Source organism: Alloalcanivorax marinus (assembly GCF_016906305.1).
Lineage (GTDB): Bacteria > Pseudomonadota > Gammaproteobacteria > Pseudomonadales > Alcanivoracaceae > Alloalcanivorax > Alloalcanivorax marinus.
Genome location: NZ_JADDOL010000008.1, coordinates 1 through 57,671 on the forward strand (window position 1 = coordinate 1; position 57,671 = coordinate 57,671).

The 57,671-nt window shown below is 66.9% G+C and carries 49 protein-coding genes (1 of these 49 running past the window's edge); 28 read left to right on the top strand and 21 right to left on the bottom strand.

The window, feature by feature from the left end; translation table 11 throughout:
- Nucleotides 1–435: 435 nt before the first annotated feature.
- Complete coding sequence (gene chrA, locus IM760_RS08605) at nucleotides 436–1,575, bottom strand: chromate efflux transporter (protein ID WP_204428363.1); 1,140 nt, start codon at nucleotides 1,573–1,575, stop codon at nucleotides 436–438.
- Between the two features lie 95 nt (nucleotides 1,576–1,670).
- Between chrA and recQ the strand changes: the two genes are divergently transcribed.
- From recQ to IM760_RS08620, 3 genes are all read left to right on the top strand, one after another.
- Nucleotides 1,671–3,827 (top strand): DNA helicase RecQ, encoded by a 2,157-nt coding sequence (gene recQ, locus IM760_RS08610; protein WP_204428365.1) that lies wholly within the window; start codon nucleotides 1,671–1,673, stop codon nucleotides 3,825–3,827.
- A gap of 86 nt (nucleotides 3,828–3,913) precedes the next feature.
- Nucleotides 3,914–4,192, top strand: coding sequence for a CopG family ribbon-helix-helix protein (locus tag IM760_RS08615; protein WP_204428367.1), 279 nt, complete (start codon nucleotides 3,914–3,916; stop codon nucleotides 4,190–4,192).
- The gene (locus IM760_RS08620) at nucleotides 4,189–4,470 is read left to right on the top strand and encodes a type II toxin-antitoxin system RelE/ParE family toxin (protein WP_204428369.1); all 282 of its coding nucleotides are present in this window, start codon (nucleotides 4,189–4,191) and stop codon (nucleotides 4,468–4,470) included. Before IM760_RS08615 ends, IM760_RS08620 begins: the two co-directional genes overlap by 4 nt.
- Nucleotides 4,471–4,488: 18 nt before the next feature.
- Here IM760_RS08620 and panB read toward each other — a convergent pair whose 3' ends face one another.
- Nucleotides 4,489–5,271, bottom strand: coding sequence for a 3-methyl-2-oxobutanoate hydroxymethyltransferase (gene panB, locus IM760_RS08625; protein ID WP_204428371.1), 783 nt, complete (start codon nucleotides 5,269–5,271; stop codon nucleotides 4,489–4,491).
- A 168-nt stretch (nucleotides 5,272–5,439) separates the two neighbouring features.
- Here panB and IM760_RS08630 point away from each other — a divergent pair, with 168 nt between their 5' ends.
- Both IM760_RS08630 and IM760_RS08635 read left to right on the top strand, forming a co-directional pair.
- Nucleotides 5,440–7,395 carry a metallophosphoesterase family protein gene (locus IM760_RS08630; protein WP_204428372.1) on the top strand — a complete coding sequence of 652 codons (1,956 nt, stop codon included), beginning with the start codon at nucleotides 5,440–5,442 and terminating at the stop codon, nucleotides 7,393–7,395.
- A gap of 161 nt (nucleotides 7,396–7,556) precedes the next feature.
- Nucleotides 7,557–9,002, top strand: coding sequence for a DEAD/DEAH box helicase (locus IM760_RS08635; RefSeq protein WP_204428373.1), 1,446 nt, complete (start codon nucleotides 7,557–7,559; stop codon nucleotides 9,000–9,002).
- A gap of 64 nt (nucleotides 9,003–9,066) precedes the next feature.
- Here IM760_RS08635 and IM760_RS08640 read toward each other — a convergent pair whose 3' ends face one another.
- A complete protein-coding gene (locus IM760_RS08640) occupies nucleotides 9,067–10,356 on the bottom strand; it encodes an MFS transporter (protein ID WP_204428374.1) in 1,290 nt (429 codons plus the stop codon).
- Between the two features lie 156 nt (nucleotides 10,357–10,512).
- Between IM760_RS08640 and IM760_RS08645 the strand changes: the two genes are divergently transcribed.
- Together IM760_RS08645 and IM760_RS08650 are read left to right on the top strand one after the other, a co-directional pair.
- The gene (locus tag IM760_RS08645) at nucleotides 10,513–12,423 is read left to right on the top strand and encodes an AMP-binding protein (protein ID WP_204428375.1); all 1,911 of its coding nucleotides are present in this window, start codon (nucleotides 10,513–10,515) and stop codon (nucleotides 12,421–12,423) included.
- An 11-nt stretch (nucleotides 12,424–12,434) separates the two neighbouring features.
- On the top strand, nucleotides 12,435–12,830 hold the full coding sequence (locus IM760_RS08650; protein WP_204428377.1) for a rhodanese-like domain-containing protein: 396 nt from the start codon (nucleotides 12,435–12,437) through the stop codon (nucleotides 12,828–12,830).
- Nucleotides 12,831–12,834: 4 nt separating this feature from the next.
- On the opposite strand, the gene IM760_RS08655 is transcribed toward IM760_RS08650, so the two are convergent.
- The 5 genes from IM760_RS08655 to IM760_RS08675 form a co-directional block, all read right to left on the bottom strand.
- Entirely contained in the window at nucleotides 12,835–13,968 is a 1,134-nt protein-coding gene (locus IM760_RS08655) for an App1 family protein (RefSeq protein WP_204428379.1), read from the bottom strand.
- Nucleotides 13,969–14,113: 145 nt separating this feature from the next.
- On the bottom strand, nucleotides 14,114–15,166 hold the full coding sequence (locus IM760_RS08660; RefSeq protein WP_204428380.1) for a succinylglutamate desuccinylase/aspartoacylase family protein: 1,053 nt from the start codon (nucleotides 15,164–15,166) through the stop codon (nucleotides 14,114–14,116).
- The gene (gene rimK, locus IM760_RS08665; protein WP_204428381.1) at nucleotides 15,163–16,071 is read right to left on the bottom strand and encodes a 30S ribosomal protein S6--L-glutamate ligase; all 909 of its coding nucleotides are present in this window, start codon (nucleotides 16,069–16,071) and stop codon (nucleotides 15,163–15,165) included. Before rimK ends, IM760_RS08660 begins: the two co-directional genes overlap by 4 nt.
- A complete protein-coding gene (locus IM760_RS08670) occupies nucleotides 16,068–16,502 on the bottom strand; it encodes an ATP-dependent zinc protease family protein (RefSeq protein WP_204428382.1) in 435 nt (144 codons plus the stop codon). Before IM760_RS08670 ends, rimK begins: the two co-directional genes overlap by 4 nt.
- Before the next feature lie 132 nt (nucleotides 16,503–16,634).
- Nucleotides 16,635–17,858 (bottom strand): argininosuccinate synthase, encoded by a 1,224-nt coding sequence (locus IM760_RS08675; RefSeq protein WP_204428383.1) that lies wholly within the window; start codon nucleotides 17,856–17,858, stop codon nucleotides 16,635–16,637.
- Nucleotides 17,859–18,014: 156 nt separating this feature from the next.
- On the opposite strand from IM760_RS08675, the gene rnt reads away from it, so the two are divergent.
- Nucleotides 18,015–18,695: a ribonuclease T gene (rnt, locus tag IM760_RS08680; RefSeq protein ID WP_394373791.1), complete on the top strand. Its 681-nt coding sequence runs from the start codon at nucleotides 18,015–18,017 to the stop codon at nucleotides 18,693–18,695.
- 49 nt (nucleotides 18,696–18,744) lie between these two features.
- On the opposite strand, the gene grxD is transcribed toward rnt, so the two are convergent.
- Both grxD and IM760_RS08690 read right to left on the bottom strand, forming a co-directional pair.
- A complete protein-coding gene (gene grxD / locus IM760_RS08685; protein WP_204428385.1) occupies nucleotides 18,745–19,074 on the bottom strand; it encodes a Grx4 family monothiol glutaredoxin in 330 nt (109 codons plus the stop codon).
- 102 nt (nucleotides 19,075–19,176) lie between these two features.
- Nucleotides 19,177–20,733 (bottom strand): hydantoinase B/oxoprolinase family protein, encoded by a 1,557-nt coding sequence (locus IM760_RS08690; protein WP_204428386.1) that lies wholly within the window; start codon nucleotides 20,731–20,733, stop codon nucleotides 19,177–19,179.
- Nucleotides 20,734–20,831: 98 nt separating this feature from the next.
- On the opposite strand from IM760_RS08690, the gene IM760_RS08695 reads away from it, so the two are divergent.
- Nucleotides 20,832–22,016: an aspartate aminotransferase family protein gene (locus IM760_RS08695; RefSeq protein WP_204428388.1), complete on the top strand. Its 1,185-nt coding sequence runs from the start codon at nucleotides 20,832–20,834 to the stop codon at nucleotides 22,014–22,016.
- On the top strand, nucleotides 22,013–22,924 hold the full coding sequence (gene argF, locus IM760_RS08700) for an ornithine carbamoyltransferase (protein ID WP_204428390.1): 912 nt from the start codon (nucleotides 22,013–22,015) through the stop codon (nucleotides 22,922–22,924). The genes IM760_RS08695 and argF overlap by 4 nt, the downstream gene beginning before the upstream one ends.
- A 3-nt stretch (nucleotides 22,925–22,927) precedes the next feature.
- On the opposite strand, the gene IM760_RS19005 is transcribed toward argF, so the two are convergent.
- From IM760_RS19005 to IM760_RS08725, 5 genes are all read right to left on the bottom strand, one after another.
- A complete protein-coding gene (locus IM760_RS19005) occupies nucleotides 22,928–24,043 on the bottom strand; it encodes a GGDEF domain-containing protein (protein WP_204428392.1) in 1,116 nt (371 codons plus the stop codon).
- Entirely contained in the window at nucleotides 24,040–25,137 is a 1,098-nt protein-coding gene (locus IM760_RS08710; RefSeq protein WP_204428394.1) for a GGDEF domain-containing protein, read from the bottom strand. Before IM760_RS08710 ends, IM760_RS19005 begins: the two co-directional genes overlap by 4 nt.
- Before the next feature lie 164 nt (nucleotides 25,138–25,301).
- Nucleotides 25,302–26,792, bottom strand: coding sequence for a glycerol kinase GlpK (gene glpK, locus IM760_RS08715; protein ID WP_204428396.1), 1,491 nt, complete (start codon nucleotides 26,790–26,792; stop codon nucleotides 25,302–25,304).
- Between the two features lie 39 nt (nucleotides 26,793–26,831).
- Nucleotides 26,832–28,463, bottom strand: a complete 1,632-nt coding sequence (locus tag IM760_RS08720) for an ATP-binding protein (protein WP_204428398.1) — start codon at nucleotides 28,461–28,463, stop codon at nucleotides 26,832–26,834.
- 22 nt (nucleotides 28,464–28,485) lie between these two features.
- The gene (locus IM760_RS08725; protein WP_204428400.1) at nucleotides 28,486–29,208 is read right to left on the bottom strand and encodes a response regulator; all 723 of its coding nucleotides are present in this window, start codon (nucleotides 29,206–29,208) and stop codon (nucleotides 28,486–28,488) included.
- A 571-nt stretch (nucleotides 29,209–29,779) separates the two neighbouring features.
- Here IM760_RS08725 and IM760_RS08730 point away from each other — a divergent pair.
- The 8 genes from IM760_RS08730 (at nucleotide 29,780) to IM760_RS08765 (ending at nucleotide 41,864) form a co-directional block, all read left to right on the top strand.
- Complete coding sequence (locus IM760_RS08730; protein ID WP_204428402.1) at nucleotides 29,780–32,689, top strand: ribonucleoside-diphosphate reductase subunit alpha; 2,910 nt, start codon at nucleotides 29,780–29,782, stop codon at nucleotides 32,687–32,689.
- A gap of 29 nt (nucleotides 32,690–32,718) precedes the next feature.
- A complete protein-coding gene (locus IM760_RS08735; protein WP_204428404.1) occupies nucleotides 32,719–34,032 on the top strand; it encodes a ribonucleotide-diphosphate reductase subunit beta in 1,314 nt (437 codons plus the stop codon).
- A gap of 104 nt (nucleotides 34,033–34,136) precedes the next feature.
- A complete protein-coding gene (locus tag IM760_RS08740) occupies nucleotides 34,137–34,367 on the top strand; it encodes a hypothetical protein (protein ID WP_204428405.1) in 231 nt (76 codons plus the stop codon).
- A gap of 159 nt (nucleotides 34,368–34,526) precedes the next feature.
- A complete protein-coding gene (locus IM760_RS08745; protein WP_204428407.1) occupies nucleotides 34,527–36,170 on the top strand; it encodes an acetolactate synthase large subunit in 1,644 nt (547 codons plus the stop codon).
- A 119-nt stretch (nucleotides 36,171–36,289) separates the two neighbouring features.
- Nucleotides 36,290–37,093, top strand: coding sequence for an endo alpha-1,4 polygalactosaminidase (locus IM760_RS08750; RefSeq protein ID WP_204428409.1), 804 nt, complete (start codon nucleotides 36,290–36,292; stop codon nucleotides 37,091–37,093).
- Nucleotides 37,094–37,240: 147 nt separating this feature from the next.
- Entirely contained in the window at nucleotides 37,241–39,280 is a 2,040-nt protein-coding gene (locus IM760_RS08755) for a bifunctional metallophosphatase/5'-nucleotidase (RefSeq protein ID WP_204428410.1), read from the top strand.
- 125 nt (nucleotides 39,281–39,405) lie between these two features.
- The gene (locus tag IM760_RS08760; protein WP_204428411.1) at nucleotides 39,406–39,903 is read left to right on the top strand and encodes a DinB family protein; all 498 of its coding nucleotides are present in this window, start codon (nucleotides 39,406–39,408) and stop codon (nucleotides 39,901–39,903) included.
- Between the two features lie 2 nt (nucleotides 39,904–39,905).
- Entirely contained in the window at nucleotides 39,906–41,864 is a 1,959-nt protein-coding gene (locus tag IM760_RS08765; protein ID WP_204428412.1) for a monovalent cation:proton antiporter family protein, read from the top strand.
- Nucleotides 41,865–41,878: 14 nt separating this feature from the next.
- On the opposite strand, the gene IM760_RS08770 is transcribed toward IM760_RS08765, so the two are convergent.
- A complete protein-coding gene (locus tag IM760_RS08770) occupies nucleotides 41,879–42,904 on the bottom strand; it encodes an AraC family transcriptional regulator (protein ID WP_204428413.1) in 1,026 nt (341 codons plus the stop codon).
- A 133-nt stretch (nucleotides 42,905–43,037) separates the two neighbouring features.
- Here IM760_RS08770 and IM760_RS08775 point away from each other — a divergent pair, with 133 nt between their 5' ends.
- The 3 genes from IM760_RS08775 to IM760_RS08785 all read left to right on the top strand — a co-directional run bounded on the left by IM760_RS08775 (nucleotide 43,038) and on the right by IM760_RS08785 (nucleotide 47,010).
- Nucleotides 43,038–43,964, top strand: a complete 927-nt coding sequence (locus IM760_RS08775; protein WP_204428414.1) for a sterol desaturase family protein — start codon at nucleotides 43,038–43,040, stop codon at nucleotides 43,962–43,964.
- Nucleotides 43,965–44,152: 188 nt separating this feature from the next.
- Nucleotides 44,153–45,865 (top strand): alkaline phosphatase D family protein, encoded by a 1,713-nt coding sequence (locus IM760_RS08780; RefSeq protein WP_204428415.1) that lies wholly within the window; start codon nucleotides 44,153–44,155, stop codon nucleotides 45,863–45,865.
- A complete protein-coding gene (locus tag IM760_RS08785; protein WP_204428416.1) occupies nucleotides 45,862–47,010 on the top strand; it encodes a metallophosphoesterase in 1,149 nt (382 codons plus the stop codon). The genes IM760_RS08780 and IM760_RS08785 overlap by 4 nt, the downstream gene beginning before the upstream one ends.
- Before the next feature lie 16 nt (nucleotides 47,011–47,026).
- On the opposite strand, the gene IM760_RS08790 is transcribed toward IM760_RS08785, so the two are convergent.
- The 4 genes from IM760_RS08790 to IM760_RS08805 form a co-directional block, all read right to left on the bottom strand.
- Nucleotides 47,027–48,352, bottom strand: coding sequence for a TRAP transporter large permease (locus IM760_RS08790; RefSeq protein ID WP_204428418.1), 1,326 nt, complete (start codon nucleotides 48,350–48,352; stop codon nucleotides 47,027–47,029).
- Complete coding sequence (locus tag IM760_RS08795; RefSeq protein WP_204428420.1) at nucleotides 48,349–48,819, bottom strand: TRAP transporter small permease; 471 nt, start codon at nucleotides 48,817–48,819, stop codon at nucleotides 48,349–48,351. Before IM760_RS08795 ends, IM760_RS08790 begins: the two co-directional genes overlap by 4 nt.
- Nucleotides 48,820–48,848: 29 nt before the next feature.
- The gene (locus IM760_RS08800; RefSeq protein ID WP_204428422.1) at nucleotides 48,849–49,913 is read right to left on the bottom strand and encodes a TRAP transporter substrate-binding protein; all 1,065 of its coding nucleotides are present in this window, start codon (nucleotides 49,911–49,913) and stop codon (nucleotides 48,849–48,851) included.
- A gap of 110 nt (nucleotides 49,914–50,023) precedes the next feature.
- Complete coding sequence (locus tag IM760_RS08805; protein WP_204428424.1) at nucleotides 50,024–50,242, bottom strand: hypothetical protein; 219 nt, start codon at nucleotides 50,240–50,242, stop codon at nucleotides 50,024–50,026.
- Here IM760_RS08805 and IM760_RS08810 point away from each other — a divergent pair.
- Nucleotides 50,225–52,135, top strand: coding sequence for an FAD-dependent monooxygenase (locus tag IM760_RS08810; protein WP_204428426.1), 1,911 nt, complete (start codon nucleotides 50,225–50,227; stop codon nucleotides 52,133–52,135). The genes IM760_RS08805 and IM760_RS08810 overlap by 18 nt on opposite strands.
- Here the strand turns inward: IM760_RS08810 and hpaA are convergent.
- Nucleotides 52,108–53,007: a 4-hydroxyphenylacetate catabolism regulatory protein HpaA gene (gene hpaA, locus IM760_RS08815; protein WP_204428428.1), complete on the bottom strand. Its 900-nt coding sequence runs from the start codon at nucleotides 53,005–53,007 to the stop codon at nucleotides 52,108–52,110. The two genes, IM760_RS08810 and hpaA, sit on opposite strands and share 28 nt — an antisense overlap.
- Nucleotides 53,008–53,105: 98 nt before the next feature.
- Here hpaA and IM760_RS08820 point away from each other — a divergent pair, with 98 nt between their 5' ends.
- The 6 genes from IM760_RS08820 to hpaH form a co-directional block, all read left to right on the top strand.
- A complete protein-coding gene (locus IM760_RS08820; protein ID WP_204428437.1) occupies nucleotides 53,106–53,885 on the top strand; it encodes a fumarylacetoacetate hydrolase family protein in 780 nt (259 codons plus the stop codon).
- The gene (locus IM760_RS08825) at nucleotides 53,882–54,661 is read left to right on the top strand and encodes a fumarylacetoacetate hydrolase family protein (protein WP_204428438.1); all 780 of its coding nucleotides are present in this window, start codon (nucleotides 53,882–53,884) and stop codon (nucleotides 54,659–54,661) included. Before IM760_RS08820 ends, IM760_RS08825 begins: the two co-directional genes overlap by 4 nt.
- Nucleotides 54,658–56,118 carry a 5-carboxymethyl-2-hydroxymuconate semialdehyde dehydrogenase gene (gene hpaE / locus IM760_RS08830; RefSeq protein ID WP_204428439.1) on the top strand — a complete coding sequence of 487 codons (1,461 nt, stop codon included), beginning with the start codon at nucleotides 54,658–54,660 and terminating at the stop codon, nucleotides 56,116–56,118. The genes IM760_RS08825 and hpaE overlap by 4 nt, the downstream gene beginning before the upstream one ends.
- A gap of 28 nt (nucleotides 56,119–56,146) precedes the next feature.
- A complete protein-coding gene (gene hpaD / locus IM760_RS08835) occupies nucleotides 56,147–57,010 on the top strand; it encodes a 3,4-dihydroxyphenylacetate 2,3-dioxygenase (RefSeq protein WP_204428440.1) in 864 nt (287 codons plus the stop codon).
- Nucleotides 57,011–57,108: 98 nt separating this feature from the next.
- Nucleotides 57,109–57,498, top strand: a complete 390-nt coding sequence (locus IM760_RS08840; RefSeq protein WP_204428441.1) for a 5-carboxymethyl-2-hydroxymuconate Delta-isomerase — start codon at nucleotides 57,109–57,111, stop codon at nucleotides 57,496–57,498.
- Nucleotides 57,498–57,671, top strand: the 5' portion of a protein-coding gene (hpaH, locus tag IM760_RS08845) for a 2-oxo-hept-4-ene-1,7-dioate hydratase (protein WP_204428442.1). 630 nt of this gene lie beyond the right edge of the window; 174 of the gene's 804 nt are visible here — the first part of the coding sequence; its start codon is at nucleotides 57,498–57,500; the stop codon falls past the right edge of the window. Before IM760_RS08840 ends, hpaH begins: the two co-directional genes overlap by 1 nt.

Consider the following 57,671-nt stretch of genomic DNA (forward strand, 5'->3'; position numbering starts at 1 on the left):
TGAACCCGTCCCTGGGGGCTCCCTTTCGAACGTCCTGTTCTCAAGGGTCCCGGAAAGGCGCCCCGCTGCCCCCTCGCTCGGCAGTGAGCCGCCGCCGCTTTAGATGGGTTGGGGAAAGGAACCCTCCAGAAAGGATTGGCGGTTGGCTGAACCTCTCACCCCACTACGAAGCCGCCACCTCTATACCCACCGCGGCTGGCTTTCGCTCGGGCGTTTCGGCGTGGTGGGCCCATCCCGGACCGTTGGAGGCAGGGATGCCGGAAACGAGCCCCCCACCCACAACCGCCGGGGGCTGGCGCCACCTGAGGGCCTTGGTGTTTGCCCCGGCCCGGACCGTTGAAGACATGGATGTCTGAAACGAGCCCCCAGGGACGGGTTCACGGCGTGTCCGGGCCGGGGCAAACACCAAGGCCCGCCCCTCTGGAGAGCGGAACCTCAAACCAACTCAACCACCAACCCGAACCCGGCCATGCCGACCACCAGGCAGACCAACGGCACCCGCCCCCACCGTAATAACAAAAACCCCACCCCCACCATCACCAGATCCACGCCCCCCTGCACCGCCGAACGGAACACCGGGTCGTACAGGGCCGCCAGCAGCAGCCCCACCACCGCCGCGTTGAGCCCCGCCACCGCGCCGGCCAGGGCCGGGCGGGCGGCCAGGCGCTGCCAGGCGTCCGCCAGGCCCAGCACCAGCAGAAAGCCGGGCAGGAAGATCGCCAGGGTGGCGGTGAGCGCCCCCAGCCAGGCCGGCCCCGGCGCCAGCAGGGCGCCCAGGTAGGCGGCCAGGGAAAACATCGGTCCCGGCACCGCCTGGGCGGCGGCGTAGCCTGTGATAAAGGCGTCCTCGGTGAGCCGCTCCCCCACCAGGCCCTGCAGCAACGGCAGCACCACATGACCACCGCCGAACACCAGGGCACCGGCGCTGTAGAAATCCCGCGCCAGCCCCGCCAGGCCCGCCCCGGGCAGCAGCCACAGCAGGCCGGCGATCAGCGCGAAGGCCAGCAGCGGTCCACGGCGCGGCGTGGCGGTGCCGTCGGTGGCGGGCGGCTCGCCGCCACGCCGCCAGGCCAGCCCGATCAGCGCCGCCGCCAGCAACGCCAGCAGTTGAGTGCCGATATCGGGCCAGGCCCACAGCAGCAGCGCGGTGGCCAGCGCCAGCGCCCGGGTCGGGCCGTCCCGGCAGAACTTGCCGCCGAGCGTCAGCACCGCGTCGGCCACCACCACCACCGCCAGCCATTTCAGGCCGCGCGCCAGCCCGTCCAGCACCGTGTCCGGCAGCCGGGCGGCGTACACCGCCAGGGCCAGCATCAGCAGGAAGGACGGCAGGGTGAAGGCGACAAAGGCGGCCACGGCGCCGGGCAGGCCGGCCCGGTGGCGGCCGATGGCGAAGCCCAGCTGGCTGGAGGCCGGCCCGGGCAGGAACTGGGTCAGCGCCATCAGACGGGCGAAGGTGGCCTCGTCCAGCCAGCCCAGGCCGGTGACGAAGCGGCGGTGGAAATAGCCCACATGGGCCGCCGGCCCGCCGAAGCTGATGCAGCCCAACCACAGAAACTCCCGAAAGACCGTCCACATACGCTGTTCCAAAATGCCCGTCGCGGTGTAGGAGATTAGCTCTTCTTCGTGTCCCGCGGATGTCAGGCCCACGGCGGGCGGGTATACTCGCCGCCATGCAACGCGATCCCCTCTCCGTTTTACAGCACGTCTTCGGCTACCACGAATTTCGCGGCGAGCAGGCCGCCATCATCGACACCGTCGCCGGCGGCGGCGACGCCCTGGTGCTGATGCCCACCGGCGGCGGCAAGTCGCTGTGTTATCAGATTCCGTCGCTGGTGCGCGACGGCGTGGGCGTGGTGGTGAGCCCGCTGATCGCGCTGATGCAGGATCAGGTGGACGCCCTCAACGCCCTGGGCGTGCGCGCCGCCTTCCTCAATTCCACGCTCACCGGCGAGCAGAGCTTCGCCCTGCAGGAGCAGGTGCGGCGCGGCGAGCTGGACCTGCTGTACGTGGCGCCGGAGCGGCTGATCCAGCCGCGCACCCTGGAGCTGTTGCACCAATCGCCGCTGGCTCTGTTCGCCATCGACGAGGCGCACTGCGTGAGCCAGTGGGGGCACGATTTCCGCAGCGACTATCTGCAGCTGTCGCTGTTGCACCGGGAATTTCCCAAGGTGCCGCGCATCGCCCTCACCGCCACCGCCGACCCGCGCACCCGCGCCGAGATCGCCGAGCGGCTGGACCTGGGCGAGGCCCGCCATTTCGTGTCCAGCTTCGACCGGCCCAATATCCAGTACCGGATCGAGCGCAAGGACGGCGCCCGCCGCCAGTTGCTGCGGCTGCTGCGCACCGAGCATCCCGGCGACGCCGGCATCGTCTACTGTCTGTCGCGCAACAAGGTGGACCAGACCGCCGACTGGCTCAACCAGCAGGGCATCAGCGCCCTGCCCTACCACGCCGGCCTGGACGGCCGCACCCGCGCCCACCACCAGCAGCGCTTCCTGCGCGAGGAAGGGCTGGTGATGGTGGCCACGGTGGCGTTCGGCATGGGCATCGACAAACCGGACGTGCGCTTCGTGGCGCACCTGGACATGCCCAAGAGCATCGAGGCCTATTACCAGGAAACCGGCCGTGCCGGCCGCGACGGTGAACCGGCCACCGCCTGGATGGCCTATGGTTTGGAAGACGCCATCCGCCACAAGCAGATGCAGGCCCAGTCGGAAGGCGGCGAGCAGTTCAAGCGCCATGAGAACCAGCGCCTGGAAGCCATGCTCGGGCTCTGCGAGGTGACCCACTGCCGGCGCCAGGCGCTGCTGCACTATTTCGGCGAGGAGCTGGAAAAGCCCTGCGGCAACTGCGACACCTGCCTGAACCCGCCCAAGACCTTCGACGCCACCAAGGCGGCGCAGATGGCCCTGAGCTGCGTGTTCCGCACCGGCCAGCGCTTCGGCGTCAACCATCTGGTGGACGTGCTTACCGGCAACCGCAGCGACAAGGTGGCCTCCGCCGGCCACGACCATGTGTCCACCTGGAACATCGGCGGCGAGTTCTCCGCCGGCCAGTGGCGCGCCATCTACCGGCAACTGGTGGCACGCGGGCTGCTGGCGGTGGACGCGGAGGGCTACGGCGCCCTCAAGCTCACCGAGACCTGTCGCCCCTATCTGCGCGGCGAGCAGGTGCTGCACCTGCGCAAGGACACCGCCAAGGCCACCGAGCGCACCCGCCGCGACAAGCCCCAGGTGGCCGACGCCGACCGCACCCTGTGGGAAGCGCTGCGCGCCTGCCGCAAGCGGCTGGCCGAGGAGGAAGGGGTGCCGCCCTATGTGATCTTCCATGACGCCACCCTGATGGACATGCTCGCCCTGCGTCCCCGGGACCGCCACGAGATGGCCGCCGTCAGCGGCGTCGGCGACCGCAAGCTGGACGCCTACGGCGACGCCTTTCTGGCGGTGCTGAACGAAGGCTCCAAGGGACCGGAGGGCGGCGCCGCCGAGGTGCGCGACCCGCGCCGCGCCCCGGACGGCGATCAGGACGAACTGGAGGCCCTGGCCCGGGCCGGCATGGCCCCGGACGCCATTGCCCGCCGCCAGGGCCTGGGCGAAGCGGAAGTCTACCGGGCCCTGGCGGATCTGGTGGCGGACGGCCGCCTGGATCTGGAGCAGGCCCTGGGCCTGCCCCCGGCGGAGCTGGGCATCATCCAGGACGCCCTGCTGGCCCAGCCCAATCTGGGCGACGACACTTTCAGCTACCGCCAGGTGCGCGAGTTTCTCAGCGACGACTACCCCACCGGGGTGCTGCACTGCGTGCGTAGGGCGATCCTCGCCAGCCTGTGAAGGGAACCCGGGGCGGGCTTTTCCTTTCCCGGGTCGGACCGGCTATCATGTAATACATCGTAGTCAACGAAGCCGAGGGCTTACCCATGAGTGTCACCACGGTTCGCTTGCAGAGCGAGATAGAGCAGCGCCTGGAAGCCATCGCCCAGCGGCTGCAGCGCAGCAAGGGCTGGGTCATCAACCAGGCGTTGGCCGAGTACATTGAAAAGGAACAACGTGAGCAGGAGCGCTGGCGGCAGACCCTGGAAGCCATGGAATCGGCGGCCCGGGGCAACGTTGCCGAGGCCGACGAGGTGCATGGCTGGTTGCAAAGCTGGGGCACGGATCAGGAGCGGGAGGCACCCGACGCGGGGAACAAGGAATGAAGCTGGTTTACACGGATGTAGCCATTGCAGACTTAAAGCGACTCAGGACCTTCATCGAGACCCACGACCCTTCGGCGGCGGCCCGGGTCGCCGCCGAGCTGGTGGAAAAAATCCGCCGGCTGACGGACTTTCCCCACCTCGGCGCCCCGGTTCCGCTGGCGCCGGATCCGGAATCGATTCGCGACATGGTGTTCGGCCACTATGTGGTGCGCTATTCCGTCCATCCCAGCGTGGTGATCGTTCTGCGCATCTGGCATGGACGGGAAGGCGAGCGGTAGCGACCACCAACCCCCTGATCAGCTGCCGGTGCCGGTCAGCTTGATGATGTTGTTGGGAAACTCCCGCGACGCCACCTCACCGGAAAACGCCCGCGCCACATCGAGAATCGTGTCGCTGGCCCGCGCGTATTGTTTCGAGAACGGCGGCCAGTAATCGCCCAGCCCCAGGGCGTCGTTGATCACCAGCACCTGACCGTCGCAATCCGGGCCGGCGCCGATGCCGATGGTGGAGATGCCCCGCTCGGCGGTGATGGCGCGGGCCAGGTCGTAGGGAATGTGTTCCATCACCATCATGAAGGCACCGGCCTCCTCGATGCCTTTCGCCTCCTGGCGAATCCGCTCGGCCTCCGCGTCACTGCGGCCGACCTTGGCGAACCCCTTGGCGGTCTGCGGCAGCAGACCGGTGTGACCGCACACCGGAATGTCGTGGGCCACCAGATGGCGAATCACCTCGTACTTGTCCCCTTCCAGTTTGACGCTGTCGGCGCCGGCGGCGATCAGACGCCGGGCGCTGGCCAGGGCGGTGTCCGCGTCGCGGTCGGTGCGGTACGGCAGATCACCGACGATGTGCGTGTCCGGGGCACCCCGGCGCACCGCGCCGATGTGGTACTCCATATGTTCCAGGGTGACGTGGCGGGTGCTGTCGAAGCCCATCTCCACCATGCCCACGGTGTCGCCCACCAGAATCACCGGAATGCCGGCACGCTCCAGGGCGCGCGCCACCGGGCAGGTGTAGGCGGTGAGCATGGCAATCGGCTGGAGGCCCTTGCGGGCGACAAAATCGCTGGCTTGCAACTTCATGATCAGTCCTCGCTGAAGGTGTCAAGGAGCCCTTTCATAGCACGAGCGGCCTTCAAATAAAATTCATTTGGCGGTGATCGAAGTGTCGCTTTCCCCGGGCAAGCTGTGAGCGCTTTCAGGAGCGCTCGCGCTCCTGCTTTCTTTTACGGGTTTTACTGGGGAACAATAATGAAGCTTTCTCTTCACGGGGCGGCCGCCATCGTCATGGCGCTGGCCCTGGCCGCCTGTGGCGGCGATTCGTCCGATAACGACGCCGTGGACAATGGCGGCGGCAACGGCGGCACGCCGCCGGCGGAACGCACCGCGGTGCGCATCGGCCTGCTGCCCGATACCCAGGGCGGCGGCGACAACGTCTCCATCCATCCGATGAAGGCGGTGCTCGACAAGGAAGCCGAGCTCGGCGCCAACATCGTGATTCCGGTGGGCGACCTCACCGACCACGGCACCACCCGCGAATTCCAGCAATGGACCTCGGTGGCGCAGAGCTACCGGGACGCCGGCATCGAGTTCCTGCCTTTGATGGGCAACCACGAGGACAGCTACGCCTATTCCGTGGAATGGATCGAGAACATGAAGCACTACATCCCCGAGGACGCGGTGCACATGGCCGGCGCGCAGTACCTGAACTACTACGTGATGCGCGGCAACGTGATGATCTTCCTGCTCAAGTACTACAACCTGCCGATCGCCTTCGATTGGATCAAGCAGGAAGTGGCCGCCCACGAGGGCGAGTTCGATCACCTGGTGATCGCCAGCCACGACGGCCTGATCGGCGCCAAATACGGCGAGACCCGCGAGATGATCGTGGAGGGCGTGGCCGGCGACGATCACCTGATGAACAAGTGGGACGACATCCGCGCCTTCTTCTCCAAATACGACGTGATCTGGGTACAGGGCCACGAGCACATGTACCAGCGTTCGGTGATCACCGCGCCGATCTGGGTGGACCCGACCTCCTGGACCGTGGAGGACGGCAACTACCGTCTGCCCCAGTACATGCAGATCATGTCCGGCAATGCCTCCTACAAAGGCTATGAGTTCCGCTATGGCGAACGGGAGCTGGTGCAGCGTATCGTCGCCCAGAAGATGAACACCCTGGACAATGGCTCCACCGCCTACGACGTGAACGCCTCGGTACTCAGCTTCGACGGCGACCGGGTGGATTATCAGTCCTGGTACACCGAACACACCATCGGCGCCAACGAAGACGGCGAGAAGGAGCTGGCCGACCCGCAATGGAAGCTGATGGATCGCTTCTCCCGTACCCGCAACCGCTGCGAACGTCTGGTATACCCGACCTCGATTCCGGAAGGCACCCGTCCGGTGATGTATCTGGACAGCCAGTACATCAGCAACGATTGCCTGGCCCCGGACGGCAGCGTGGCGCGCATGGTGGGCGGCATCAACGACACCTTCAACCGGGTCGAGAGCCGCACCCGGGATATGGAAGTGACGCCGGGCTTCAGCCGCGCCGGCTCGGTCATCGAGCTGGCCCGCCTGGCCTATCAGTTCCTGTTCCAGATGAACGAGAGCTGGACGCCCAACCTGAACGCGGAAAACCGGGTGGTGCCCAACGCCGACGACGCCAACGTGCTCGACATTCCGGAAACCACCATCGACCTGAAGGAACTGGTCACCATGAGCTGGCAGGCGGCCGGCGGCGACACCGCCTCCGACGTGCTGATCGTCAGCGGCACCCAGAACCAGACCGGCACCTACTCCAGTGCCTACGGCGCCGCCAAGGACCTGGAAGCGGACACCGGCCTGCCGGGCAGCCAGCCGGACGGCTCCACCAAGCAGCCGCACACTCTGCCCGCCACCGCCAGCAAGAGCTGGGACCTGGCCACCGCCGTGTCCGATGCCTACGCCCTCACCTTTGACGCGCCCCAGGGCCGGGATCCCGGGACCCTGACGCTGGGCTGGCTCACCGATGAAGGCTGGCAGCCCATCGCCAGCGCCGACTGCGTCGTCGAGCAACCCTACGACGCCGGCGTGCTGACCAGCACCCCGACCCGTCCGGCCGGCTGTGACGGCCAGCCCCTGGTGGGCTTCGACGCCGACCATGGCCACCGCTGGTGGGTGGTGCTTCAGCAGGACGCGGAACTGGCCCTGCTCCGCCGGTAAACCGCCTATCGCGACTGAAGTCGCTCCTACACCCCCCGTAGGAGCGGCTTTAGCCGCGATCTCCCCCTTTCCCCACCGCAAAAACCCCTCGTACTCCGCTTCGCAATCCGTTAGTCTGCACCGCCTTTCCTCCCCCTCGAGTTTTCGGAATACCCCTCTTTATGGATTTTGCTTCCCTCGGTTTATCCGAACCCCTGCTGCGTGCGGTCGCCGAGCAGGGCTACAGCCAGCCGTCGCCGATTCAGGCGCAGGCGATCCCCGCCGTGCTGGCCGGCCGCGATGTGATGGCCGCCGCCCAGACCGGCACCGGCAAGACCGCCGGCTTCACCCTGCCCATGCTGCAGCGGCTGGAGGGCGGCCGCCGGGCGCCCCGCCAGGCCCGGGCCCTGGTGCTGACCCCGACCCGGGAGCTGGCCGCCCAGGTGGGCGAAAGCGTCAGCGACTACGGCCGCTACCTGAACGTGCGCTCGGCGGTGGTGTTTGGCGGCGTCGGCATCAACCCGCAGATCGACCGCCTCAAGGGCGGCCTGGACGTGCTGGTGGCCACCCCCGGCCGGCTGCTGGACCTGCATCAGCAGGGCGCGGTGCGCTTCGATAACCTGGAAATCCTGGTGCTGGACGAAGCCGACCGGATGCTCGACATGGGCTTTATCCATGACATCCGCAAAGTGCTCAAGCTGCTGCCGGCCAAGCGCCAGACGCTGATGTTCTCGGCCACCTTCTCCAACGACATCCGCACCCTGGCCAAGAGCCTGGTGCACGACCCGGCGGAAGTGGACGTGAGCCCGCGCAACAGCACCGCCGAGCGGGTACGCCAGTGGGTGGTGCCGGTGGACCAGAACCAGAAGGCGGCGGCGCTCAGCCACCTGATCACCGACGAAAACTGGTTCCAGGTGCTGGTGTTCACTCGCACCAAGCACGGCGCCAACCGGCTCGCCAAACAGCTGGTGGGCAACGGCATCGAAGCGGCGGCGATCCACGGCAACAAGAGCCAGAACGCCCGCACCCGGGCGCTGGCGGACTTCAAGGACGGCAGCGTGCGGGCCCTGGTGGCCACCGACATCGCCGCCCGTGGCCTGGACATCGAACAGTTGCCCCAGGTGGTCAACTTCGACCTGCCCAACGTGCCGGAAGACTATGTGCACCGGATCGGCCGCACCGGCCGGGCCGGCGCCAGCGGCCAGGCCGTGTCCCTGGTGAGCGCCGACGAAAGCAAGCTGCTGTTCGATATCGAGAAGCTGATCCGCACGCCCATCGAGCGGCGCGCCCTGGACGGCTTCGAGCCCGGCGAACCGCTGCCCACCAAGGGCCCGGGCCGGGCCCCGGCCATGGGCGGCCGGGGTGGTAACGGTGGCCGTGGCGGCAACGGCGGCGGCGGTCGTGGTGGCAATGGTGGCGGTAATGGTGGCGGTCGTGGCGGTAATGGCGGCGGTCGCGGTGGCAACGCCGGTGGCGGCCGTGGCCGGGGTCAGGGCGGCGCCAGCGCCGCCGGCAAGGCCGACGGCAACCGTGGCGGCAACGCCGAGGGCGCCCGCCCCGGCAACGGCGACGGCCAACGCCGCCGCCGGCGTCGTCGGCCCTCCGGTAACCGCGACACCTCCCGGTAGGCCCGGCGATCGCGGTCGAACGACCGCTCCTACCACATCCCCGTAGGAGCGGCTTCAGCCGCGATCAGCGTCGGTAATCCTGGTCGCGGGTTTCCCGGGTGGCCAGCAGCGCCACCAGCGTCAGCAGGGCCGCCCCGGCCAGGTAATACCCCACCGCCTGCAGCCCGAACCGGGTGGCCAGGGCGGTGGCGATGTAGGGCGCCAGGGAGGCACCGAAAATCCCCGCCAGATTGAACGCCAGGGACACCCCGGTGTAGCGCACCCGGGTCGGAAAATACTCCGACAGCACCGTGCCCAGCGGCCCATAGGTCATGCCCATCAGGCCCAGCCCCAGGGCCAGGAACAGCAGCACCCCCGGCAGCGAGCCGCCGCCGAACAAGGGCTCGAACAGCAGCCCGAACACGGCGATGGCCACGGTCACCCAGATCAGGGTGCGGCGGCGGCCATGGCGGTCGGCGAACAGGGCGGCGAACGGAATGGTGGCGGCGAAGCACAGGATCGCCAGCAGCTGGATGACCAGGAAGGTCTCCCGGGAGTAGCCCAGGGCGGTGGTGCCCCAGGTCAGCGCGAACACCGTGGTCAGATAGAACAGTACGAAGGTGGCGATGGCCACCACCGTGCCCAGAATCAACGCCTTGGTGTGGTGGGTGATGACCCGTGCCATCGGCACCTTGACCTGCTCCTGGGTATCCAGGGCATGGCGGAACACCGGCGTCTCCTCGATCTTCAACCGCACGTACAGCCCCACCAGCACCAGCAGCGCGCTGAGCAGGAACGGGATGCGCCAGCCCCAGGCGAAGAACTGCGCGTCGCTGAGCACCTCGGTCAGAATCAGGAAGCAGCCGCCGGACAGCAGGAACCCCAGCGGCGCGCCCAGCTGCGGAAACATGCCGAACCAGGCCCGTTTGCCCGGCGGCGCGTTTTCGGTGGCGAGCAGCACCGCCCCACCCCATTCACCGCCCAGACCCAGCCCCTGACCGAACCGGCAAAGCGCCAGCAACAGCGGCGCCAGCACGCCGATCTGCGCGTAGGTGGGCAGCACCCCGATGGCCACCGTGGACACGCCCATGGTCAGCAGCGCCGCCACCAGCGTGACCTTGCGCCCCAGCCGGTCGCCGAAATGCCCGAACAGCGCCGAGCCCAGCGGCCGCGCGAAGAACGCGATGGCGAAGGTGGCCAGGGACTGCAGCATCCCCGCCGCCGGGTCGGCGCCGGGGAAGAACAGCGGCGGAAACACCAGCACCGCGGCGGTGGCGTAAATATAGAAATCGAAGAACTCGATGGTGGTGCCCGCCAGGCTGGCGAACAGAATACGGCCGGTGGAATTGGCCGGCGCGGCGGTCGGTCGGGGCATGGGTGAAGCTCTCGAAATGTGAAGCGGGCGGCAAGGATACCCTCTCGCCGCCGGGCCGACTATGGTCTACTGGTATGACCCTTTGAAGGGTGCTTGCATGGAGCGACGCGGTACAGAAACCGGACCGCATAAGAACAAAACAGCAAGGAGCGGGACATGAGCGATCGCAGTGCCTTTGACCGGGCGCGCCGGGACCCGGCGGCGTTCTGGGCGGAGCAGGCCCGTGAACTGGCCTGGCACCGGGCCCCGGAACGGACCCTGGAGACCCTTGAGGACGGCACCCACCGCTGGTTCGGCGACGGCGAGCTGAACACCAGCTACCTGGCCCTGGACCACCAGATCGAGCAGGGGCGCGGCGACCAGACCGCGCTGATTTACGATTCCCCGGTCACCGGCACCGTTCAGCGTTTCACCTTCCGCGAACTGCGCGGGCGGGTGGCGGAACTGGCCGGGGCCCTGCGCCGGCTCGGCGTGGGCCGCGGCGACGGCGTGGTGATCTACCTGCCGATGGTGCCGGAGGCGGCCATCGCCATGCTGGCCTGCGCGCGACTTGGCGCGGTACACTCGGTGGTGTTCGGCGGCTTCGCCGCCCACGAGCTGGCGATCCGCATCGACGACGCCCGGCCCAAGGTGATTCTCACCGCGTCCTGCGGCATCGAAATCGACCGGGTGATCGACTACACCGCCCTGGTGCGCGGCGCGCTGGACAAGGCCACCCATCGGGTCGAACAGGTGCTGGTGTTGCAGCGCGAGCAGGGGCCGGCGGACCTGGCGGCGCTGGGGTTCGAGGACTGGCGCTCGGTGGTGGACGGCAGTGAACCGGCGGCGCCGGTGCCGGTGGCCGCCGGCGACCCGCTCTACATCATGTACACCTCCGGCACCACCGGCAAACCCAAGGGCATCGTGCGCGACAACGGCGGCCACGCGGTGGCCCAGCTCTACGCCCTGCGCGAAATCTACGGCATGAAGCCCGGCGAAGTGTGGTGGGGCTGCTCCGACGTGGGCTGGGTGGTGGGCCACTCGTTCATCGTTTACGCGCCGCTGATCGGCGGCTGCACCACCGTGCTCTACGAGGGCAAGCCGGTGAAAACGCCGGACGCCGGCGCCTACTGGCGGGTGGTGGCGGAGCACGGCGTCAACGGCCTGTTCGCCGCGCCCACCGCGTTCCGGGCGATCCGCAAGGAAGACCCGGACGGCGCGCTGTTCCGCCGCCACGACGTGTCCAGCCTCAAGCATTTGTTCGTGGCCGGCGAGAAGCTCGACACCCCCACCTATCAGTGGCTCAGCGACCTCACCGGACGCCCGGTCTATGACCACTGGTGGCAGACCGAAACCGGCTGGCCGGTGACCGCGCCGCTGACCCGCCACGGCGAGGCGGAGGTGCGCGCCGGTTCCACCAACCGGGCGGTGCCCGGCTATGAAGTGGTGGTGCTGGATCCGGAGACCGGCGAGGCGCTGCCGGCGGACACCGAGGGCGCCATCGCCCTGCGCCTGCCGTTGCCGCCGGGCTGCGCCCAGACCCTGTGGAACGACCACGACCGTTACCTGGCCGCCTACCTGAACACCTACCCGGGCTATTACCACACCGGCGACGGCGGCTATCTGGACGCGGACGGCTTCGTGCACATCATGGGTCGCACCGACGACGTCATCAATGTGTCCGGCCACCGCCTGTCCACCGGCGTCATGGAGGAACACATCGCCACCCATCCGGCGGTGGCGGAATCCGCGGTGGTGGGCATGCACGACGAGGTGTGCGGGGAAGTGCCGGTGGGCCTGGTGGTGCTCAAGGACGGCGTCGATACCACCCCGGAACAGCTGGAGCCGGCGCTGGTGGCGCTGATTCGTGAGCAGGTGGGCGCGGTGGCGCGCTTCCGCCGCGCCCTGGTGGTCAAGCGCCTGCCCAAGACCCGCTCCGGCAAGACCCTGCGCGCGGCCCTGCGCAAGATGGTCAACGGTGAGGATTTCCCGCTGCCCTCCACCATCGACGACCCCGCGATTCTCGACGAGATCGCCACCACGTTGAGGGAGGAAGGTCTGGTGCGCCAACCGGGCCGACCGAACTGAAGGAGACCCCGATGACCCTCAGAAAAACCGTCGCCGATCTGGTCGCCGACGCCGAGGCCCGCATCCAACGGCTCAGTCCCCAACAGGCCCGGGCCCTGGCCGACGACCCATCGGTGCGCTTCGTGGACATCCGCGATGTACGCGAACTCAAACGCGAAGGCACCCTGCCCGGTGCCCTGCACGCGCCCCGCGGCATGCTGGAATTCTGGGTGGACCCGGACTCGCCCTACCACAAACCGGATTTCGCCAGCGGCCAGCGCTTCGTGCTGTTCTGCGCCCTGGGCCACCGCTCCGCCCTGGCCACCGCCCAACTGCAGGACATGGGCTTCGGGCCGGTGTGCGATATCGAAGGGGGGTTCAAGGCGTGGCGGGAGGCCGGCGGGGAGGTGGAAGACAAGAGCCGTTAAAGGTTCAACTTCCCTGCCGCCGCCGGCAATCTTCCCGCACTTCCTCCAGCCCGTCCCGGGCGATGTAGCCGTGCTGGAAGGCGTGCTGGGCCATTTCCAGGCTGTCGTTGGCCAGCACCATGTCGCAGCCGCGGGCGGCGGTGCGTTCGGCCAGGGCCTGGATGGCCCGGTCGCGGTCGGTGCCCCGGTGTACGTGGCGAATGTAGATGGCGCGGATGCGGTCCGGGAATTCGTCCACCAGTTCGGCGTACACCTCCGGATCGCGCTGGCCGCTGTCGCCGATCAGCACGAACGGCACCCGGTCGTAGATCGCCAGCATGCGGCGGATCAGCCGGGCCTTATGGTCCTTGGCGCGGATCGGCAGCGGCCGCTGCAGGGTCACGCCCCATTCGCGCAGAAACAGGATCGGCCCGTGGGGAATGCGGTTGAGGTGGAAGAATTCCTCGAGCACGTCGTAGATGCTCCAGGGCCCCCGGGACACATACAGCATGGGCCGGCGGCGCTCGCCGGTGTCGCCGTGGAACAGCGCCCGGTAGAAGGCGGAGACACCGGGAAAGGCGGTGCGGTGGCGGGCCTTGAGCACGAACAGCTGATACATCATGGTCAGCTTGCTGGCCACGCCGGTGTAGATCACGGTGTCGTCGATGTCGCTGATCACCGCGCAGTCCAGCTCCCGGGGCGGAATATAGAGGTCGGCGCTGGCTTCCACCGGTTCCCGTTCGCCCTCCCGGTGCCCCGGGTGCAGCCGCAGGCGAGCCTGCTGCCAGAACGCCTGGTCGGGCCAGTCCTGGTTGGCTTCCACGTCCAGGGTGACATGGAAATACCCGTCCCGGTCGGTGATCACGTCCACGCTCACCGCGCCGACGGTGACGGTCAGGTGGGCATCGTGCACCCCCCAGCGCACCGTGCGCCGGATGATGTTGAGCACGTCGTCCAGCGGTCCCTCGCGCAGATTGAGACCCAGCCCGGGCTGGCGGAACACCCGCCCGATCAGAAACACCGAGCGCCGCGAGCCGTAGCCCCGGTAGGTCTGGATCACGCGGCCGGCACGGCGCCCTCCACGCCGCGCCGGCCGCGCCAGGAACCGCAGCATCTTGCGCAGGCCGCGATAAAGGCGGCGTGGGGTGGGCAGATTCATCGACACTCCAGAAACAAGTTCAAAGTTAAAAGTTCAAAGTTGAAACGCGGTGACCGACATCGCCGGCGGCATCGACGTGCCCGCGCTGAAGCACGGTGCCGTTACGGAGCCGCCCTTTTAACTTTTCACTTTCAACTTTTAACTGCTAAACAATCGGCGGTTCGCCGGCCAGACCCGGGCCCCGTTCAATGTCCGACGTGAACACCTCCAGGTTCTGGGCCACCTCGCGCACTTCCTCGAAGCGGGCGATGTGGTACAGCGCCTCGCCCTCGTTGACCAGAGGCAGGTTGTTGCGGCCCACCAGAATGCCCGCGCAGGGGGACTCGATGGCCACGTCGTCGCCGCCGAAGGGGCTGGAGATACGGCCGATCAGCTGCCCTTTCTTGAGCCAGGCGCCCAGCGCCACCAGCGGCAGGAAGACCCCGTCCCGTTCCGCCCGCACCCAGCTGGACGAGCGCGCGATGTGCGGTTCCAGCGGCGCGCGGGTCTTGCGCGGACCGGTCATGCCCAGGTGGTGGATGATATTGAGCACGCCCTTGACCCCGGCGCGGATGCAGCTTTCCTCGAAGCGCAGCGCCTCGCCGGCTTCGTAGGTGATCACCGGAATGCCCTGGGCTTCGGCCACTTCCCGCAGGGTGCCTTCGCCGAGCACCGAGTTGATCACCACCGGCACGCCAAAGGCGGCGGCCATGGCGGCGGTGTCGCCGTTGGACAGGTCGGCGCGGATCTGCGGCAGGTTGGCGCGGTGAATGGCGCCGGTGTGCAGATCCACCGCGTGGGTGGCCCGGTCCAGCACCTGGGTCTTGAACTGCCAGGCCATGCGCGCGCCCAGGCTGCCGGTCTCGGAGCCCGGAAAGCTGCGGTTCAGATCGCGCCGGTCCGGCAGGTAGCGGGTTTTGTGGATGAACCCGAACACGTTCACCACCGGCACCGCCAGCAGGGTGCCGTTGAGCCGGCGCAAGGCCGAGTGACGCAGCAGCCGGCGGATGATCTCCACGCCGTTGAGCTCGTCGCCGTGAATGGCGGCGCTGACCAGCAGCACCGGCCCGGGGCGGCGACCGTGAATCACGTGGATGGGGACGTTCAGGGGCGTCTGGGTATAGAGCTGCGCCAGCGGCAGCTCCACCTTGGCGCGGGTGCCCGGCTGCACGGTGACGCCGTTGATCTCGAACGGCGCGACTTTTTCGTTGCGGCTCAACCCTTGGCTCCCTTGGTCTGGGTGCGGTTGGGCCGGGCGTTGGTCTCGATGAACTTGATCATCATACCGGCCACGTCCTTATTGGTGGCGTTCTCGATCCCTTCCAGTCCCGGCGAGGAATTCACTTCCATCACCAGGGGCCCATGATTGGAGCGCAGGATGTCCACGCCGGCCACGTTGAGCCCCATGATGCGCGCCGCGCGCACGGCGGTGGCCCGTTCTTCCGGGGTGATGCGGATCAGACTGGCGCTGCCGCCCCGATGCAGGTTGGAGCGGAACTCGCCCGGCAGGGCCTGGCGCTTCATGGCGGCGATCACCTTGCCGCCCACCACGAAGCAGCGGATGTCGGCGCCGCCGGCTTCCTTGATGTATTCCTGCACCATCACCGACACGTTCAGGCCCATGAACGCCTCGATCACGGATTCCGCCGCCTTGCGGGTTTCCGCCAGCACCACGCCGATGCCCTGGGTGCCTTCCAGCATCTTGATCACCAGCGGCGCGCCGCCGACCATGCTGATCAGATCGGGAATGTCATCCGGGGAGTGGGCGAAGCCGGTCACCGGCAGGCCCACGCCCTTGCGCGACAGCAGCTGCAGGGAGCGCAGCTTGTCCCGGGAGCGTGAAATCGCCACCGATTCATTGACCGGAAATACGCCCATCATTTCGAACTGGCGCAGCACCGCGGTGCCGTACTGGGTGATCGAGGCGCCGATCCGCGGGATCACCGCGTCGAAGCCCTCCAGCACCTCGCCCTTGAAGTGAATCTCGGGCTTGTGGGACACCATGCTCATGTAGCAGCGCAGGGTGTCGATGACGTGCATCTCATGCCCCAGATCCTGCCCGGCCTGCACCATGCGGCGGGTGGAATAGAGATGCTTGTTCCGGGACAGAATCGCAATCTTCATGGTTGACGCTCGTTACCGCCGAGTAGGAAAGACGCCTGGGGATGCACCACCAACTGATCCATGGCGGTGCGCCCAAGCAACATGCGGAATTTCATGGTTTCGCGGTCGGTGAGAGTGATCTCCACCGGCCAGCGGCGCCCGCCCAGGGCGAGCAAGGTGCGAATCACCGGCCGCTCCTCGCGGTGGCCGCCGGAGTCGGACACCACCCGCCGGTCCAGCAGCGGCGCCTCGCACTCACGCACCTGATCGGAATCCTGAAACGGGTGGATGCGAAAGCGAATCCATTCGCGACCGTCCCGTTCAAAACTGTTCACTTCGAACGCGTGCAGCGCGGAGGTCCGCGCGCCCGTATCCACTTTCAGCTTGATGGCCTTGATACCCAGGTCCGGGAGGCTGGCCCATTCGCGCCAGCCCACGGTGGTTTTATTCATCCGGGGGTTCCTGTTCCCTGCTTTGGCTTACCGGCAGCCTACACAGGGAGCCAGGCCGGCGCTAGCCGCAACACGCGGCGGGCCGACGGAAGCGGTGGATCGCGGTGGGACCACCGCGACCCGGCCATCGCGTCAGGACAGCTTGCGGCCGTTCTTGGCGGCGATGCGCAGACGCAGGGCGTTGAGCTTGATAAAGCCTTCCGCGTCCTTCTGATCGTAGGCGCCGGCATCGTCCTCGAAGGTGGCGATGGAGGCGTCGAACAGGCTGTCGTTGTCGGAGCGGCGGCCCACCACGGTGGCGTTGCCCTTGTACAGCTTCATGCGCACGTCGCCGTTGACGTTGTCCTGGGTGGCGTCGATCAGCTTCTGCAGCGCCAGGCGCTCCGGGCTCCACCAGTAGCCGTTGTAGATCAGCTCGGCGTACTTGGGCATCACCGAGTCCTTGAGATGGGCGGATTCCCGGTCCAGGGTCAGGGACTCGATGGCACGGTGGGCGGGCAGCATGATGGTGCCGCCGGGGGTTTCGTAGCAGCCCCGGGACTTCATGCCCACGTAGCGGTTCTCGACGATATCGAGACGGCCGATGCCGTTGTCGCCGGCCAGCTTGTTGAGCTTGCTGAGCACTTCGGCGGGGCTCAGGCGCTCGCCGTCGATGGCGACGATGTCGCCCTTCTCGTAGGTCAGGGTGATGTAGGTGGGCTGGTCCGGCGCGCTCTCCGGGCTCACGCTCCAGCGCCACATGTCCTCTTCCGCTTCCCACCAGGGATCTTCCAGGTTGCCGCCTTCATAGGAGATGTGCAGCAGGTTGGCGTCCATGGAGTACGGGGACTTTTTCTTCTTGCCGGCGAAATCCACGGGGATCTGATGGTCCTCGCAGAACTGCATCAGCTTCTCCCGGGAGTTCAGGTCCCATTCCCGCCAGGGGGCGATCACCTGGATGCCGGGAGCCAGGGCGTAGGCGCCCAGCTCGAAGCGCACCTGGTCGTTGCCCTTGCCGGTGGCGCCGTGGGAGATGGCGTCGGCGCCGGTCTCGGCGGCGATCTCCACCAGCCGTTTGGCGATCAGCGGACGGGCGATGGAGGTGCCCAGCAGGTACTCGCCTTCATACAGGGTATTGGCGCGGAACATGGGGTACACGTAGTCGCGCACGAATTCCTCGCGCAGGTCCTCGATGTAGATTTCCTTGACGCCCATGGCCTGAGCCTTGGCGCGGGCGGGCTCCACTTCCTCGCCCTGGCCGATGTCGGCGGTGAAGGTCACCACTTCGCAGTTGTAGGTTTCCTGCAACCACTTGACGATCACCGAGGTATCCAGGCCCCCGGAATAGGCCAGCACCACCTTGTTGATATCCGACATGCCACACTCCAGAACTGATGCGAGAAACACTGATAAAACGAACGGGGCCGGGCGCGCGAAACGGCCCGCCCCGCGGGGCCGCGTATTGTACCCGTGGCGGTCCGCCGCCGTCACCTGTCCCGGCGCCGGGGAATGGGGTAGCATGAGCGCGCTTTGATGGGAGATGGCATGAGCGACAAGCACCCTTCCCTGGCGCTACGGTTCCGGGGCTTCCTGCCCGTGGTGGTGGATGTGGAAACCGGCGGCTTCGATGCCCGCACCGACGCGCTGCTGGAAATCGCCGCGGTTTTGCTGGATATCGATGCCCGCGGTTACCTGCGCCCCTCGACCCGGGTGCATTTTCATGTGGATCCCTTTCCCGGCGCCAACATCGAACAGGCGGCGCTGGATTTCACCGGCATCGACCCGCACAACCCGCTGCGCGGCGCCGTGGACGAGGACACCGCCCTCAAGGGCGTGTTCGCGCCGGTGCGCAAGGCGGTCAAGAACCACGGCTGCAACCGGGCGGTGCTGGTCGGCCACAACAGCTTCTTCGATCAGGGCTTCCTGAACGCGGCGGCGGAACGCACCGACGTGAAGCGCAATCCGTTTCACCCGTTTTCCAGCTTCGACACCGCCACCCTGGCCGGGCTGGTGTACGGGCAGACCGTGCTGGCCAAGGCCTGCGAGGCGGCGGGCATCCCGTTCAGCCAGCGTGACGCCCATTCGGCGCTCTACGACGCCACCCGCACCGCCGAGCTGTTCTGTTCCATGGTCAATCGCTTCCGCGACCTGGGCGGCTGGCCGCCGCCGCCGGCCGGCGCCATGCCGCCGACCCTGGCCAACGCCCTGGATTAGAAACAAAAAAGGCGCCGGATCGGCGCCTTTTTCGTGGGTGGCGGGACGCTCAGGCGTCGCCTTCCACCGCCGCGCCGTCCACCAGCTCCTTGAGCTGACCGGAGCGGTACATCTCCATCACGATGTCGCAGCCGCCCACCAGCTCGCCGCTGATCCACAGCTGCGGGAAGGTCGGCCAGTTGGCGAATTCCTTCAGGTTCTGCCGGATCTCCGGCGCTTCCAGAATGTTCACGTAGGCGAACGGCTTGCCCACGCTGGTCATGGCTTCCACCACCTGGGCGGAGAAACCGCACTGGGGAAACTGGGGGGTGCCTTTCATGTACAGCAGCACCGGGTTCTTCGCGATTTGGTCCTTGATGACCGCAATCACATCGTCCATAGAAACCACCTGGGTCGGAATGTGTGTCGGAAACGGTAAAGTGTGCAGAGAATGGGGGTTCGACGCGGCCTTTACAAGGCCCGGCCCCTTACATCACCTCCATCACGCCGCCCCATGGCCCCCACCGCCCGGGGAGGCCAGCCACAGCCGGTCGCCGGCCACCGCCCGCCCGGCGTGCTTGGGCGGCAGGGTCTCGCCGTTGAGCCGATTTTCGCCGGCGGCACCGGGCCCGCCGCCGGCCAGGCCCCAGGGCCGGTGCCGACGGCGTTCGGTGAGCAGGGTGAACCGGGCCGGTGCCAGAAATTGCAGTTCCCGTTCGATGCCGTCGCCGCCCCGGTGCCGGCCGGCCCCGCCGCTGCCGCGCCGCAGCGCGTAGCGCAGCACCCGCAACGGATAGTGCTCTTCCAGGCTTTCAATGGGCGTGTTCAGGGTATTGGTCATGTGGCTGTGCACCGCCGACAGGCCGTCGCCGCCGGCATGGGCGCCCTGCCCGCCGGCCATGGTTTCGTAATAGTCCCAGGGCCGCTCGCCACCCTCGCCCATGGCCAGATTGTTCATGGTGCCCTGGCTGGCCGCCGGAATCGCCGCCGGCAGCGCGCCGGCCAGGGCCCCCAGCACCACGTCGACGATGCGCGAACTGGTTTCCACGTTGCCGGCGGCCACCGCCCCGGGGCGCCGGGCATTGACCAGGCTGCCCTCCGGGGCCGCCAGGGTCACCGGCCGGAACAGCCCGGCGCAGGAGGGCGCGTCGTCGGGCAGCAGACAACGGAAGCAGTACCAGGCGGCGGCCGCCGCCACCGACAGCGGACAATTGATGTTGCCGGCCACCTGCGCGGCGGTGCCGGTGAAATCCAGATGGGCCCGGTCACCGGTTACGGTGAGCGTCACGGCGATGGGGATGTCCCGCTGGCCCTGACCGTCGTCGTCCATCACATCGGAGAACCGGTAAACGCCGTCGGCCAGATCGGCAAGCCGTTGGCGCATGCGCCGTTCGCCGTAATCGTTGAGCGCGGTCAGGGCGGTGTCCAGGGCGTCGGCGCCGCGCTCGGCGACCAGCTCCGCCAGCCGCCGGGCGCCGGCCTGGCAGGCGCTGGCCTGGGCGGCGAAGTCGGCGAAGCGCGGCACATCTAGCGGCGCCGCGTCGGCCCCGGGATCCTCCGCCAGCCCGGCCAGACGCCGGCAAAGCGGCACCTGCCAGGCGCCGGCGCGCTTCAGCCATTGCGGCGCGATCACCAGGCCTTCCTCGTCCAGGGTTCTTGATACCGGCATGGAGCCCGGGCTGCTGGCGCCGATGTTGGCGTGGTGGGCGCGGGTCACGGTGAACGCCACCAGGCGTTCGCCCAGGAACACCGGCGCCACCACGGTCACGTCCGGCAGATGGGTGCCGCCCAGATAGGGGTCGTTGACCACCAGCAGGTCACCGGGCCGCCAGTCGCGGCCCTCCACCAGGTCGGCCATGGCATAGGCCATGGACCCCAGGTGCACGGGAATATGGGCCGCCTGGGCGCACAGGCCGCCGCCGGCGTCGAAAATGGCGCAGGAAAAATCCAGCCGGTCCTTGATGTTCGGCGACAGGGCGCTGGCGCGCAGCAGGGCGCCCATTTCGTCGCAGATTCCGGACAGGCGGTTGGCGAAGATGCTCAGTTGGATCGGGTTCATGGTCACTCTTGAGCCAATTGCGTCATATGCCGTCCACCAGTATTATCCACAGTCCACCCGGCAGCCAAGGCTGCCGTTTTTCGTTTGGTGAGAAAGCAATGAGCGAGCAGTTCCTGATCCCCACCTATGCCCGGCAGCCGGTCGCCTTCGAGCGCGGCGAAGGGGTATGGCTTTACGACCAGGCCGGCAACCGCTACCTGGACGCCGTCGCCGGCGTCGCCGTGTGCAACCTGGGCCACGCCCATCCGGCGGTGACCCGGGCGCTGTCCGAGCAGGCCGCGCGGCTGGTGCACACCTCCAATCTGTACCGGATTCCGGCCCAGGAAGCCCTGGCCGAGCGGCTGTGCCGCCTGGCCGGCATGAATAAGGTGTTTTTCGGCAATTCCGGCGCCGAGGCCAACGAGGCCGCCATCAAGCTGGCGCGGCTGCACGCCCGCCGCCGTGGCATCGAACACCCGGTGGTGCTGGTGATGGAAAACAGCTTCCACGGCCGCACCCTGGCGACCCTGTCCGCCACCGGCAACCGCAAGGTCAAGGAAGGCTTCGCGCCCCTGGTGGAAGGCTTCCGTACTCTGCCCTACAACGATCTGGCGGCGGTGGACGCCGCCGCCGACGACGCCAATGTGGTGGCGGTGCTGGCCGAGCCGATCCAGGGCGAAGGCGGCGTGCGGGTGCCGGACGACGGCTTCCTGGCCGGCCTGCGCGAGCGCTGCGACCGCCACGGCTGGCTGCTGATGCTGGACGAGATCCAGACCGGCAACGGCCGCACCGGCGGCTACTTCGCCTGCCTCGAACAGGGCGTGCGGCCGGACGTGCTGACCACCGCCAAGGGGTTGGGCAACGGCTTTCCCATCGGCGCCTGTCTGGTGGCCGGCGCCGCCACCGAACTGTTCGGTCCGGGCAGCCACGGCAGCACTTTCGGCGGCAGCCCGCTGGGCTGCGCCACCGCCCTGGCGGTGGTGGAAACCCTGGAGCGCGAAGTAGTGCCCACGGTCACCGCCAAGGGCGAGCGCCTGCGCGCCGCCCTGCGCGATCGGCTGGCGGACCTGCCGATGGTCCGGGAAGTGCGCGGCCGCGGCCTGATCATCGGCATTCAGTTGGACCGCGACGCCGGCGAACTGGTGGGCCGCGCCCGTCAGGCCGGCCTGCTGATCAACGTCACCGCCGGCTCGGTGGTGCGCCTGCTGCCGCCGCTGGTGATCGACGACCAGGAACTGGACTTTCTCGCCGACACCCTGAGCCGGGTGCTGGTCGAATTCGCCCGTGATTCGGAGCGCCCATGAGCACCCGTCACTTCCTCACCCTGATGGATCTGTCCCCCAAGGAACTGGGCTATCTGATTCAACGCGCGGTGGAGCTGAAAACCATGCTGCACACCGGCCAGTTCCACGAGCCGTTGCGCGGCAAGACCCTGGGCATGATCTTCGAGAAGTCGTCCACCCGCACGCGGGTGTCCTTCGAGGTGGCCATGACCCAGTTCGGCGGCGCCAGCGTGTTCCTGTCGCCGCGGGACACCCAGCTGGGCCGCGGTGAACCGGTGGAGGATTCCGCCCGGGTATTGTCGCGCATGGTCGACGCGGTGATGATCCGCACCTTCGATCACGACACCGTGGAGCAGTTCGCCGAGTACTCCCGGGTGCCGGTGATCAATGCCCTCACCGACGAGTTCCATCCCTGCCAGTTGCTGGCCGACATGCAGACCTACATGGAACACCGGGGCGCCATCCGGGGGCGCAAGGTGGTGTGGATCGGCGACGGCAACAATATGTGCGCCAGCTACATCAACGCCGCCGAACAGTTCGACTTCTCCCTGACCGTGGCCTGCCCGGAAGGGTTCGATCCGCCGGCGGCGCTGATGGAGGAATTCGCCCACCGGGTGACCCTGGAGCGGGATCCGGTGAAAGCGGTGGCCGGGGCGCACCTGGTGTCCACCGATGTGTGGGCCTCCATGGGCCAGGAAGAAGAACAGGCCGAACGGGCCCGCCAGTTCGCCGATTATCAGGTCAGCCCGGCGTTGATGGACCGGGCCGATCCGCAGGCCGTGTTCATGCACTGTCTGCCCGCCCATCGCGGCGAGGAAATCAGCCACGACATGCTGGACGACCCCCGCTCGGTGGTCTGGGACCAGGCGGAAAACCGGCTGCACGCGCAGAAGGCACTGCTGGAGTTCCTGCTGGCCGGCCAGAGCTAGCCCCTACGTCTCCTCCCGACACACCCGATCCCGCCCCCGGCTCTTGGCCAGATAGAGGGCGTGGTCGGCCCGGGCGATCAACTGATCGATGCTCTCCCCCGGCCGGTAACAGGCCACCCCGGCGGACAGGCTGACCTTGGGCGGCCCGTTCTGGGCGCGGAAGTCCCGCTGCCCCCAGCCCTGCCGCAGACGCTCCGCCGCCAGCTCCGCGCCTTCTAGGTTGCTCTGCGGCAGCACCATGATGAATTCCTCGCCGCCCAGCCGGGCCAGGTAATCGCCGCCGCGCAGGTCGGCCAGGGCGAAATCCGCGAAGTCCCGCAGCACCCGGTCCCCCCAGCCGTGCCCGAAGGCGTCGTTGATCGCCTTGAAATAATCCAGGTCCACGTAGCACACCGAAAACGGATAGATACCGCCGTCGGCCAGGCCCTTCTGGTGCTCCAGCACCTGCAGGATGTGGCGCCGGTTGAACAGGCCGGTGAGATCGTCGCGGATCGCCAGGTCACGGACCTGCTCCAGCGCGTCGGCCAGGGCCTGGTTCTTCACCGCCAGGCGCCGGCGCAATCCGTTCACGCCGCTGCCGGTAACCGCGAAGCTCACGCTCACCAGGGTGAACACCAGCCATTGCAAGGCCTCCAGGGTGGGGCTCAGACGCAGGCCGTGGTAGCGCCAGGCCAGCGCCAGCATCAGCAGATAGCCGACGCTGGCCAGCAGCGCCAGGGCCAGCAGGCCGCCGGCGCCGAGCCGGAACGACACCAGCAGCAGCAGCGGAAAGAACAGCATCAGGGCACTGATGCGCGCCTCGTCCAGGCCGAAGCCGGTGATCAGAAAGGCGACCAGCAGAATCAGCGCCGCCGGCATCGACAGGCTCGGCTCCCGCCACTCGGCGGTGAGGCCCAGCTCGATCAATCCCAGGTAGACCAGGCCCGGCACCAGCAGCCCGATCACCACCGTCACCAGCGGCACCGGCGCCAGTTGCAGCACCCCCAGCCACCACAGCAGCAGGGTCAGCAGCACGTGCAGCGCCGCCACCGACAGCACCGCCCGCCCGTGACGGCGCAGCAGGCGCCGCTCACTGACCGTCAGCCGCCGCACCCGGCGCCAGTCGTCCGGCGTCTTCATGGCGGGCCCGCCGTCATCACCCGGTCACGGCCACCGGCCTTGGCGCGATAGAGCAGATGATCGGCGCGCGCCATCACCTGGTCCGGCGTCTCGTTCTGGCCGACCACGGTGAGCCCCACGGAGGCGGTCACTTCCAGGGCCGGCGCCGCCATGAACCGCTGGGCGCGCAACGCATCGAGCAGGCCGGTGACGCTGTCCCGGGCCTGGGCCAGGTCGATCACCGGCATCACCAGCAGAAATTCCTCGCCGCCCAGCCGCGCCACGATGTCCTTTTCGCCCAGGTACCGGTGGGTGAGCTCGGCGAAGCGCACCAGCACCCGGTCGCCGAACTGGTGGCCATGGCGGTCGTTGATGCGTTTGAAATGGTCCAGGTCGACGAACGCCACCGCCAGCAGAAAGCCGCCCCGGCGCGACTGCCGGCACGCCTTGTCGAGCAGTTCCATGGCGTGACGGCGGGCGTACAGGCCGGTGAGTTCATCGCGAATCGCCAGGTCCTGGATGCGCTCCAGCAGGTCGGAGAGCTGCCGGTTACGCTCGCGCAAACGCAGACGGATGCTGGAAATCTCGCTGGCCAGCAGCACCATGGCCAGGGTGATCAGGGCAAACAGCAGCCACTGGCTCCACTCCGCCACCGGCCGTGGCAGCGCGCCGTTCAGTTGCAGATGGAGCAGCACCAGCGCGTAGCCGGCCACGGCGCTGGCCGCCGCCCGCGCCACCCGCCGGCGCCGTACCCGGAACACGCCCTGATGAAGAATCGCGAAGAAGAAGGTCATCACCGCCAGCCGCAGTTCCTCGACGAAGGCCACGGACAGCAGCAGCGCCGCCGTGGACCAGACCATCAGCGGCTCGGTCATGGAAGGGTCTTCCAGGCGCCGGTTGAAGCGCAGCCCGGCGAACCCCAGCAGCGCCAGGTGGCCTCCCCAGATCAGCAGGAACAGCGCGGCGAAGGCGGCGTCACCGCCCCGGAAGAAACCCCATTGCAGAATCAGCCAGCAGACCAGCGTATGGGCACCGCCGCCCACCAGCAGAGCGAAGGCAAGGCGCTGCAAATAAAGATCCTGGCGTTCGCCGGACACGGCGTGCCAACCACGCATACGATCCTTCCCCCAGGCCATCGACACGGACGCGAACGGTGCTGCCACGGAGTGCCCCCGGGCCGCGCGGGGCGGGGACTTGGATTATGGGTCAGCAGAACACCGGTTACCCGAAGGAATGATAGTTAAAAATGTGAGGCGATTCACATTTTTTGGTCGACTTTTCAGGACCGGTTATCCGAACAAACGCGCTTCACGGCGTCGCGCCAGCCCCGGTAACGGCGTTCACGCTCGTCCTCGTCCAGGGCCGGTTGAAAGGCCCGGTCCCGCTGCCAGTGGCTGGCCACCGCGTCCAGGTCCTCGAACAGGCCCACGCCCAGCCCGGCCAGATAGGCGGCGCCCAGGGCGGTGGTCTCGGTGACCCGGGGCCGGTCCACGCGCACCCCGAGTACGTCGGCCAGGGTCTGGCCGAGCCAGTTGTTGACCACCATGCCGCCGTCCACGCGCAGTGCCGTGGGCCGCTGACCGCAATCGGCGGCCATCGCCTCGAGCAGATCCCGGGACTGATAGCAGACCGCTTCCAGGCCGGCGGTGACCACCTCGGCGATGCCGGTGTCGCGGGTCAGGCCGAGCAGCGCGCCACGGGCATGGGGGTCCCACCAGGGCGCGCCCAGGCCGGTGAACGCCGGCACCAGATAGACGCCGCCGGCGGAGCCCACCCGCCGCGCCAGCGCTTCGGTCTCGCTGGCATGGGAAATCAGATTGAGGCCATCGCGCAGCCATTGGATGGCGGCGCCGGCGACGAAGATCGAGCCCTCCAGCGCGTAGGTGGTGCGGCCGTTGAGCCGGTAACCGACGGTGGTCAGCAGGCGGTTTTGCGACGTCACCGCCTCGCCGGTGTTCATCACCATGAAGCAGCCGGTGCCGTAGGTGCTCTTGACCATGCCGGGTTCGAAACAGGCCTGCCCCACCAGCGCCGCCTGCTGGTCGCCGGCGATGCCGGCCACCGGCACCGGCGCGCCCAGCAGGGCGCTGTCGGTGCGCCCGAAGTCGCCGGCGCTGTCACGCACCTCCGGCAGCAGGGAGGCGGGAATGTCGAACATCGCCAGCAGGTCCTCGTCCCATTGCTGGGTGTGGATGTTGAACAGCAAGGTGCGCGAGGCATTGGTGGCGTCGGTGGCGTGCACGCGCCCGTGGGTCAGTTTCCAGAGCAGCCAGCAATCGATGGTGCCGAACGCCAGCTCGCCGTCGCGGGCCCGCTGGCGGGCGCCGTCCACGTGGTCCAGCAGCCAGGCCAGCTTGGTGGCGGAGAAATAGGGGTCGAGCAGCAGACCGGTGCGCTCGCGCACCAGGGCTTCGTGGCCGTCGTCCTTGAGCCGCTGGCAGGTATCGGCGGTGCGCCGGTCCTGCCAGACAATGGCGCGGGCCAGGGGCTCGCCGGTGCGCCGGTCCCACAGCACCGTGGTTTCGCGCTGGTTGGTGATGCCGATGGCGGCCAGGTCGGCGGCTTCCACGCCGGCGTTGCGCAGCGCCAGACGACACAGGGTCAGGGCGTCGTTCCAGATTTCCTGGGCGTCGTGCTCCACCCAGCCGTCGCGGGGAAAGTGCTGCCGGAATTCCTTCTGCGCCTGCCCCAGGGTTTCACCGTCGTGATCGAACACGATGGCCCGGGAGCTGGTGGTGCCCTGGTCGATGGCGAGAATAAAGGACGACATCGTGCCTCCGCTGCAAATCCAGGGGGAACCCGGCAGACGCTACTCCGGCGTCACCTGGCCGCGCCCCAGTACGTGTTGTTGTCGTTGATGCCGGGGCAGGATGACACGAAAGCGCGCGCCGCCCCAGTCGCTTTCGGACACCCGGATGTCGCCGCCGTGCCACTCGATGATGCGCTTGACGATGGACAGGCCCAGCCCGTAACCGCCGCTGGCCCGGTGGCGGCTTTTGTCGAGCCGCGCGAACGGCTTGAACACGCGCTCGCGCTGATGTTCGGGAATGCCCTTGCCGTCGTCGTCCACATCCAGCACCCGGTAGTCGCCCTCCTCGCGCAGGGTCATGCGCACCCGCGAGGCGGCGTAGCGCAGCGCGTTGGTGACCAGATTCTGCAGAATGCGGTGCAGATAGCGCGGATCGCCGTCCACGGTCAGGTCCGGGTCGCCGGTCACCTCGATGGCGATGTCGCCACGGATGCCGTCCAGTTCGCCGGCCAGCTGCTCGCAGATCTCACGCAGATAAACCGGCTGGAACTCGATGTTCGGGGTGCCCTCCTCCAGCCGCGCGTAGGTAAGGATTTCGTCGATCAGCTGGTCGAGCTGCTCGATGTCCCGGTCCAGGGCGTTGAGTTTGTCCCGGCGCTCCTCGGCGGATTCGCAGTCGGCCAGCATCTCCAGGCCGAAGCGCAGCCGCGCCACCGGGGTGCGCAGCTCGTGGGACACCGCCCGGGTCATTTCCCGCTGGGCCTCGATCAGACGCCGGATGTGCGCGGTCATGCCGTTGAAGGTGGAGGCCACCTGGCCGATTGGATCGTTGCCGCGCACGTCCGCGTAGGCGGCCAGATCGCCGCCGCCCAGACGCTTCACGGCGCGCCCCAGACGCCGCAGGCGGGTCTGCAGCGGGCGCACCTGAAGGTAGGTGGACACCGCCACCAGCAACAGCGCCAGCACGCCGGCGATGGCCAGCAGCTGCCAGGGGAAAGGATCGAACAGGTACATGGGGCCGAGCACCAGCACCCGGGGCACCGCGTCGGCGCCGCCGTCCACCGGCATCAGCACCCGCACGCTGGCGTCGCGGCTGGTGCTGTCGGAGAGGCTGAACACCGCCTCGCCGCGCAGCAGCCGCTGACGCTGCTCGCCGTCCAGTTGCAATTCCGAGGCCGATTGAAGCCGCAGGGGGTAGCCAAAATGCTCGCGCAGCCCGGCGAGCGCCGCGTCGCCGCCGCCCCGCTCGCTCAGATAATCCAGCACCAGCCGGGCGGTGGCCCGGGCCTGTTGCTCGGACAGGCGGTTGAGGCGCGCGCGCAGATAGAGGGGCGCGTCCGGCAGGGCGTAGAGCACGTCCACGGTGGCGGCGTCACCGTTGCCGCGCAAGACCACGCGGCCTTCGTCCAGATGCAGCGCCTCACGATAGGAGAGCTGCAGGCCGGCGCGGTCGTCCACCGCCACCGGCGCGCCGAACAGCCGGCTCAGGTGCAGCGACCAGGCCTGACGGCCGGCGGTGTCCTGCCCCCGGTAGCCCTCGGCCATCAGGTAGAAGGTGCCCTTGGCCATGCGCTCCCGGTACAACAGTGCGCGGTAGTCGTTGACCAGCTCCACGCCGGCATAGGTGAGCGCGCCGATGATCAGCAGCGCCACCAGGATACCGCCGTAGATACGGACGAAGATGCTGCTCAAAGGGGGTACTCCGCCCCGGCGCTCAGCCGGTGCTCATTTCCCGGACGAACAGATAGCCCTTGGAGCGCACGGTCTTGATGCGCTTGGGATTCTCCGGGTCGTCGCCCACCTTGGGGCGGATCCGCGAGATGCGCACGTCGATGGAGCGGTCCTGGCCGTCGTACTGGATGCCGCGCAGCTTCTCGAAGATGGTTTCCCGGGACAGCACCGTGCCGGCGTTGGAGGCCAGCAGCCAGAGCAGGTCGTACTCGGCGCTGGTCAGATCCACGGACTCACCGCGCAGGGTCACTTCCCGGGCAGAGTTGTCGATCACCAGGGCACCGAACTCCAGGCGCGACGGGGAGCTGTCCCGCTCGTTGTCGGTTTCCACCCGCCGCAGCAAGGCGCGGATGCGGGCCAGCAGCACCCGCGGCTTGACCGGCTTGGCCACGTAATCATCGGCGCCCATCTCCAGGCCCAGCACCTGGTCCATGTCGTCGGTGCGCGCGGTGAGCATCAGGATCGGGTTCTTGAAGGCGCCGCGCACTTCGCGGCACACCGTGAGCCCGTCGGCGCCGGGCAGCATCAGGTCGAGCACCACCAGATCCGGCTGCTCGGAGCGGATACGACGGATCGCTTCCTCGCCGTCGCTCACCACGGTGACGTCGAGGCCGTTGGACTGAAGATATTCACAGGTAAGATCGGCGAGACGCTCGTCGTCTTCCACGATCATGATGGTCGGCGGGTTATCCTGCACGGTGGTCATCCCGTCCTTGTCCTTATCAATTATGTATTGTGGGCCGTTCGCATTCTTTTATACGCATACCGGTGCGCCCCGGCAACCGAAACGGCGCGCCCGCGCGGCACAATATATAGGGTTTGTGGGGCCGGCCCAAGCGCCCCGCGGACCGGCCCCCGGATTGCCCACAAAACCCCACAAATTATCCACAGGATTTCCCCAGCCGGAAAGGTTGCAAATGGCCCGTCTCACCTATAACTTGTAGCCGTATCGGGCAGCGACCCCAAGATATTGGGTTTTGGAACCTTTTTTCGGGATGCCGGGCCGATTCTTTTCCGCCCCCGAAAAAACGCCGCCGGATCAGCCGCTTACGGCTCCCGCGGACGCCCAGGGCCGTCCCGCCCGATCCGCGAAGTACGAATCGAGATACTACATATGGTGTTTGCGCCGCCGGACCGCATTCCCGGCCCCCGCCATCGCCGACCGGAGACCGGCGGCGCGAGCACCCGCCGGACGGCCATTGGCCGTCCGGCAAACGGACGAAGCAGTACCCGACAGACATAAGCACAGCCAAAAGCACACAGACGGAGAGGGCATCATGCAGACGGATATGAATCGTGATCAGGCCCGTCCCGGCGTTCACGCCGGCGACGATGCGGAACGCGACGTGGCGGCCACCGCCCCCGGCCAGCTGCGCGTGATCAAGCGCAACGGCAAGGTGGTTTCCTACGACGACGACAAAATCACCGTGGCCATCACCAAGGCGTTTCTGGCCGTGGAAGGCGGCACCGCGGCGGCCAGCTCGCGCATCCACGAAACCGTGGAGCGCCTCACCGAGCAGGTCAGCGCCACCTTCAAGCGTCGCATGCCCTCCGGCGGCACCATTCATATCGAGGAAATCCAGGACCAGGTGGAACTGGCGCTGATGCGTAACGGCGAGCACAAGGTGGCCCGCGATTACGTGCTGTACCGGGACCAGCAGGCCCGCAAACGCGCCGAGCGCGCCCGCGATCTGCCCGAGCCCAAGCATCAGGTGGACATGGCCGTGACCATGGAAGACGGCAGCCGCGCGCCGCTGGACATGGCCCGCCTGGAGCACCTGGTCCACGAAGCCTGCCATGGCCTGGAGCAGGTCAGCCCGGACAAGATCATCGCCGAAACCGTCAAGAACCTGTACGACGGCGTCTCCATCAAGGACGTCAACACCTCCATGGTGATGACCGCCCGCACCATGATCGAGATGGAGCCCAACTACTCCCAGGTCACCGCCCGGCTGCTGATGGACAAGATCCGCGCCGAGGCCCTGCAATACCTGGGCGTGGCCGAGCGCGCCAACCAGGAAGAGATGGAAGACCTCTACGCCAAGGCGCTGGCCGCCTACGTGGAAAAAGGCATTGAGCACGAACTGCTGAGCCCGGAGCTGGCCGAATTCGACCTGGCCAAGCTGGGCGCCGCCATCGACGGCAAGCGCGACCTGCAGTTCTCCTACCTGGGCCTGCAGACCCTCTACGACCGCTACTTCATCCACCATAACGAAACCCGCATCGAGCTGCCCCAGTGCTTCTTCATGCGCGTGGCCATGGGGCTGGCGGTGCGCGAGGAGCAGCGCGAGGAACGGGCCATCGAGTTCTACAATCTGCTGTCCAGCTTCGATTACATGAGCTCCACGCCGACCCTGTTCAACAGCGGCACCCTGCGTCCGCAGCTGTCCAGCTGCTACCTGACCACGGTGCCCGACGATTTGTCCGGCATCTACAGCGCCATCCACGACAACGCCATGCTGAGCAAATTCGCCGGCGGCCTGGGCAACGACTGGACCCCGGTGCGCGCGCTGGGCGCCTACATCAAGGGCACCAACGGCAAATCCCAGGGCGTGGTGCCGTTCCTGAAAGTGGTCAACGACACCGCGGTGGCGGTGAACCAGGGCGGCAAGCGCAAGGGCGCGGTGTGCGCCTACCTGGAAACCTGGCACCTGGACATCGAAGAGTTCATCGAGCTGCGCAAGAACACCGGCGACGACCGCCGCCGCACCCACGACATGAACTCCGCCAACTGGATTCCGGACCTGTTCATGAAGCGGGTGATCAACGAGCAGGACTGGACCCTGTTCAGCCCCAACGACGTGCCGGATCTCCACGACCTCTACGGCGAAGCGTTCGAGAAGCGCTACGAAGAGTACGAGGCGATGACCCGCGACGGCCGCATGAAGCTCTACAAGCGTCTGCCCGCCATCAATCTGTGGCGCAAGATGCTGTCCATGCTGTTCGAAACCGGCCATCCCTGGTTCACCTTCAAGGATCCGTGCAACCTGCGCAGCCCGCAGCAGCACGTGGGCGTGGTGCACTCGTCCAACCTGTGCACCGAGATCACCCTGAACACCAACAAGGACGAAATCGCGGTGTGCAACCTGGGTTCCGTGAACCTGGCCCAGCACATCGTCGACGGCGCCCTGGACCGCGACAAGCTGGCGCGCACCGTCAACACCGCCGTGCGCATGCTCGACAACGTCATCGACATCAACTACTACAGCGTGCCCCAGGCGGAACGGTCCAACATGAAGCACCGGCCGGTGGGTCTGGGCATCATGGGCTTCCAGGACGCGCTCTATAAGCAGGGCTTCAGCTACGCCTCCCCGGAAGCGGTGGCGTTCGCGGACCAGTCCATGGAGGCGGTCAGCTACTTCGCCATCCAGGCCTCCGCCGATCTGGCCGAGGAACGCGGCGCCTACCAGAGCTTCGAGGGTTCCCTGTGGAGCCAGGGCGTGCTGCCGATCGATTCCATCGACATCCTGGTCAAGCAGCGCGGCGAGGAGTACTGCAAGGTGGACCGCAGCCAGACCCTGGACTGGGACAGCGTGCGCGAGCGCGCCAAGAAAGGCATGCGCAACTCCAACGTGATGGCGATCGCGCCCACCGCCACCATCGCCAACATCACCGGCGTGTCGCAGTCCATCGAGCCCACGTACCAGAACCTGTACGTGAAATCGAACCTGTCCGGCGAGTTCACCGTGGTCAACCCGTATCTGGTGAACGCGCTCAAGGAGCGCGGCCTGTGGGACAACGTGATGGTCAACGACCTCAAGTACTACGACGGTTCCGTGCTGCCCATCGAGCGGGTGCCGGCGGACCTGAAGGAGCGCTTCCGCACCGCCTTCGAGATCGAGCCGCGCTGGATGGTGGAAGCGGCCAGCCGCCGCCAGAAATGGATCGACCAGGCGCAGTCCCTGAACCTGTACATCGCCGAAGCCAACGGCAAGAAGCTGGACGTCACCTACAAGATGGCCTGGCTGCTGGGTCTGAAGACCACCTATTACCTGCGCGCCATCGGCGCCACCCAGACCGAGAAGTCCACCATCAACGACGGCAAGCTCAACCGGGTGTCCTCAGGCGGCGGTGAAGCCCCCGCCGCGGCCGCCGGCGCGGACGCCGCCGAAGGCGACTTCAGCCAGGCGGCGGACGTGCCCCAGGCCTGTTCCATCGACGACCCGGATTGCGAAGCCTGTCAGTAACGCACTGAACGAATCGGAAGGAGACACACATGCTCAGCTGGGACGATTTTCATGCGCAAGAGACGCCGACCCCCAAGCAGCACGGCCGTGCCGGCGCAGCGGCGCCGCAATCTGAGCCGGTATCTGAGGAAAAGGCATCTGCACCTCAAGCACCGGCAGCGGGAAGTGCTGCGCATGCAGGAACTGAAGAAGCAGAACGACAGCCCGGACACGACGAACTGCGAGGAAGCACCGAAGCAGCCCTGACCGACGCGGTGGCCCGCGCCCAGCAGGCGGTGGCGCGCATGGACGCCGCCGAGGGCGTGGCCGAGCTGGAAGGCACCGCCGGCCGGGTGGAGGTGGACGACAAGCGCATGATCAACTGTCGCGCCGACCTCAACCAGCTGGTGCCCTTCAAGTACGACTGGGCCTGGCAGAAATACCTGGACGGCTGCGCCAACCACTGGATGCCCCAGGAAATCAACATGAACGCCGACCTGGCGCTGTGGAAGAAGGAAGGCGGCCTCACCGAGGACGAGCGCCGCATCGTCAAGCGCAACCTGGGTTTCTTCTCCACCGCCGACTCGCTGGTGGCGAACAACCTGGTGCTGGCCATCTACCGCCTGATCACCAACCCGGAGTGCCGTCAGTACATTCTGCGTCAGTCCTTCGAGGAGGCGATCCACACCCACGCCTACCAGTACTGCATCGAGTCCCTGGGCATGGATGAAGGCGAGATCTTCAACATGTACCGGGAAATCCCCTCGGTGGCCAAGAAGGCGCAATGGGGCATTGAGTACACCCGCGAACTGTCCGACCCTGCCTTCACCACCGGCACCGTGGAAACCGACAAGGCGCTGCTCAAGAACCTGATCGCGTTCTACTGCGTGCTGGAAGGCGTGTTCTTCTATTGCGGCTTTACCCAGATTCTGTCCATGGGCCGCCGCAACAAGATGACCGGCGTGGCCGAGCAGTTCCAGTACATCCTGCGCGACGAGTCCATGCACGTGAACTTCGGCGTGGACGTGATCAACCAGATCAAGCTGGAGAACCCGCACCTGTGGGACCAGCAAATGCGCGACAAGGCCACCCAGATGATCCTGGAAGGCACCGAGCTGGAAATCCAGTATGCCCGCGACACCATGCCGCGCGGCGTGCTCGGCATGAACGCGGCGATGATGGAAGAGTACCTGCAGTTCATCGCCAACCGTCGCCTCACCCAGCTGGGCCTGCCCGAGCAGTTCAAGGGCGTGTCCAACCCGTTCCCCTGGATGAGCGAGATCATGGACCTGCGGAAAGAGAAGAACTTCTTCGAAACCCGCGTCACGGAATACCAAGTGGGCGGCGCGCTCTCCTGGGATTGAGTCCTGGGACCGGGTCCCGGCCTGGTGTGCCCGAAGCGACGGCGGCGGGGTTTTCCCCGCCGCCGTCCTTTGGCACCATAACCGGACCCCTTCACGGAGGCCCCATGAGCCAGTATCAAGACGACGACTTCCAGAACGACCTCCACGAGGAAGCCCGCGATCTTCTCTCCGCCATCGAGCAGGTGGAAGAAACCCTGGCGATGATGACCACCGTGGTCGGCCGGCTCAAGGAGCAGGTCAGCGCCCACCTCGACGGCGAAGACGACGACACCATCGAAATGAGCGCCGAGGAATTTCTCGAACAATGCGAGAACACCGAGGGCACCTGGCACTGAGCCACGCCTTCCCGCGCCCTTCACTTCACGCCGCCGTCACCGGCGCGCGTCCGTACTTTCCGTATCCCCGCGCCTCGCAGGCGCGTTATAGTGACCTCACTTCACACACCGACCTGAAAGCCCCGGGTGCCTCCGTCGCGCGCCGGTAAGGAGAGCTGCATGAAAGCTTCTGATTTGTTCGTCAGGGCGCTGGAGGCGGAGGGCGTCGAATACGTCTTCGCGATTCCCGGCGAGGAGAACCTGGATCTGCTGGAGGCGCTGCGCGGCTCCCGGTCCATCAAACTGGTGATCACCCGTCACGAACAGGCCGCCGGCTTCATGGCCGCCACCTACGGCCGCCTCACCGGCAAGGCCTGCGCCTGCCTGTCCACCCTGGGCCCCGGCGCCACCAACTTCGTGACCGCCGCCGCCTACGCCCAGCTCGGCGCCATGCCGATGGTGATGATCACCGGTCAGAAGCCGATCAAATCCAGCAAGCAGGGGCAGTTCCAGATCATCGACGTGGTCGACATGATGCGCCCCCTGACCAAGTTCACCAAAACCGTGGTCAGCGGCGATACCATCCCCGCCCGGGTGCGCGAGGCGTTCCGGCTGGCCCAGGAGGAGCGCCCCGGCGCCACCCACCTGGAACTGCCCGAGGACATCGCCCGGGAACACTCCACCATGCCGGTGCTGGAGCCCAGCCTGACACGCCGGCCGATCGCCGAGGACAAGGCCATCTGCCGCGCCGTGGAGGCGATCAGCGGCGCCCGCAAGCCGCTGATCGTGGTGGGTGCCGGCGCCAACCGCAAGCTCACCAGCAAGATGCTGCGCCAGTTCATCGAGAAGCTGGGCATCCCGGCCATCACCACCCAGATGGGCAAGGGCGTGGTGGACGAAACCGGCGCTCACTTCCTGGGCAACACGGCGCTGTCCGACGGCGACTTCGTGCACCGCGCCATCGACGCCGCCGACCTGATCATCAACGTGGGCCACGACGTGGTGGAGAAGCCGCCGTTCTTCATGCAGCCCGGCGGCGCCACCGTGGTGCACATCAACTTCAATTCCGCCCAGGTGGACCCGGTCTATTTTCCGCAGATCGAAGTGGTCGGCGACATCGCCAACAGCTTGTGGCAGCTCAAGGAGCGGCTGGAACCCCAGGAGCACTGGGGCTTCGCCGACTTCCACCGGGTCCGCGACGCGCTGCAGAAGCACATCGCCGAGGGCGCCCGGGACGACCGTTTTCCGATCCTGCCGCAACGTCTGGTCCATGAGATCCGCAAGGTGATGCCCAGCGACGGCATCATCGCCCTGGACAACGGCATGTACAAAATCTGGTTCGCCCGCAACTACCCGGCCACCCACCCCAATACCGTGCTGCTGGACAATGCCCTGGCCAGCATGGGCGCCGGCCTGCCCTCCGCCATGGCCGCCAAGATGGTGCACCCGGAGCGCCGCGTGATGGCGGTGTGCGGCGACGGCGGCTTCATGATGAACTCCCAGGAACTGGAAACCGCCGTGCGCCTGCGTCTCGATCTGGTGATCCTGATCCTGCGCGACGACGGCTACGGCATGATCAAGTGGAAACAGAAGCAGATGGATTTCCACGACTTCGGCCTGGACTTCCACAACCCGGACTTCGTGGCCTACGCCAAGGCCTACGGCGCCCAGGGCCACCGGGTGGAAAGCACCGAGGGCCTGGTGCCGCTGGTGGAGGAATGCTACGGCGCCGGTGGCGTGCACGTGATAGATGTGCAGGTGGACTATTCCATGAACGACCGCATTCTCAACCAGGAAATCCGCGAGCTCAGCAGCAAGGTGTGAGCGGCCCGCCGGCGCCTTCCGTCGGCGGCCCGCCGTTCGTCGGAAATCGCTGCGCGGCGATCCCCGGGCGGGTGTAGAGTGGCGCCGACATCCACCTGCCCCCCGGGGACTCTCCGCTTATGCCCGCCTCCCTGTTCACTCTGCTCACCAGCCTGCTGGGCAGCGCCGCCGCCCCGGTGCCCGCCATTACCCCCACCACCGGTCATTATCAACCACCGGCGGATGTGACCTGGCAGGTACAATTGCAGGGCACGCCGAATACCGGCTATGACGCGGCCCTGTACGTGCTCGACCTGTTCGACACCGACCCGGCCGTGATCACCGACCTGCACGCCCAGGGCCGGCGCCTGATCTGCTATTTTTCCGCCGGCACCTTCGAGAACTGGCGCGACGACGCCAGCCGGTTCACCGCCGCGGACAAGGGCCGGCGGTTGGGCGACTGGCCCGGCGAACGCTGGCTCGACATCCGCTCCGCCAACGTGCGCGCGATCATGACCGACCGCCTGGACCTGGCCGTCCAGAGGGGCTGCGATGGCGTCGACCCGGACAACGTGGACGGTTACTCGAACCGCACCGGCCTGCCACTGACCTACCAGGATCAGATCGACTACAACACCTGGCTGGCCACCGAGGCTCACCAGCGCGGACTGGCGATTTCCCTGAAAAACGATCTCGGCCAGATCGACGACCTGGTGGCGCACTTCGACTTCGCCATCAACGAGTCCTGTCATCAATGGGACGAGTGCGAACTGCTCACTCCCTTTATCGCCGCCGGCAAGCCGGTACTGCACATCGATTATCTGTACGCCGGCGACGCCCAGGGCCGCCAGCAACTGTGCCAGCAAACCGGGGCACTGGGGTTCCGCACCCTGACCCTGCCGCCACTGCTGGACGGGAGCTTCCGGTACAGTTGCGCGCCCTGAGCCCCCGATGACGCCGCGCCCGGCGCGGCGTCACTGTTTTGTCCTTGCCATATTTCCGACCGATTTCGGTCACCGGCGATTCATCCCGCCCTGCTTTCCTGAGGTTCGCTGACCAAGTCGAACGAACGTCAATGGAAGGGTTTGCCGATGAACACCCACGCTTTCGGAACGCTGACCGCCGCGATGCTGGCGGCCTTCGCCCTCACCGCCTGCGGTGGCGATAACGACAACGATACGGCGCCGCCGGCGCAAGACAGCGGCTTCCAGCTGCAGCTGCTGCACTTCGCCGACATGGACGGCGCCACCGGGGCGCTGCAGAACGTGCGGCCTTTCTCCGCGGTGCTCGCCGCCCTGCGCGCCCAACACCCGGAGCACACCCTGGTGCTGAGTTCCGGCGACAACTACATCCCCGGCCCCCGTTACTTCGCCGCCGCTGACGACGCCATGAACCCGGTACCCGGCGTGGCGGTGGCGGGCAACGGCCGCGCCGACATCGCCATGCTCAACGCCATGGGCCTGCAGGCCAGCGCCGTGGGCAACCACGACCTGGACGGCGGCACCGAGGAATTCGCCGCCATCCTCGGCGCCGAGGGCAACTACCCGGGCGCCCGCTTCCCCTACCTGAGCACCAACCTGGATTTCACCACGGACGCCAATCTGGCCGGCCTGGTGCAACAGAACGGCCAGGCCCTGAGCAGCCTCCCCAACGGTCTGGCCGGCTACGGCACCCTGGAAGTGGCCGGCGAGCGCATCGGCGTGATCGGCGCCTCCACGCCGTCCCTGGGCAACATCACCAGCACCGGCGGCATCACCGTGAAACCCGGCGGCGGTGGCGTCCCGGCCCTGGCCGCGGAACTGCAACCGGCGGTGGACGCCCTCACCGACGACGGCATCGACAAAATCATCCTGCTGGCGCACATGCAGACCATCAGCATCGAAAAGGAACTGGCCACCTTGCTGGAAGGCGTGGACATCATCGTCGCCGGCGGCTCCAACACCCTGCTTGCCGACGACAATGACCGGCTGCTGGACGGCGACAGCGCCGCCGACGAGTATCCGCTGAGTTTCATGTCCGCCGCCGACGAGCCGGTGCTGGTGGTCAACACCGACGGCGACTACAAGTACGTGGGTCGCCTGGTGGTGGCCTTCGACGACCAGGGGGTACTGATGACCGACCGCCTGGACACTTCCGTCAACGGCGCCTACGCCGCCGACGACGCCATGGCCGCCAGCCTCCAGGGCACTGTGAACAGCGACGTGGACACCATCGCCAACGCCCTGGAGCAGGTGCTTGCCGAGCGCGACGGCAATATCCTCGGCCGCACCGACGTCTACCTGGACGGCCGCCGTGGTCAGGTGCGCACCCAGGAAACCAACCTGGGCAATCTGACCGCCGACGCCAATCTGTGGCTGGCCCGCCAGTACGACGCCAGCGTGCAAATCTCCATCAAGAACGGGGGCGGCATCCGCGACGACATCGGCTATTTCGTCTATCCCCCGGGCTCCACCTCCGAGGACGAGCTGGCGTTCTACCCGCCGGCGGCCAATGCCAACGCCGGCAAACAGGAAGGCGACATCTCCCAGTTCGACCTGGAAGGTTCCCTGCGCTTCAACAACAGCCTGACCATCGGCGACGTCACCGCCCAGGAGCTTTACGGCCTGCTGGAGCACGGCGTGGCCAAGGTGGAAAACACCGCCGGCCAGTTCCCGCAAGTGGCGGGTCTGCGCTTCAGCTTCGACCCGGCGCGCCCGGGCCTGCGCAGCCAGGCCAACGGCGATGACACCGACCAAGCCGGCGAGCGGGTACGCAATCTGGCGGTGGTGGACGACAATGGCGCCGTCATCGACACCGTGGTGCGAAACGGTGTGCTGCAAGGTGATCCGACCCGCACCTTCCGGCTGGTGACGCTGGGCTTCCTGGCCACCGAGAACGCCAGCAGCGGCCTGGGCGGCGACGGCTACCCGTTTGAATTCCCGGTGGAAAACCGCCTGGACCTGGAATCGGAGCCGGTGACCGGCCCCAACGCCGCCACCTTCGCCGCCCCCGGCACCGAGCAGGACGCCCTGGCGGAATACCTGATCGCCCGCTTCGGCGACAACTCGCCCTACGATCAGGCGGAAACGGACACTGACCAGGACATCCGCATCCAGAACCTGGCGGACCGCGCCGACGGCGTGCTGCCCTGACAGCCCCCCACCCCATCTCAAGGGCGCCCTGGGGCGCCCTCGTGGCCCGGAGCAAAGCAAGCGGACGTTCGTTTCCGCATGCCGTTGCATTACAGTAGGCCCATCGAGATAACGGGGACCTTTCCATGTGGCGGGATCACTATGCGCATCTGGCGCGCTACAACCACTGGCAGAACGGCCAGATCCTGGCGGCCTGCGCCACCCTCGACGACGGTGAGCGCAAGGCGGACCGGGGCCTGTTCTTCCATTCCATCCACGGCACGCTCAACCATCTGCTGCTCACCGACCGGATGTGGCTGGGCCGCTTCACCGACCGACCGTTTCCGGTGGACCGCCTGGACCAGGAACTGTACGCCGACTTCGCCACCCTGGAGCGCGAACGGCGGCTCACCGATCAAGCGCTGCTGGACTATACCGCCACCCTGGACGAGGCGCGTATCGATGGCGAACTGAGCTATGTGTCCGCGTCCACCGGCCAGGCCCGGCGCTATCCGATGCGCCTGTGTCTGACCCATCTGTTCAACCATCAGACCCACCACCGTGGCCAGCTCACCGCCGCGCTCAGTCAGCTGGGCCGGGACTTCGGCACCACGGATCTGATCTTCATGCCCGCCGACGCCTGACCATGCACGATTCCCTGACTCTGGTGGTGATCCTGCTGACCACGGCGGTGTTCGCCGTGGTGGTGTTTCGCCGTCTGCATCTGCCCCCGATCCTGGCCTACCTGGGCGCCGGCGTGCTCGCCGGCCCGGGCGGCTTCGGCTGGGTGGGCGACACCTCCGGCATGCAGCATCTGGCCGAGTTCGGCATCGTCTTCCTGCTGTTCTCCCTGGGCCTGGAATTCTCCATCCCGCGTCTGCTGGCCCTGCGAAGGGTGGTGTTCGGCGCCGGCCCGCTGCAGGTACTGCTCACCGCCCTGCCGGTGATCGCTCTGTTGTGGTGGCTGGCGCCGACCCCGGCGGTGGCGCTGATCGGCGGCGCCGCCTTCGCGCTCTCCTCCACCGCCATGGTGATCCGCGACCTGATCGCCCGGGGCGCGGTGAACACCGGCTATGGCCGGGCCGCCACCGGCGTGCTGCTGTTCCAGGATCTGGCGGCGGTGATTCTGCTGGTGCTGCTGCCGGTGCTGGCCGACCCGGGCACCGGCAATCCCCTGACCACCGCCGCCGCCACCCTGGGCAAGGCGGTGCTGCTGTTCGCCGGCATCTACGTGATCGGCAAATGGGTGCTGCCCCGGGCTCTGGAGGAGACCGGCCGCACCCGCTCCGACGAAGTGTTCGTGATGACCGCCCTGCTGCTGGCGCTGCTGGCCGCCTGGGTGACCCATGCCCTGGGCCTGTCCATGGCGCTGGGCGCTTTTCTCGCCGGCATGATGCTGGGCGAGAGCCATTTCCGGCACCAGATCGAGGCCGACATCCGGCCGTTCCGGGATCTGCTGCTGGGCCTGTTCTTCATGGGCGTGGGCATGCTGGTGTCGCCGGCCCTGTTCGTCGATTACTGGTACTGGATTCTGATCGGCGCCAGCCTGCTGATGGTGCTCAAGCTGGCGGTGGTCACGGCGGTGCTGCGGCTGCTGGGCGAGCGCCGGGAAACCGCCCTGCGCACCGGCGTGCTGCTGGCCCAGGGCGGCGAGTTCGGCTTCGTGCTGATGGCCCTGGCGGTCACCCACGGTCTGATCAGCAACGAGCAGGCCGGGGTGCTGGTGTCGATCACCGTGCTGACCATGGCGGTGACCCCGGCGCTGCTGGAACACAGCGGCACCCTCACCCGCCGCCTGCTGCGGCAGTGGGAACAGGAACCGGACACCCCGGCGGTGGACGAGGCCACCACCGGCCATGTGCTGCTGTGCGGCTACGGCCGGGTGGGCCAGAACCTGATGCGCTATCTGCACCGTTTCCATCATCAGGCGGTGGCCATCGACACCGACCTGGTGCGCATCCAGGAAGCCAGCCAGGCCGGCGAGCGTATTCTCTACGGCGACGCCACCCGCAAGGAAATCCTGGAACGGGCCGGCATCCACCGGGCCAGCCTGCTGGTGGTGACCTTCGACGACGCGCGCCAGGCGGAGCGCATCCTGCACACCGCCCATCAACTGTGCCCGGACCTGCGCGTGCTGGTGCGCACCCGCGACGACGCCCACCTGGACGAACTGCTGGCCGCCGGGGCGGCGGAAGTGGTGCCGGAAGTGCTGGAAGCCTCGCTGATGCTGGTGGCCCATGCCCTGATGATGCTGGAGACGCCGTTCGGCAAGGTGCTGGCCATGCTGCGCCAGAGCCGCCGCGAGCGCTACAAGCTGCTGCGCGGCTACTACCACGGCGAATCGCTGCCCACCGCCGACCGGGCCGGCAATCCCTACCGGCTGCTGCATGCGGTCACCGTGCACGGCCAGGCCGCCGCCATCGGCAAACGCCTGGGCGACCTGGGTCTGGCCGGCGGCAAGGTGGAAGTGCAATCGCTGCGCCGGGAAGACCGCACCCTGGCCCACCCGGACGACGATACCGTGCTGCTCGACGGCGACATCCTGATTCTCTACGGCCCCCTGGAGGCGGTGGAAGCGGCCGAGGAACAGCTGCTCGGCGGCTAACGCGCATCGCGACTTCAGTCGCGATCACCGCCGCCCATCATCGCCTCTGAAGCGGAGCGCCGGGCCCGCGCCGGCGTGCGCCCGGTCCACTGTCGGTAGGCCCGGCTGAAGGCGCTGTGCTCCGAGTAACCCAGCAACAGGGCGATCTCCCCCAGGCTCAGGGACCGGTCCGCCAGGTACTGGTCGGCCAGCTGTTCCCGGGTGCGATCCAGCAGGGTGCGCCAGTTGAGACGCCGCTGTTGCAGCCGCCGCTGCAGCGTGCGCACCGACATATGCAGCCGCGCAGCCACCCGCTTCAGGCTCACCTGTCCGTCCGGCAACAGCGCCACCATGGCCTGCTGCAGGGCGCGGTCGAAACCGTCGGACTCCGGCAGCGCCCGCAGCAGCGCCCGGGCCTGGCGGTCCAGCAGGGCCCGCGAGCCGGTATCGCTGCGCGGCAGGCTCAGTTCCAGGAAGGCCAGCGGAAACGACACACTGGTGTGCTCGGCGCCAAAGGTCACCGGACAGCCAAAGAAATCCCGGTAGGCCCGTCGCCCGGCGGCCTCCGGCGCCGCGAACACGAAACTCACCCGGGCCGGCGCCAGCCGCTGTTGCAGCAGGTGGCGCAGAAAGGTGACCAGGGCGGCGATGGCGACACTGTCCGCCAACGCCCCGGTGGACACCGAGGCCGGCCAGCGCACCGTCATGCGCTCCCCGTCGGCCACCACCTCCACCAGATCACGGCCATAGAACAGGCTCTCGTAGCGCTGGTAGGCCAGCATCGCCTCCCCCAGGGTCTGGCAGGTCAGCGTCAGGTAGCCGAGCACCCCCACATGGCGGGGCCGGGCCAGGGCGCCGATCTCCAGGCCCGGCGCCGCCCGTCCCGGGCGCAGCGCCACCGCCCGGGCCAGCAGTTCCCGCCACAGCGGCAGCGCCACGATGTCCGCCGGCCCGCGGCTGTCGAGAATTTCGCGCAACTCCGGCGCCGGCAGGTTTTCCTTGTCCAGCCAGTCGCTGAGCAACTGCACCCAGGCGCCGGTGACGCGCATGGCCGTGGCCATGGTCTTCCCCTGTTTGACGGCGATGGCGTGAATTGTCAAAAACACGGCATCTTTCGTCAATACCGGTGATGCCGGCCGGGGTCACAATGACCTTCATCCTCACTGCCACCACCTGCAACAGGAGGCAAGGGTCATGGCCCTGATGGAAATGTTCCGCGATGTCTGGCGCGACAGCGGCCTGGCGCCGCTCTGGCAGACGGTCTCTCCGTGGCTGGCCCTGGACGAGCGGCAGATGATTTTCGTGGTGGCCACGCCGGTGTTCATCGGCGTGTTCCTGTGGGAATACCTGCGCATCCGCCATGATCCGGTGCGCGTGGACCCCCGCGAATCCCTGCGTAACTTCCTGCTCGGCGCCGGCTACCAGACCACCGAGCTGCTGTTCGCCGGGATCATTTCCTTCCCGGTGTTCGCCCTGGCCTACCACCACCGGCTGCTGGACATCCCCCTGAACCCGGGCACCGCCGTCCTGCTCTGGGTGCTCACCGATTTCTGCTTCTACTGGTTTCACCGGGGTTCCCATCGGGTGCGCTGGCTGTGGGCCGCCCACGTCACCCACCACTCCTCCGAGCGCATGAACTTCTCCACCGCCATGCGCCAGAACGCCACCAATATCTTCAACGGCGGCTGGCTGGTCTATGTGCCGCTGGCGCTGATCGGCTTCAACCCGGTGTGGATCGGTGTCTGCTACGCCCTGTCCCTGGTCTACCAGTTTTTTATTCACACCACCCTGGTGGGCCGGCTGCATCCGTGGATCGAGTGGGTCTTCAACACCCCCAGCCACCACCGCGTGCACCATGCCCGCAATCCGGACTACATCGACCGCAACTACGGCGGCGTCTTTATCGTCTTCGACCGCCTGTTCGGCACCTTCACCGAGGAACGGGACGATGAACCGGTGGAGTACGGCATCACCCGCCCGGTGTACAGCCGCAGTCTGATCGTCAACTGGTGCCACGAATACCGGGATATGTTCCGCGACATGGCCCGCCGCGGCCCCGCGGGCCAGCGGCTCAAGCACCTGTGGAAGCCGCCGGAGTGGCGCCGCGACGGAAACCGCTGACGGTTACAAAACAAAACGAATCAAAACATTTACCCCGTACGACGCCGCAACCCCCCGTGCCCCGGGGATTTTCCCCGTTGCACAGCAACGCCATCCATAACCGGAACCGGGTCGGTGCCGAAAACTGTCATATTCGAATCATGACCGCGCCGTAGCGTGCCGCCTGATTTTCCCTATCGAGGCAGGTCATGAAACGACGCGAATTCCTCACCCGCTCCGCCACCGCCGGGCTGTCCCTGGGCGTCTTGTCCGCCTGCGGCGGCGGCGGTGGCTCCAACGCCGGCGGCGACGACCGCCCGGACCGGCCCGACGGCACGCCGAACGCCCCGGAAATGCCCGCCTACGACGGTCCGGACCCGTTCCAGCACGGCGTCGCCAGCGGCGACCCGCTGGCCAATCAGGTGATTCTCTGGACCCGGATCACCGCCGCCCCTCTGGACGAGATCCCGGTGGTGGTGGAAGTGGCCCGGGACCCGGCCTTCGCCTCGCCGGTGTACCAGGGCGTCGGCTACGCCCGCTCCCAGAACGATTTCACCGTCAAGCTGGACCCGCTGCTGCCCGATCCGGAGACCACCTATTTCTACCGCTTCCACAGCCTCGGCTTTACCAGCCCGGTGGGGCGCACGCGGACCGCTCCGGCCCCCGGCGCCCGGGTCGATCACCTGCGCCTGGCGGTGATGTCCTGTTCCAACCTGCCCCATGGCTGGTTCAACGCCTACGGCCGGGTGGCGCGACGCGCCGATCTGGACGCCGTGCTGCACCTGGGCGACTACCTCTACGAATACGCCCAGGGCGAGTACAACGACCCGGACCTGGCGGCCCTGCGCCCGGTGGACCCGCCCCACGAGATCATCACGCTGGAGGACTACCGCCGTCGCTATGCCTGCTACCGCCGCGACCCGGACCTGCGGGAGTGCCACCGCCAGCACCCCTTCATCTGCGTGTGGGACGATCACGAGATCGCCAACGACGCCTGGATGCACGGCGCCGAAAACCATAATGAGGGCGAGGGAGACTTCGCCGAGCGCAAGCGCGCGGCGGTGCGCGCCTATTACGAATGGATGCCCATCCGCATGGGTTTTCCGGACCGGGCCATGCGCATCTACCGGCGCTTCGATTACGGTGACCTGCTCACCCTGATGATGCTCGACACCCGTCTGATCGGCCGCGACGAACAGGTCAGCAGTCCTTCGGCGGCCCGCGACCGGGACCGTCAGTTGCTTGGCCAGGATCAGCGTGAATGGCTGTTCGAACAACTGGAATACTCCCGTGGCCGCGGCGCCCGCTGGCACCTGATCGGCCAGCAGGTCATGCTCGCGCCGCTGACCCTGGGCACCCTGCCGGACATGCCCAACTGGGACCTGGGCGGCGGCGCCCAGCTCAACTACGACCAGTGGGACGGCTATGAAACCAGCCGCCGTGCCCTGCTTGGTCGCATCGAGGCCATGGCGCTGGACAACACCGTGGTGCTCACCGGCGACATCCACAGCTCCTGGGCCATGGACCTGAGCAGCGATCCGGGCAATGCCCTGGTGTACAACCGCTTCACCGGCGAGGGCTCCCTGGCGGTGGAGTTCGTGACCCCGGCGGTGACCTCCCCGGCGGCCCCCACCCAGGGACTCTCCGACCTGGCCCGCGCCGCCCTCGTGCCGCTCAACCCGCATCTGAAATGGGTGGACCTGTTCCACCGGGGCTATCTGGTTCTGGACCTGACCGCCGAGCACTGCAAGGCGGACTGGTTCCACCTCGACACGGTCAGCGAACCGGACGACAGCGAGTTCTTCGCCCGCTCCTACCTGACCCGCGATGGCCGGAACCGGGTGGAGCGGGCTTCCCAGCCCAGCGCCCCGAAAGCCGACGCGCCACCGCTGGCGCCTTCAACCCAAGGGATCAAGCCATGAGCCTGAAACGACGTGACTTTATTCGTAACCTGTTGATCGGCGGCGCCAGCGTACCGGTGCTCAGCGCCTGCGGAGGCGGCGGCGGAGGTGGCGAGCCCGCCCCCACCCCCGCGCCGGGCGGCGGCGAGACCGGCAACACCCCCGACACACCGGACGCGCCAAGAACGCTGCGCTTTATCGCCGTCGGTGACACCGGCAGCGGCGGCCAGGGCCAGTATCAGGTGGCCGCCGCCATGGAGGCGGTGGTGGCCGAACGCGGCTGCGACCTGGTCCTGCTCACCGGCGACAACATTTACGAGGCCGGCGTCACCGCCGTGGACGACCCCCAGTTTCTGGAAAAATTCGAGTATCCCTACCAGAACCTGGATCTGCCGTTCTTCCTGTGCCTGGGCAATCACGACTGCGCCAGCACCGTGTTCGGCGGCGGCTCCGACAACCAGCGCGGTGACTACCAGGTCCTGTACCACTACAGCCGCGAGCGCTATTCCAACAAGTGGCACATGCCGGCCCGCTTCTACAGCCAGGCCTTCGACACCTCTCGGGACACGCCCTTTCTGGAACTGTTCGTGGTGGATTCCAATCCGCTCACCAGCTTCTATCTGGACCACAACGAGGACTTCAACTGGACCCACTACGGCTACCCGCAACAGACCTGGATGAAGCGCGCCGTGAATAAAAGCCAGGCCCACTGGAAAATCGCCATGAGCCATGTGCCCTACCGGTCCAACGGCAAGCACGGCAACGCCGGCGATCTGGACGCCCATCTGCGCTGGTTGTTCAACAACCCGGACGCCGACGGCCTGCGCTACAAGGCGTTTCTGGAAGAGTGCTTCGCCGACCGCGCCGACCTGCTGCTCACCGGCCACGATCATTCCCTGCAATGGCTGCAACCGGCCCGGGCCATGGGTCGCACCGAGCTGATCGTGTCCGGCGCCGGCGCCAAGACCGACGACTTCAAGGACGCCACGCGCAATCCCGTGCGCTACCAGAACGACAGCGACTACGGTTTTGTGTGGGTGGAGCTGAACGAGGACAGCATGACCACGGTGTTCTATCAGGTCTCCCCGGAGGACGGCAGCGTGCGCATCGGCCACCAGGCAACCCGCGCCAAGCCGGTGACCGCCCAGGTTTTGGAACCGGCCTGAGCGGCGAGCCGGCGGCTCAGGCCGCCGGCAACAGCCATAAGGACAACGCCGGCACCGCCACCAGCAGCGCGATGCGCACCAGGTCCGCGCCCAGGAATGGCAAGATGCCCCGGCTCACCGCTCCCAGGGAGGTACGCTCGCTGAACTTCTGAACGATGAACAGGTTCATGCCCATGGGCGGCGTGATCAGGCCGATTTCCACCACCATCAGGGCGATGATGCCGAACCAGATGGAAATCTGCGTCTGCGTAAGGTCGAAGAACGGCAGGCCCACCACGATCGGATAGAAGATCGGCACGGTGAGCAGAATCATGGACAGGGAATCCATCACGCAGCCCAGCAGCAGGTAGATCACCAGAATCGACAGCAGCACAGCGAACGGCGCCATGCCGCTGGCCTGCACCCAGTTCGCCAGTTCCACCGGCATCCGGCTGAGCGCCAGGCCGCTGTTGAGCAGGTCGGCGCCGATCACCACCAGGTAGATCATGGCGGACGCCTCGGCGGTGCCGATCAGGCTTTTCACCAGACCCTCGCCGCGCAGACCGCCGCGCACCACGGCGAACAGACCGCAGGCGCCGGCGCCGATGGACGCCGCCTCGGTGAGATTGGCCCAGCCGCCATAGATACCGAAAATCACCACCAGAAACACCAGCAGTACCGGTGAGACTTCCGCCAGCGCACGCAGGCGAGTGCGCCACGCGGCTTTGGGAATACGCGGCGCGGCGCGCATGGTGCGCATGGCCACCAGACGAATCACGATCAGATAGCCGAGCATGGCCACCAAACCGGGAATGATCGCCGCCACGAACAGCTTGCCGATGGATTCCTGGGTCAGCACCGCGTAGACGATCAGCGGCACGGACGGCGGGATCAGAATGCCCAGGGTGCCGCCGGCGGCGATGGTGCCGGCGGCCAGCTTGTTCGGGTAGTGGTGCTTTTCCAGCTCCGGCAGCGCCACCTGGCTCATGGTGGCGGCGGTGGCCAGGGACGAACCGCAAATGGCACCGAAGCCGGCGCAAGCGCCGGCGGCGGACATCGCCAGCCCGCCCCGCCAGTGGCCGATGAAGGCGGAAGCGGCGCGGAACAGCGCCCGGGACAAACCACCATGGATGGCGAACTGACCCATCAGCACGAACAGAGGAATCACCGCCAGGTCGTAATCGGACACCCGCGCGTAGACCAGATTATTGACGGTGAAGAGCAGCGCGTTGAGGTCACCGTGATTGACCAGCACGTAGCAGAGGATACCGGCCAGGAACATGCCGATGCCCACGTGCACGCGCAGCGCCAGCAGGCCCATCAGCACCGCCAGCACCAGCAGGCCGGTTTCCATGCCGCTCATGATCCGATCTCCCGGGCCGCCCGGTACAGTCCGCAAACGGCGAGCAATGCCAGGCTCGGCACCATCAGCCCCTGGGGCCACCAAAGCGGTACGCCCAGCATGGTGGAGGTGGAACCGTAATCCTGGCTGTTCTGCATCAGCAGAAAGGTGCGCCAGCCCATCAGTGCCGCCACCGCGGCCAGCAGCAGATGGCCAAAGGCGAGCAGCGCCCGGTTCACCGGCGCCGGCAGAAAGCCCGCGATCAGGTCCACCCGAATGTGGTTGTCGGTGATTTCGCACAGCGGCAGGAACGCCGTCACCGCCACGGCGATGGCCATTTGCAGCACTTCGATATCACCGGGAATGGGCGCGGAAAACAGCTTTCGCCCCACCAGTGACACCAGCGACATGAGGATCAGCACCAGGACGATGGCGCCACCGGCCAGGGCAAAGCCCAGCGACAATCGACGCAGAATAACGCCCGCCATTGTTCACTCCGCTCGCAGGGAGGCGCGCTTCAGCGCGCCAGTTCCGGGATGTATTGCTTGACCGTTTTCTGAAGGCCGTCGAACAGGGCCTGGCGGTCCAGGCCGCCGTCATCGTTGGCCACCCAGTCATCCACCACGCTTTGCGACGCCTCCAGCATGGCCTGATAGGCGGCGGCGTCCAGGGTGATGATGGTGTGCGCGTCATCGCCGGCGATGCGGTTTTTTACCTGATCGATGGCCTTGTCCCAGGCCTTGCCGAAGCGCACGGTGAGTGCCTCGCCGCTGTACTCGTCGACGATTTTCCTGAGGTCATCCGGCAGGCCCTGATAGCGCTGACGGTTCATCAGCATGGCCAGGGTGGTCACCGTGGTGGTGGCCTGATCCGGCCCGGTGGTGGTGTGGTAGAAGGTGGTTTCGTCCAGTTTGGTGGGCGGTACCACCTCCCACACCGCCAGGGCGCCGTCGATCACGCCCTTGGAGAGGGTGTCGGCGATCTGCGAGGGCGGCATGCTCACCGGGGTGGCGCCCACGGAGGTCAGGAAGCGGGACGCCAGCCGGGTGGACGCGCGCACGCGCAGGCCCTTCATGTCGTCCAGATTGCGCACCGCCTTGCGGGCGGTGTGCAGGGTGCCGCCACCGTCGCTGTAGACCGCCAGTACCTTGTAATCTTTGAAGTCGTCCTTGGCGTAGGTCGTGGAATAGTCCCAGATAATGCGGCTGGCGGTTTCACCGCCGGCCGGCAGCACGAACGGCAGCTCCAGCGCCTCGCTCCGCGGGAAGCGGCCGGCGGAATAACCCAGCGCCGTCCACACCACATCCACCACACCGTTGCGCGCCAGGTCCGCCAGCTGTCCGGGGGTACCGCCGAGCTGCATGGAAGGATAGATCTCGCACTTGATACGGCCGTCCGACGCCGCCTTCATATCCTCGCACCAGGGCTCGATCACATTCTGCTGGGCGTTGGAATTGGCCGGCAGGAAATGCTCGATGCGCAGCGTGACGCTGTCGTCGGCGTGGGCAGCGCCGAGGCTCAGGATCAGGCCCAGGGCGGTGCCGGCGATTCGGAGGGGGAGGTTTCTTATACGGGTTTTCATGGCGACCTCTCGCTGTCTTTGTTTGTTGTTTTCGGTGGCGACACAGGGCGTCCAGCGCGCCACAATCCATTAATTTGTTAATGAATACTAAACAGGCTCCGAGCGGCCGGTCAATGCGCCGGCCCGAATAAAATCGCTTCGACCAGTGCGGGTATACATTCGCGGATGCAGCCGTTGAAAAGTGCAATTTTTCCTCCGGAAAACACCTGGGACTGGCGACGGGGCTCACCGATGATGAAAAAAGCAACGCGATCACATCCACCCCGATCGCCCAAAAAAACGCTCATCAGAACAAAAAGGGAGAAGTCGCAGTGCAGTTCCATCACCACGGCTATGTATCCAGCGATCCCCGCATCGAGGACGCCGCCGGCACCGGCATCAACCGACCGGAGGACCTGCCCGAGCGAGTCGATGTGCTGATCGTCGGCAGCGGACCGGCGGGCATGATCGCCGCCGCCCAGCTGGCCAAATACCCCGACATCACCACCCGCATCGTGGAACGCCGTCCGGGCCGCCTGAAACTGGGCCAGGCCGACGGCATCCAGGCACGCAGCGTGGAAACCTTCCAGGCCTTCGGCTTCGCCGAACGCATTACCGCCGAGGCCTACCGCATTACGGAGATGGCGTTCTGGTCGCCGGACCCGGCCAACCCCGAGCACATCGCCCGCGCCTCGGTGGCGCTGGATGATGGCACCGGCGAGATCAGCGAATTCCCACACCTGATCGTCAACCAGGCCCGGGTGCTGGATTACTTCGCGGAATGTGCTCGCAACGCCCCGGCACGCATTGAGCCGGACTACGGTCTGGAATTCATCGGGCTGAGCATTGATCGGAGCGCCGAGTATCCGGTCACCGTGACCCTGCGCCAGGTGAGCGGCGAACGGGAAGGTGAGACGCGCACCGTGCACGCCAAATACGTGATCGGCTGCGACGGCGCCCACAGCAAAGTGCGCGAAGCCATTGGCCGCCAGCACCTGGGCAAGGTGGCCAACCACGCCTGGGGCGTGATGGACGTGCTCGCCACCACCGATTTCCCGGACATTCGCACCAAGTGCGCGATCCAGTCCTCCAGCGGCGGCAGCATCCTGCATATTCCCCGCGAAGGCGGCCACCTGTTCCGCATGTACGTGGACCTGGGCGAGGTGTCCGCCGACGACAACCGCCAAGTGCGTCAGACCACCCTGGAGACCACCGTGGCCAAGGCCAATCGCATCCTCCATCCCTATACCCTGGAGGTGAAGGACTGCGCCTGGTATACGGTTTACGAGGTGGGCCACCGGGTCACCGACAAGTTCGACGACGTGGACCCGGGGGACGAGGGCCGGGTCGCGCCGCGCGTGTTCATCGCCGGCGACGCCTGCCACACCCACAGCGCCAAGGCCGGCCAGGGCATGAACGTGTCCATGCAGGACGGCTGGAACATCGCCTGGAAACTGGGCCAGGTACTGTCCGGCCAGGCGCCGCCGGAACTGCTGGCCACCTATTCCGAGGAGCGCCAGGAAGTGGCGCAGAACCTGATCGACTTCGACCGCGAATGGTCGAGCCTGATGGCCAGGCCCACCGAGGAATTCGAGGACCCCAGGGAACTGGCGGACTTTTATGTGAAAACCGCGGAATTCCCCGCCGGCTTCATGACCGAGTACCGCCCTTCAATGATCACCGGCGACACCCGTCACCAGGCTCTCGCCACGGGTTTTCCAGTGGGCAAACGCTTCAAGTCGGCGCCGGTGATGCGAGTGTGCGACGGCAATGATGTGCACCTGGGCCACCACGCCACCGCCGACGGTCGCTGGCGCCTCTACGCCTTCGCCGACGCCGGGGCCGAGCGACTGAACCGCTGGGCCGAATGGATGCTCGACGATGCCGCCTCGCCGGTGGTGCGCTTCACCCCGGACGGCGCCGACCTGGACAGCCTGTTCGACATCAAGGTGATCTATCAGCAAACCCACGGCGATGTGGAGTTCGGCCCGTCCATCCCACCGCTTTTCCAACCCCGCGTGGGCCCTTTCCAGCTCATCGACTACGAAAAGGTCTACGCCATCGATCCGCGACAGGACATCTTCGAGGCACGCGGCATCGACCGAGGCGGGGCCGTGATCGTGGTACGGCCGGACCAGTACGTTTCCCTGGTACTGCCGCTCGGGGCGGTGGACGAGCTGGCGACGTTCTTCGAGGCCAATACACGTGAGCCCGCTCAGCCGCGGCGGTGTCGGCGGCGATAACGTCCCGGCGTGGTGCCGGTCTCGCGGGTAAAGAAGCGTGAGAAGTAAGCCGGATCGTTGAATCCGAGCCGGTAGCCGATCTCATTAATGGAGGCGGCGGTGAAGATCAGCAGCCGTCGCGCCTCCTGGACCTGACGGTCGAACACCAGCCGCTTGCTGGGTTTGCCGGCGGTGCGCCGACAGATCTCGTTGAGCCGGTTTTCGGTCACATCCAGCGCCTCGGCGTACTGAAGCAGGGTCCAATGCTGGGCGTGATGCGCCTCGATCAGCATCTGGAAACGCTGAAACACGGCCAGGTCCTCGTGGCGGGCCGGTTGCGACGGCAGCGCGCTGCTGGATAACCGGAACAGGCGGATAAAGATCAGTCGCGCCAGGCTGCGCACCGCCACCTCGCGGCCGGCGCCGTCACTGGCGGCCTCGTCGCCGAGCGCGTCGAACAGGCGCTCCAGACGATCCAGCTCGGGGTGCCGGTGCGGTTCCAATTGCGCGCGGGCCACGCACAGCGGCCGTACCTCGGCGGGGTCGGCCAGGTCACCACTCTCCTCCAGCAGGCTCCACACCAACTGCTGGCGCACGGTGAGTACATGCCCGTCGGCGTCCGCCTGGGTCACGAAAGCGTGGGTCACGGTGGGCGGCGTCAGGAAAAACAGGGGCCCGTGCTGGTGATGCTGGCGCTCGTCCAGATAAACGCGCACCAGGCCGCTTTTGACGAAGTGCACCTGAAAGAAGCGGTCGTGACGGTGGGCCGGCATATTGCGGCCGAAGAAATCCGCCATCGGTCCCAGGGCGTCGTAGTGCACCTCCGCATCCGCGTAGCGCTGGTCGTAGACCTGACCGATGTTGATGTTGGGAATCGGTTCGTTGTTGTTCATAGGGCCCTCCGGGACCCAGCATAACCGATCGCGTCGGCCGCTTGAATTCATTAACATCTTAATGTACAAAATCCGGCAAAGAACAAACAGGAGTTCCCATGCGCCACGCCCTCGTGGAAATCAACGGCGAACCGACCGCCGTCACCATGGACGGTGAGCGGTTGCGCCGGGTCGACGGCGAGACCCTCGCCGCGGCCCCGGCCCGCTGGCTGCCACCGGTATCCGGTGTCGTATTCGGCATCGCCCTCAATGACCGGGCCCTGCTGGAGTCCCACCTGGAAAGCTTCAAACAGCCCCCCTACGAAAAGCCGCCCACCAGGCCGGTGCTGTTCATCAAGACCCCGAATACCCGCAACGGCCATCTCGGATCGGTGGCGCGGCCCGCTGTCGAGCGTCTGCAGCCGGGCCCGTCGCTGGGCGTGGTGATCGGTAAAACCGCCAGCCGGGTGAACGAAGAGGATGCCCTGGCCCATGTGGCCGGCTACACCGTGGTCAACGAGTTCAGCCTGCCGGAGGACAGCTACTACCGCCCGGCGGTGAAGGCCAAATGCCGCGACGGCTTCTGCCCCATCGGCCCCTGGGTCACCGACGCCGCCGACGTCGGCGACCCGGCCGGCCTGGGCGTGCGCCTCACCGTCAATGGTGAGCTCAGACAGGAGGGCAACACTGGCAACTTCGTGCGCCCGGTGGCGCGACTGATCGCCGAGCTCAGCGAATTCATGACCCTGCACGAAGGCGACGTGCTGATCGCCGGCGTGCCGGCCGGCCGCGTGGACGTTCAGCCCGGCGACGAAGTGGCGGTGGAGATCGACAAGGTCGGCACCCTGGTGTCGTTGGTGACGGAAGAAGATACCACCCGGGAAGGAGACCGCTCATGAAACACGCTCGCATCCAGCACCGGGGCCAGGTGCTCGACGTCACCGTCAATGACGACGGCGATATCCTGATGGCCGACGGCACGCCGCTCGACGCCGGCGAGGTGACCTGGCTGCCGCCGGCCACCGGCACCATGTTCGCCCTGGGCCTCAACTACGCCGACCACGCCGCCGAGCTGAGCTTCAAATCGGCGCCCAAGGAACCGCTGGTGTTCGTCAAGGCGCCCAACGCCTACACCGGCCACGACGGTTACAGCTGGCGCCCGGACAACGTGGATTACATGCACTACGAGTGCGAGCTGGTGGCGGTAATCGGCAAGGCCGCGCGCAACGTCCGCCGCGCCGACGCCCTGGAGTACGTGGCCGGCTACACGCTCTGCAACGACTACGCCATCCGCGACTACCTGGAAAACTACTACCGGCCCAACCTGCGCGTGAAAAACCGTGACAGCACCACCCCGGTGGGCCCCTGGATCATCGACAGGAGCCAGGTTCCAGAACCCAACAACCTGACCCTGCGCACCTACATCAACGGCGAGCTGAAACAGGAAGGCACCACCGCCGACATGATTTTCGACGTGCCCTTCCTGATCGAATACCTGTCCGGCTTCATGACCCTGCGGCCCGGCGACATGATCGCCACCGGCACGCCCAAGGGCATGGCGGACGTGCAACCCGGCGACGTGGTGGACGTGGAGATCGAGGGCATCGGTCGGCTGCGCAACACCATGCTCAGCGAAAGTGAATTCTTCAAGAACGCGAAGGAGCAGTCATCGTGATCAAGCACTGGATTAACGGCCGGGAAGTGGAAAGCCCGGAAACGTTCGACAACATCAACCCGGCCACCGGCGAAGTGATCGGCCCGGTAGCCAGCGGCACCGAGAAGGAAGTGAACGAAGCGGTGGCCGCCGCCAAGGCCGCCTTCCCCGGCTGGGCCAACACCCCGGCCAAGGAACGGGCCCGTCTGATGCGCCGCCTCGGCGAGTTGATCGACGAGAACGTGCCGCGCCTGGCGGAGCTGGAGACCCTGGATACCGGCCTGCCTATCCATCAGACCAGGAACGTGCTGATCCCGCGCGCCTCGCACAACTTCAATTTCTTCGCCGAAGTCTGCACGCGCATGAACGGCCACACCTACCCGGTGGACGACCAGATGCTCAACTACACCCTGTACCAGCCGGTAGGGGTGTGCGCGCTGGTGTCACCGTGGAACGTGCCGTTCATGACCGCCACCTGGAAAACCGCCCCCTGCCTGGCGCTGGGCAATACCGCCGTGCTCAAGATGTCCGAGTTGTCGCCAATGACCGCCGCCGAGCTGGGCAAGCTGACCAAGGAGGCGGGCATTCCGGATGGCGTGTTCAACGTGATTCAGGGCTACGGGTCCACCGCCGGCGACGCCCTGGTGCGCCACCCAGACGTGCGCGCGGTGTCCTTCACCGGCGGCACCGCCACCGGTCGCAAGATCGTGCAGAACGGCGGCATGAAGAAGTACTCCATGGAACTGGGCGGCAAGTCGCCGGTGCTGGTGTTCGAGGACGCGGACCTGGATCGCGCCCTGGACGCCGCCCTGTTCACCATCTTCTCCCTGAACGGCGAGCGTTGCACCGCCGGCAGCCGCATCTTCATTCAGGAAAGTGTCTATGACGAGTTCGTCAAGAAATTCGCCGAACGCGCCAAGAAGCTGAAGGTGGGTGACCCGGAGAACCCGGACACCCAGGTCGGTTCCATGATCACCCGGCAGCACTACGAGAAAGTCACCGGCTACATCCGCATCGGCATCGAGGAAGGCGCCAAACTGGTGGCCGGCGGCCTGGAACGCCCGGAGGGCCTGCCCGACCGGGTCGCCAACGGCCAGTTCATCCAGCCCACGGTGTTCGCCGACGTGGACAACAAAATGCGCATCTGCCAGGAGGAAATCTTCGGCCCGGTGGTGTGCCTGGGCAAGTTCACCGATGAGGCACACGCCCTGGAGCTGGCCAACGACGTGCAGTACGGCCTGGCCTCCTACGTCTGGACCGAGAACCTGGCCAAGGCCCACCGCATGGCGCGGGGCATCGAAGCGGGCATGGTGTTCATCAACAGCCAGAACGTACGCGACCTGCGCCAGCCGTTCGGCGGCATCAAGCAATCCGGCACCGGCCGCGAAGGCGGTGAATACAGCTTCGAGGTGTTCACCGAGGTGAAGAACGTCTGCGTCGCCATGGGCCACCATCACATTCCGCGCTGGGGCGTCTGACCCCGGCGCGGCGATAAGGAGAAAAACAATGGGAGAGGTCGTTCTCGCCGCCAAAGTCTGCCATGTGCCGTCCATGTACCTGTCCGAATTGCCGGGCCCCCATCAGGGGTGCCGGCAGGCGGCCATCGACGGCCACAAGGAAATCGGCCGCCGCGCCCGCGAGCTGGGCGCCGACACCGCCCTGGTGTTCGACGTGCACTGGCTGGTCAACAGCGGCTACCACATCAACTGCGGTGAACGGTTCGAGGGCATCTACACCAGCAACGAGCTGCCCCACTTCATCAAGGACATGCACTACCAGTACGACGGCGCCCCGGATCTGGGCGAACTCATCGCCGAGCAGGCCAACGCCGCCGACGTGCGCACCCGGGCCCACAATATTCCCAGCCTGCATCTGGAGTACGGCACCCTGGTGCCGATGCGCTACATGCACATGGACGTGCCTCGGGAGCAGCATTTGAAGGTGGTGTCGGTGGCGTCCTGGTGCGCCTGGCACCGGCTGGAGGACAGCTTTGCCTTCGGCGCCGCCGTGCGTCGCGCCATCGAGGCGAGCGACCGCAAGGTCATGGTGCTGGCCTCCGGCTCCCTGTCGCACCGTTTCTCCGACGACCGGCTGGCCGACCAGAACCTGCACAAGTGGAGCCGGGAGTTCGACCGGCAGATGGATCTGCGCGTGGTGGAACTGTGGAAGCAGGGCCGCTTCAGGGAATTCTGCGCCATGCTGCCGGACTACGCCGAGCACTGCTATGGCGAGGGCGGCATGCACGACACCGCCATGCTGCTGGGGCTGCTTGGCGGCGAGGATTACGACCGGCCGGTGGAAGTGCTCACCGATCTGTACGCCAGTTCCGGCACCGGGCAGATCAACGCCGTCTTTCCCCTGCCCTGGTGAACCCTTCGCGGCCCATCGCGGCTAAAGCCGCTCCTACGAGGCTCTGTATATCGCTGTAGGAGCGGCTTAGCCGCGATCAACATTCAAGGAGAACTCTCATGCCCCACTTTATCGCCGAATACAGCGGCAACCTGGAAGGCGACGCGGACTTTCCCGCCCTGTTCGAAACCGTGCATAACGTGCTCGGCGACTCCGGCGTGTTCCCGCTGGGCGGCATCCGCAGCCGTGCCATCCGTCACGACACCTACCGCATCGCCGACGGCGAGCACGACTACGCCTTCGTGCACATGAGCCTGAAGGTGGGCAGCGGGCGCGACCTGGCCACCCGCAAAAAAGTCGCGGAAACCCTGTTCGAGGCGATCAAGGCGCACTTCGCGCCGCTCCAGGAAAAACGCCTGCTGGCGGTGTCCTTCGAGATGACCGAACTGGACCCGGACCTGAACTTCAAACACAACAACATCCATGCCTTTCTCAAGGGGGAGCGCTGATGCTCGACGACGCTTTCATCCGCCAGGCCGTGCAACGGCTCGACGACGCCGAACGGCAACGCACCCAGATCCGCCAGTTTTCCCTGGAACAGCCGGACATTACCATCGAGGACGCCTACGCCATCCAGCGTGCCTGGGTGGACAGAAAAATCGCCGACGGGCGCAAGCTGATC

Coding starts and splice junctions, on each gene's coding strand:
- IM760_RS08735 (WP_204428404.1), top strand. CDS start 32,719: ATGCTCAGCTGGGACGATTTTCATGCGCAAGAGACGCCGACCCCCAAG.
- IM760_RS08770 (WP_204428413.1), bottom strand. CDS start 42,904: ATGGCCACGGCCATGCGCGTCACCGGCGCCTGGGTGCAGTTGCTCAGC.
- glpK (WP_204428396.1), bottom strand. CDS start 26,792: ATGTCGTCCTTTATTCTCGCCATCGACCAGGGCACCACCAGCTCCCGG.
- hpaA (WP_204428428.1), bottom strand. CDS start 53,007: ATGAACAACAACGAACCGATTCCCAACATCAACATCGGTCAGGTCTAC.
- IM760_RS08760 (WP_204428411.1), top strand. CDS start 39,406: ATGTGGCGGGATCACTATGCGCATCTGGCGCGCTACAACCACTGGCAG.
- IM760_RS08745 (WP_204428407.1), top strand. CDS start 34,527: ATGAAAGCTTCTGATTTGTTCGTCAGGGCGCTGGAGGCGGAGGGCGTC.
- argF (WP_204428390.1), top strand. CDS start 22,013: ATGAGCACCCGTCACTTCCTCACCCTGATGGATCTGTCCCCCAAGGAA.
- IM760_RS08650 (WP_204428377.1), top strand. CDS start 12,435: ATGACCCTCAGAAAAACCGTCGCCGATCTGGTCGCCGACGCCGAGGCC.
- IM760_RS08710 (WP_204428394.1), bottom strand. CDS start 25,137: ATGCGTGGTTGGCACGCCGTGTCCGGCGAACGCCAGGATCTTTATTTG.
- rimK (WP_204428381.1), bottom strand. CDS start 16,071: ATGAAGATTGCGATTCTGTCCCGGAACAAGCATCTCTATTCCACCCGC.
- IM760_RS08655 (WP_204428379.1), bottom strand. CDS start 13,968: ATGAATCTGCCCACCCCACGCCGCCTTTATCGCGGCCTGCGCAAGATG.
- IM760_RS08640 (WP_204428374.1), bottom strand. CDS start 10,356: ATGCCCCGACCGACCGCCGCGCCGGCCAATTCCACCGGCCGTATTCTG.
- IM760_RS08755 (WP_204428410.1), top strand. CDS start 37,241: ATGAACACCCACGCTTTCGGAACGCTGACCGCCGCGATGCTGGCGGCC.
- IM760_RS08695 (WP_204428388.1), top strand. CDS start 20,832: ATGAGCGAGCAGTTCCTGATCCCCACCTATGCCCGGCAGCCGGTCGCC.
- IM760_RS08615 (WP_204428367.1), top strand. CDS start 3,914: ATGAGTGTCACCACGGTTCGCTTGCAGAGCGAGATAGAGCAGCGCCTG.
- IM760_RS08790 (WP_204428418.1), bottom strand. CDS start 48,352: ATGAGCGGCATGGAAACCGGCCTGCTGGTGCTGGCGGTGCTGATGGGC.
- IM760_RS08740 (WP_204428405.1), top strand. CDS start 34,137: ATGAGCCAGTATCAAGACGACGACTTCCAGAACGACCTCCACGAGGAA.
- grxD (WP_204428385.1), bottom strand. CDS start 19,074: ATGGACGATGTGATTGCGGTCATCAAGGACCAAATCGCGAAGAACCCG.
- recQ (WP_204428365.1), top strand. CDS start 1,671: ATGCAACGCGATCCCCTCTCCGTTTTACAGCACGTCTTCGGCTACCAC.
- IM760_RS19005 (WP_204428392.1), bottom strand. CDS start 24,043: ATGAAGACGCCGGACGACTGGCGCCGGGTGCGGCGGCTGACGGTCAGT.
- IM760_RS08765 (WP_204428412.1), top strand. CDS start 39,906: ATGCACGATTCCCTGACTCTGGTGGTGATCCTGCTGACCACGGCGGTG.
- IM760_RS08780 (WP_204428415.1), top strand. CDS start 44,153: ATGAAACGACGCGAATTCCTCACCCGCTCCGCCACCGCCGGGCTGTCC.
- IM760_RS08675 (WP_204428383.1), bottom strand. CDS start 17,858: ATGTCGGATATCAACAAGGTGGTGCTGGCCTATTCCGGGGGCCTGGAT.
- IM760_RS08630 (WP_204428372.1), top strand. CDS start 5,440: ATGAAGCTTTCTCTTCACGGGGCGGCCGCCATCGTCATGGCGCTGGCC.
- IM760_RS08840 (WP_204428441.1), top strand. CDS start 57,109: ATGCCCCACTTTATCGCCGAATACAGCGGCAACCTGGAAGGCGACGCG.
- IM760_RS08725 (WP_204428400.1), bottom strand. CDS start 29,208: ATGACCACCGTGCAGGATAACCCGCCGACCATCATGATCGTGGAAGAC.
- panB (WP_204428371.1), bottom strand. CDS start 5,271: ATGAAGTTGCAAGCCAGCGATTTTGTCGCCCGCAAGGGCCTCCAGCCG.
- IM760_RS08825 (WP_204428438.1), top strand. CDS start 53,882: ATGAAACACGCTCGCATCCAGCACCGGGGCCAGGTGCTCGACGTCACC.
- IM760_RS08730 (WP_204428402.1), top strand. CDS start 29,780: ATGCAGACGGATATGAATCGTGATCAGGCCCGTCCCGGCGTTCACGCC.
- IM760_RS08620 (WP_204428369.1), top strand. CDS start 4,189: ATGAAGCTGGTTTACACGGATGTAGCCATTGCAGACTTAAAGCGACTC.
- hpaD (WP_204428440.1), top strand. CDS start 56,147: ATGGGAGAGGTCGTTCTCGCCGCCAAAGTCTGCCATGTGCCGTCCATG.
- IM760_RS08690 (WP_204428386.1), bottom strand. CDS start 20,733: ATGAACCCGATCCAACTGAGCATCTTCGCCAACCGCCTGTCCGGAATC.
- IM760_RS08785 (WP_204428416.1), top strand. CDS start 45,862: ATGAGCCTGAAACGACGTGACTTTATTCGTAACCTGTTGATCGGCGGC.
- IM760_RS08795 (WP_204428420.1), bottom strand. CDS start 48,819: ATGGCGGGCGTTATTCTGCGTCGATTGTCGCTGGGCTTTGCCCTGGCC.
- IM760_RS08635 (WP_204428373.1), top strand. CDS start 7,557: ATGGATTTTGCTTCCCTCGGTTTATCCGAACCCCTGCTGCGTGCGGTC.
- rnt (WP_394373791.1), top strand. CDS start 18,015: ATGGGAGATGGCATGAGCGACAAGCACCCTTCCCTGGCGCTACGGTTC.
- chrA (WP_204428363.1), bottom strand. CDS start 1,575: ATGTGGACGGTCTTTCGGGAGTTTCTGTGGTTGGGCTGCATCAGCTTC.
- IM760_RS08775 (WP_204428414.1), top strand. CDS start 43,038: ATGGCCCTGATGGAAATGTTCCGCGATGTCTGGCGCGACAGCGGCCTG.
- IM760_RS08750 (WP_204428409.1), top strand. CDS start 36,290: ATGCCCGCCTCCCTGTTCACTCTGCTCACCAGCCTGCTGGGCAGCGCC.
- IM760_RS08645 (WP_204428375.1), top strand. CDS start 10,513: ATGAGCGATCGCAGTGCCTTTGACCGGGCGCGCCGGGACCCGGCGGCG.
- IM760_RS08670 (WP_204428382.1), bottom strand. CDS start 16,502: ATGAATAAAACCACCGTGGGCTGGCGCGAATGGGCCAGCCTCCCGGAC.
- IM760_RS08800 (WP_204428422.1), bottom strand. CDS start 49,913: ATGAAAACCCGTATAAGAAACCTCCCCCTCCGAATCGCCGGCACCGCC.
- IM760_RS08820 (WP_204428437.1), top strand. CDS start 53,106: ATGCGCCACGCCCTCGTGGAAATCAACGGCGAACCGACCGCCGTCACC.